This window comes from Citrobacter sp. Cpo147, assembly GCF_030332405.1.
Lineage (GTDB): Bacteria > Pseudomonadota > Gammaproteobacteria > Enterobacterales > Enterobacteriaceae > Citrobacter > Citrobacter portucalensis.
This window is the reverse complement of the sequence record NZ_JAOWHX010000041.1, coordinates 230,685-287,481: the sequence shown is the minus strand read 5'-3', so window position 1 is coordinate 287,481 and position 56,797 is coordinate 230,685. Positions and strand designations below refer to the sequence as shown.

The 56,797-nt window shown below is 53.1% G+C and carries 56 protein-coding genes, 3 tRNA genes and 1 other annotated feature (2 of these 60 only partly in view); of the genes, 35 read left to right on the top strand and 24 right to left on the bottom strand.

Annotated elements, in window-relative coordinates; all coding sequences use genetic code 11:
• On the top strand, positions 1-1,626 hold the 3' portion of the coding sequence (gene tsr, locus OGY06_RS22060; RefSeq protein ID WP_043018314.1) for a methyl-accepting chemotaxis protein. It extends 36 nt beyond the left edge of the window; 1,626 of the gene's 1,662 nt are visible here — the last part of the coding sequence; its start codon lies beyond the left edge, outside the window; it ends in the stop codon at positions 1,624-1,626.
• 39 nt (positions 1,627-1,665) lie between these two features.
• Here tsr and OGY06_RS22055 read toward each other — a convergent pair whose 3' ends face one another.
• The 3 genes from OGY06_RS22055 to OGY06_RS22045 all read right to left on the bottom strand — a co-directional run bounded on the left by OGY06_RS22055 (position 1,666) and on the right by OGY06_RS22045 (position 4,723).
• A complete protein-coding gene (locus tag OGY06_RS22055; RefSeq protein WP_087050972.1) occupies positions 1,666-2,181 on the bottom strand; it encodes a GNAT family N-acetyltransferase in 516 nt (171 codons plus the stop codon).
• Between the two features lie 52 nt (positions 2,182-2,233).
• A complete protein-coding gene (locus OGY06_RS22050; RefSeq protein WP_286605948.1) occupies positions 2,234-3,595 on the bottom strand; it encodes an MFS transporter in 1,362 nt (453 codons plus the stop codon).
• Positions 3,596-3,808: 213 nt separating this feature from the next.
• A complete protein-coding gene (locus OGY06_RS22045) occupies positions 3,809-4,723 on the bottom strand; it encodes a GntR family transcriptional regulator (RefSeq protein ID WP_200001280.1) in 915 nt (304 codons plus the stop codon).
• Between the two features lie 137 nt (positions 4,724-4,860).
• On the opposite strand from OGY06_RS22045, the gene OGY06_RS22040 reads away from it, so the two are divergent.
• Positions 4,861-5,883, top strand: coding sequence for a zinc-binding alcohol dehydrogenase family protein (locus OGY06_RS22040; RefSeq protein ID WP_032942306.1), 1,023 nt, complete (start codon positions 4,861-4,863; stop codon positions 5,881-5,883).
• A 13-nt stretch (positions 5,884-5,896) separates the two neighbouring features.
• Positions 5,897-7,342, top strand: a complete 1,446-nt coding sequence (locus OGY06_RS22035; protein WP_284962155.1) for a tagaturonate reductase — start codon at positions 5,897-5,899, stop codon at positions 7,340-7,342.
• A gap of 105 nt (positions 7,343-7,447) precedes the next feature.
• Here the strand turns inward: OGY06_RS22035 and opgB are convergent, their stop codons facing one another.
• The 6 genes from opgB to OGY06_RS22005 all read right to left on the bottom strand — a co-directional run bounded on the left by opgB (position 7,448) and on the right by OGY06_RS22005 (position 13,177).
• Positions 7,448-9,739: a phosphatidylglycerol--membrane-oligosaccharide glycerophosphotransferase gene (gene opgB / locus OGY06_RS22030; protein WP_267440591.1), complete on the bottom strand. Its 2,292-nt coding sequence runs from the start codon at positions 9,737-9,739 to the stop codon at positions 7,448-7,450.
• Positions 9,740-9,969: 230 nt separating this feature from the next.
• Positions 9,970-10,461, bottom strand: a complete 492-nt coding sequence (locus OGY06_RS22025) for a YjjA family protein (protein ID WP_003830016.1) — start codon at positions 10,459-10,461, stop codon at positions 9,970-9,972.
• 70 nt (positions 10,462-10,531) lie between these two features.
• Positions 10,532-11,269, bottom strand: a complete 738-nt coding sequence (gene dnaC / locus OGY06_RS22020; RefSeq protein ID WP_003019133.1) for a replicative helicase loader DnaC — start codon at positions 11,267-11,269, stop codon at positions 10,532-10,534.
• Between the two features lie 2 nt (positions 11,270-11,271).
• Complete coding sequence (gene dnaT / locus OGY06_RS22015; RefSeq protein WP_003830011.1) at positions 11,272-11,811, bottom strand: primosomal protein DnaT; 540 nt, start codon at positions 11,809-11,811, stop codon at positions 11,272-11,274.
• 125 nt (positions 11,812-11,936) lie between these two features.
• Entirely contained in the window at positions 11,937-12,410 is a 474-nt protein-coding gene (locus OGY06_RS22010) for a threonine/serine exporter (protein ID WP_003830008.1), read from the bottom strand.
• Positions 12,401-13,177: a threonine/serine exporter family protein gene (locus OGY06_RS22005; RefSeq protein ID WP_003830006.1), complete on the bottom strand. Its 777-nt coding sequence runs from the start codon at positions 13,175-13,177 to the stop codon at positions 12,401-12,403. The genes OGY06_RS22010 and OGY06_RS22005 overlap by 10 nt, the downstream gene beginning before the upstream one ends.
• Before the next feature lie 457 nt (positions 13,178-13,634).
• Between OGY06_RS22005 and OGY06_RS22000 the strand changes: the two genes are divergently transcribed.
• Both OGY06_RS22000 and bglJ read left to right on the top strand, forming a co-directional pair.
• A complete protein-coding gene (locus OGY06_RS22000; protein WP_286605947.1) occupies positions 13,635-14,360 on the top strand; it encodes a helix-turn-helix transcriptional regulator in 726 nt (241 codons plus the stop codon).
• A complete protein-coding gene (gene bglJ, locus OGY06_RS21995; RefSeq protein WP_003830003.1) occupies positions 14,321-14,998 on the top strand; it encodes a DNA-binding transcriptional activator BglJ in 678 nt (225 codons plus the stop codon). The genes OGY06_RS22000 and bglJ overlap by 40 nt, the downstream gene beginning before the upstream one ends.
• 57 nt (positions 14,999-15,055) lie before the next feature.
• Here the strand turns inward: bglJ and OGY06_RS21990 are convergent, their stop codons facing one another.
• A complete protein-coding gene (locus tag OGY06_RS21990) occupies positions 15,056-15,514 on the bottom strand; it encodes a YbaK/EbsC family protein (protein ID WP_003830001.1) in 459 nt (152 codons plus the stop codon).
• 235 nt (positions 15,515-15,749) lie between these two features.
• Between OGY06_RS21990 and OGY06_RS21985 the strand changes: the two genes are divergently transcribed.
• Positions 15,750-15,908, top strand: coding sequence for a hypothetical protein (locus tag OGY06_RS21985; protein WP_286605946.1), 159 nt, complete (start codon positions 15,750-15,752; stop codon positions 15,906-15,908).
• Positions 15,883-17,226 (top strand): PTS sugar transporter subunit IIC, encoded by a 1,344-nt coding sequence (locus tag OGY06_RS21980; RefSeq protein WP_063941069.1) that lies wholly within the window; start codon positions 15,883-15,885, stop codon positions 17,224-17,226. Before OGY06_RS21985 ends, OGY06_RS21980 begins: the two co-directional genes overlap by 26 nt.
• Positions 17,227-17,255: 29 nt before the next feature.
• Here OGY06_RS21980 and fhuF read toward each other — a convergent pair whose 3' ends face one another.
• Together fhuF and OGY06_RS21970 are read right to left on the bottom strand one after the other, a co-directional pair.
• Positions 17,256-18,044, bottom strand: coding sequence for a siderophore-iron reductase FhuF (gene fhuF / locus OGY06_RS21975; protein ID WP_063941070.1), 789 nt, complete (start codon positions 18,042-18,044; stop codon positions 17,256-17,258).
• A 108-nt stretch (positions 18,045-18,152) separates the two neighbouring features.
• The gene (locus tag OGY06_RS21970) at positions 18,153-19,229 is read right to left on the bottom strand and encodes a GGDEF domain-containing protein (RefSeq protein ID WP_003829994.1); all 1,077 of its coding nucleotides are present in this window, start codon (positions 19,227-19,229) and stop codon (positions 18,153-18,155) included.
• Positions 19,230-19,484: 255 nt separating this feature from the next.
• On the opposite strand from OGY06_RS21970, the gene OGY06_RS21965 reads away from it, so the two are divergent.
• Entirely contained in the window at positions 19,485-19,721 is a 237-nt protein-coding gene (locus OGY06_RS21965; RefSeq protein WP_003019100.1) for a DUF1435 domain-containing protein, read from the top strand.
• 39 nt (positions 19,722-19,760) lie between these two features.
• Here OGY06_RS21965 and OGY06_RS21960 read toward each other — a convergent pair.
• The 4 genes from OGY06_RS21960 to rsmC all read right to left on the bottom strand — a co-directional run bounded on the left by OGY06_RS21960 (position 19,761) and on the right by rsmC (position 21,328).
• Positions 19,761-19,846, bottom strand: a tRNA-Leu gene (locus OGY06_RS21960).
• 32 nt (positions 19,847-19,878) lie between these two features.
• Positions 19,879-19,964: transfer RNA gene (locus OGY06_RS21955), tRNA-Leu, on the bottom strand.
• Positions 19,965-19,992: 28 nt separating this feature from the next.
• Positions 19,993-20,079 (bottom strand) — tRNA-Leu (locus OGY06_RS21950).
• Between the two features lie 217 nt (positions 20,080-20,296).
• On the bottom strand, positions 20,297-21,328 hold the full coding sequence (gene rsmC, locus OGY06_RS21945; RefSeq protein WP_003829990.1) for a 16S rRNA (guanine(1207)-N(2))-methyltransferase RsmC: 1,032 nt from the start codon (positions 21,326-21,328) through the stop codon (positions 20,297-20,299).
• A gap of 103 nt (positions 21,329-21,431) precedes the next feature.
• Here rsmC and holD point away from each other — a divergent pair, with 103 nt between their 5' ends.
• From holD to OGY06_RS21905, 8 genes are all read left to right on the top strand, one after another.
• Entirely contained in the window at positions 21,432-21,845 is a 414-nt protein-coding gene (holD, locus tag OGY06_RS21940; protein ID WP_003829988.1) for a DNA polymerase III subunit psi, read from the top strand.
• Entirely contained in the window at positions 21,814-22,260 is a 447-nt protein-coding gene (gene rimI, locus OGY06_RS21935) for a ribosomal protein S18-alanine N-acetyltransferase (protein WP_003829985.1), read from the top strand. The genes holD and rimI overlap by 32 nt, the downstream gene beginning before the upstream one ends.
• A 14-nt stretch (positions 22,261-22,274) precedes the next feature.
• Positions 22,275-22,955, top strand: coding sequence for a pyrimidine 5'-nucleotidase (yjjG, locus tag OGY06_RS21930; RefSeq protein WP_003829984.1), 681 nt, complete (start codon positions 22,275-22,277; stop codon positions 22,953-22,955).
• A gap of 92 nt (positions 22,956-23,047) precedes the next feature.
• Positions 23,048-24,637, top strand: coding sequence for a peptide chain release factor 3 (prfC, locus tag OGY06_RS21925; protein ID WP_003829982.1), 1,590 nt, complete (start codon positions 23,048-23,050; stop codon positions 24,635-24,637).
• A 308-nt stretch (positions 24,638-24,945) separates the two neighbouring features.
• Positions 24,946-25,563, top strand: a complete 618-nt coding sequence (gene osmY / locus OGY06_RS21920; protein ID WP_003829980.1) for a molecular chaperone OsmY — start codon at positions 24,946-24,948, stop codon at positions 25,561-25,563.
• Between the two features lie 127 nt (positions 25,564-25,690).
• A complete protein-coding gene (locus OGY06_RS21915; protein WP_003019081.1) occupies positions 25,691-25,852 on the top strand; it encodes a DUF1328 domain-containing protein in 162 nt (53 codons plus the stop codon).
• A gap of 121 nt (positions 25,853-25,973) precedes the next feature.
• Complete coding sequence (locus OGY06_RS21910; RefSeq protein WP_003829977.1) at positions 25,974-27,047, top strand: patatin-like phospholipase family protein; 1,074 nt, start codon at positions 25,974-25,976, stop codon at positions 27,045-27,047.
• Positions 27,044-27,820 carry a metal-dependent hydrolase gene (locus OGY06_RS21905; protein ID WP_003829976.1) on the top strand — a complete coding sequence of 259 codons (777 nt, stop codon included), beginning with the start codon at positions 27,044-27,046 and terminating at the stop codon, positions 27,818-27,820. Before OGY06_RS21910 ends, OGY06_RS21905 begins: the two co-directional genes overlap by 4 nt.
• A 130-nt stretch (positions 27,821-27,950) precedes the next feature.
• Here the strand turns inward: OGY06_RS21905 and OGY06_RS21900 are convergent, their stop codons facing one another.
• On the bottom strand, positions 27,951-28,814 hold the full coding sequence (locus OGY06_RS21900; RefSeq protein ID WP_003829975.1) for a YjjW family glycine radical enzyme activase: 864 nt from the start codon (positions 28,812-28,814) through the stop codon (positions 27,951-27,953).
• Positions 28,786-30,336 (bottom strand): YjjI family glycine radical enzyme, encoded by a 1,551-nt coding sequence (locus OGY06_RS21895; protein WP_149335423.1) that lies wholly within the window; start codon positions 30,334-30,336, stop codon positions 28,786-28,788. Before OGY06_RS21895 ends, OGY06_RS21900 begins: the two co-directional genes overlap by 29 nt.
• 261 nt (positions 30,337-30,597) lie before the next feature.
• On the opposite strand from OGY06_RS21895, the gene deoC reads away from it, so the two are divergent.
• From deoC to deoD, 4 genes are all read left to right on the top strand, one after another.
• Positions 30,598-31,377 (top strand): deoxyribose-phosphate aldolase, encoded by a 780-nt coding sequence (gene deoC, locus OGY06_RS21890; RefSeq protein ID WP_003019042.1) that lies wholly within the window; start codon positions 30,598-30,600, stop codon positions 31,375-31,377.
• 135 nt (positions 31,378-31,512) lie between these two features.
• Positions 31,513-32,835, top strand: coding sequence for a thymidine phosphorylase (deoA, locus tag OGY06_RS21885; protein ID WP_286605945.1), 1,323 nt, complete (start codon positions 31,513-31,515; stop codon positions 32,833-32,835).
• A gap of 51 nt (positions 32,836-32,886) precedes the next feature.
• Positions 32,887-34,110, top strand: coding sequence for a phosphopentomutase (deoB, locus tag OGY06_RS21880; protein ID WP_003019037.1), 1,224 nt, complete (start codon positions 32,887-32,889; stop codon positions 34,108-34,110).
• A gap of 204 nt (positions 34,111-34,314) precedes the next feature.
• Entirely contained in the window at positions 34,315-35,034 is a 720-nt protein-coding gene (gene deoD, locus OGY06_RS21875) for a purine-nucleoside phosphorylase (RefSeq protein ID WP_000224864.1), read from the top strand.
• Between the two features lie 150 nt (positions 35,035-35,184).
• On the opposite strand, the gene lplA is transcribed toward deoD, so the two are convergent.
• Both lplA and OGY06_RS21865 read right to left on the bottom strand, forming a co-directional pair.
• Positions 35,185-36,201 (bottom strand): lipoate--protein ligase, encoded by a 1,017-nt coding sequence (gene lplA, locus OGY06_RS21870; RefSeq protein WP_003829951.1) that lies wholly within the window; start codon positions 36,199-36,201, stop codon positions 35,185-35,187.
• 37 nt (positions 36,202-36,238) lie between these two features.
• On the bottom strand, positions 36,239-36,880 hold the full coding sequence (locus tag OGY06_RS21865) for a YtjB family periplasmic protein (protein WP_003829948.1): 642 nt from the start codon (positions 36,878-36,880) through the stop codon (positions 36,239-36,241).
• Positions 36,881-36,995: 115 nt separating this feature from the next.
• Here OGY06_RS21865 and serB point away from each other — a divergent pair, with 115 nt between their 5' ends.
• The 3 genes from serB (at position 36,996) to nadR (ending at position 40,748) form a co-directional block, all read left to right on the top strand.
• Complete coding sequence (serB, locus tag OGY06_RS21860; RefSeq protein WP_003829946.1) at positions 36,996-37,964, top strand: phosphoserine phosphatase; 969 nt, start codon at positions 36,996-36,998, stop codon at positions 37,962-37,964.
• An 83-nt stretch (positions 37,965-38,047) separates the two neighbouring features.
• On the top strand, positions 38,048-39,430 hold the full coding sequence (gene radA, locus OGY06_RS21855; RefSeq protein WP_003829944.1) for a DNA repair protein RadA: 1,383 nt from the start codon (positions 38,048-38,050) through the stop codon (positions 39,428-39,430).
• A gap of 88 nt (positions 39,431-39,518) precedes the next feature.
• The gene (nadR, locus tag OGY06_RS21850; protein ID WP_502872912.1) at positions 39,519-40,748 is read left to right on the top strand and encodes a multifunctional transcriptional regulator/nicotinamide-nucleotide adenylyltransferase/ribosylnicotinamide kinase NadR; all 1,230 of its coding nucleotides are present in this window, start codon (positions 39,519-39,521) and stop codon (positions 40,746-40,748) included.
• Between the two features lie 212 nt (positions 40,749-40,960).
• On the opposite strand, the gene ettA is transcribed toward nadR, so the two are convergent.
• Entirely contained in the window at positions 40,961-42,628 is a 1,668-nt protein-coding gene (ettA, locus tag OGY06_RS21845; protein ID WP_003829940.1) for an energy-dependent translational throttle protein EttA, read from the bottom strand.
• 211 nt (positions 42,629-42,839) lie between these two features.
• On the opposite strand from ettA, the gene sltY reads away from it, so the two are divergent.
• The gene (gene sltY, locus OGY06_RS21840) at positions 42,840-44,777 is read left to right on the top strand and encodes a murein transglycosylase (protein WP_063941075.1); all 1,938 of its coding nucleotides are present in this window, start codon (positions 42,840-42,842) and stop codon (positions 44,775-44,777) included.
• 89 nt (positions 44,778-44,866) lie between these two features.
• Positions 44,867-45,193 carry a trp operon repressor gene (gene trpR / locus OGY06_RS21835; protein WP_032934222.1) on the top strand — a complete coding sequence of 109 codons (327 nt, stop codon included), beginning with the start codon at positions 44,867-44,869 and terminating at the stop codon, positions 45,191-45,193.
• An 89-nt stretch (positions 45,194-45,282) separates the two neighbouring features.
• Here the strand turns inward: trpR and yjjX are convergent, their stop codons facing one another.
• Positions 45,283-45,807: an inosine/xanthosine triphosphatase gene (gene yjjX / locus OGY06_RS21830; RefSeq protein ID WP_003829935.1), complete on the bottom strand. Its 525-nt coding sequence runs from the start codon at positions 45,805-45,807 to the stop codon at positions 45,283-45,285.
• A gap of 52 nt (positions 45,808-45,859) precedes the next feature.
• Between yjjX and gpmB the strand changes: the two genes are divergently transcribed.
• Positions 45,860-46,507, top strand: a complete 648-nt coding sequence (gene gpmB, locus OGY06_RS21825; RefSeq protein WP_003019006.1) for a 2,3-diphosphoglycerate-dependent phosphoglycerate mutase GpmB — start codon at positions 45,860-45,862, stop codon at positions 46,505-46,507.
• Here the strand turns inward: gpmB and robA are convergent.
• Entirely contained in the window at positions 46,504-47,373 is an 870-nt protein-coding gene (gene robA, locus OGY06_RS21820) for an MDR efflux pump AcrAB transcriptional activator RobA (protein ID WP_003829933.1), read from the bottom strand. The two genes, gpmB and robA, sit on opposite strands and share 4 nt — an antisense overlap.
• Before the next feature lie 212 nt (positions 47,374-47,585).
• Between robA and creA the strand changes: the two genes are divergently transcribed.
• The 4 genes from creA to creD are packed head-to-tail and all read left to right on the top strand — an operon-like array spanning position 47,586 to position 51,604.
• On the top strand, positions 47,586-48,059 hold the full coding sequence (gene creA, locus OGY06_RS21815; protein ID WP_003018998.1) for a protein CreA: 474 nt from the start codon (positions 47,586-47,588) through the stop codon (positions 48,057-48,059).
• A 12-nt stretch (positions 48,060-48,071) separates the two neighbouring features.
• Complete coding sequence (gene creB / locus OGY06_RS21810) at positions 48,072-48,761, top strand: two-component system response regulator CreB (RefSeq protein WP_193134988.1); 690 nt, start codon at positions 48,072-48,074, stop codon at positions 48,759-48,761.
• A complete protein-coding gene (gene creC, locus OGY06_RS21805) occupies positions 48,761-50,185 on the top strand; it encodes a two-component system sensor histidine kinase CreC (protein ID WP_003829926.1) in 1,425 nt (474 codons plus the stop codon). Before creB ends, creC begins: the two co-directional genes overlap by 1 nt.
• A 57-nt stretch (positions 50,186-50,242) precedes the next feature.
• Positions 50,243-51,604 carry a cell envelope integrity protein CreD gene (gene creD, locus OGY06_RS21800; protein ID WP_286605944.1) on the top strand — a complete coding sequence of 454 codons (1,362 nt, stop codon included), beginning with the start codon at positions 50,243-50,245 and terminating at the stop codon, positions 51,602-51,604.
• 60 nt (positions 51,605-51,664) lie between these two features.
• On the opposite strand, the gene arcA is transcribed toward creD, so the two are convergent.
• On the bottom strand, positions 51,665-52,381 hold the full coding sequence (arcA, locus tag OGY06_RS21795; protein ID WP_001194359.1) for a two-component system response regulator ArcA: 717 nt from the start codon (positions 52,379-52,381) through the stop codon (positions 51,665-51,667).
• Positions 52,382-52,476: 95 nt separating this feature from the next.
• On the opposite strand from arcA, the gene yjjY reads away from it, so the two are divergent.
• The 5 genes from yjjY to thrB form a co-directional block, all read left to right on the top strand.
• On the top strand, positions 52,477-52,617 hold the full coding sequence (gene yjjY, locus OGY06_RS21790; protein WP_042998021.1) for a YjjY family protein: 141 nt from the start codon (positions 52,477-52,479) through the stop codon (positions 52,615-52,617).
• A gap of 399 nt (positions 52,618-53,016) precedes the next feature.
• A complete protein-coding gene (locus tag OGY06_RS21785) occupies positions 53,017-53,712 on the top strand; it encodes a tRNA/rRNA methyltransferase (RefSeq protein ID WP_213752493.1) in 696 nt (231 codons plus the stop codon).
• A gap of 198 nt (positions 53,713-53,910) precedes the next feature.
• Positions 53,911-54,037: a sequence feature (Thr leader region), on the top strand.
• The gene (thrL, locus tag OGY06_RS21780) at positions 53,916-53,981 is read left to right on the top strand and encodes a thr operon leader peptide (RefSeq protein ID WP_032337689.1); all 66 of its coding nucleotides are present in this window, start codon (positions 53,916-53,918) and stop codon (positions 53,979-53,981) included. It overlaps the preceding feature by 66 nt.
• Before the next feature lie 23 nt (positions 54,038-54,060).
• Positions 54,061-56,523, top strand: coding sequence for a bifunctional aspartate kinase/homoserine dehydrogenase I (thrA, locus tag OGY06_RS21775; protein WP_003829761.1), 2,463 nt, complete (start codon positions 54,061-54,063; stop codon positions 56,521-56,523).
• 1 nt (position 56,524) lies between these two features.
• A protein-coding gene (gene thrB, locus OGY06_RS21770; RefSeq protein WP_008786144.1) for a homoserine kinase crosses the window boundary here: on the top strand, positions 56,525-56,797 show its beginning. 657 nt of this gene lie beyond the right edge of the window; the window shows 273 of its 930 coding nt (coding positions 1-273); it begins with the start codon at positions 56,525-56,527; the stop codon falls past the right edge of the window.

Sequence of the window (56,797 nt, the reverse complement as noted above, 5' to 3'; positions counted from 1 at the left end):
CTGGTATTGGCGCTATTTGGCCTTTTACAGCTCGCCTCGGGCGGCTTGTTTTTTAACTCACTTAAGAATGACAAAGAGAACTTTACCGTTCTGCAAACCATTCGCCAGCAACAGTCTGCGCTGAACGCCACCTGGGTTGAGCTGCTGCAAACGCGTAACACCCTGAACCGGGCAGGCATTCGCTACATGATGGATCAGAGCAATATCGGTAGCGGCGCGACCGTTGCCGAGCTGATGCAGGTGGCGAGTACGGCGCTGAAGCTGACGGAAAAAAACTGGGCGATTTACGAGTCGCTCCCGCGCGATCCGCGCCAAAGCGAAGCCGCTTTCCAGGAGATCAACCGCACCTATGACATCTATCATGGTGCGCTGGCGGAGCTGATCCAGTTACTGGGTGACGGGAAGATCAACGCATTCTTTGATCAACCGACGCAGAGCTATCAGGATGGCTTTGAGAAGCAGTACATGAGTTACATGCAGCAGAATGATCGCCTGTATGACATCGCGGTGGAAGATAACAACAGCTCTTACAGCCAGGCGATGTGGGTGCTGATCTGCGTGCTGATTACCGTACTGGCGGCGATTATTGCGGTGTGGTTTGGTATCAAGCTGACCCTTATCTCCCCAATGAACCGTCTGATCGACAGCATTCGTCATATCGCCAGCGGTGACCTGGTGAAACGTATTGAAGTGGAAGGGTCCAACGAGATTGGGCAACTGGCGGAAAGCCTGCGTCACATGCAGGGTGAGCTGATGAATACCGTGGGTGACGTGCGTAACGGTGCCAACGCGATTTACAGCGGTGCCAGCGAGATTGCGATGGGCAACAACGATCTCTCCTCCCGTACCGAGCAGCAGGCGGCATCTCTGGAAGAAACCGCAGCCAGCATGGAACAGCTGACGGCGACCGTGAAGCAGAACGCCGAAAACGCGCGTCAGGCCAGCCATCTGGCGCTGAGTGCTTCTGAAACCGCGCAGAAAGGCGGCAAAGTGGTGGATAACGTGGTGCAAACCATGCGTGACATCGCGTCCAGTTCGCAGAAAATCGCCGACATTATCAGCGTCATCGACGGCATTGCCTTCCAGACTAACATTCTGGCACTCAATGCCGCAGTAGAAGCCGCGCGTGCGGGTGAGCAGGGCCGTGGATTTGCGGTGGTTGCGGGTGAAGTACGTAACCTGGCCCAGCGTAGTGCGCAGGCCGCGCGCGAGATTAAGAGCCTGATTGAAGATTCGGTCAGCCGCGTGGATGTTGGTTCAACGCTGGTAGAAAGCGCCGGTGAAACCATGGATGAGATCGTCAATGCGGTAACCCGCGTGACCGATATCATGGGTGAAATCGCCTCTGCTTCTGATGAACAGAGCCGCGGTATTGACCAGGTTGGTCTGGCCGTTGCCGAGATGGATCGCGTGACGCAGCAGAACGCCTCGCTGGTGGAAGAATCCGCCGCCGCCGCTGCGGCGCTGGAAGAGCAGGCCAGCCGCCTGACTCAGGCCGTTGCCGTGTTCCGTATTCAGCATGACCAACAGCGCGCGCGTGACGTTGCCGCCGCTAAACCGGTTTCAACGGCCCAGCCGCGTAAAGCTGCGGTAACGGATGCCGGGGATAACTGGGAAACGTTCTAAACCTGTGATGCCGGATAAGGCGTAGCCGCCATCGGGTAATCAACGCAACATCAGGCGCATGGCGCAGCGTAGTTCGTACGTCTGCCCGTGCGCCGCTTCTTCAGCTCTTTTTTCGCGCAATTCCGGCGAAAGCGTCTCGTCAGCCAGCATTTCAAATCCCAGTCGCGCGTACAATGGCGCATTCCACGGCACACCGCGGAAGGTGGTTAGCGTGAGCGACGTATAACCTTTCTCACGCGCCTGTTTGGCAACATAGTCAAGCAATCTGCGGCCAATTCCTTTTCCCTGCCACTCCAGATGCAGTGAAAGTTCAGCAATAAACAGCGATGACCCCAGCGCTTCGGCAACCAAAAAACCGACCGGACGCGCATCGACCAGCGCCAGCCAGCTCATGCCTGCGGCGGCAAATGCCCGATGCTGAGCAGCCGATATAATCTGGTCGTCAGCAATCCACGCCAGTTCGGGGATAAGTAAAAAACGTTGCCCCGCAGATCGTTCGATGGCGGGAAGAGCGGCAGTGTCTGCCAGAGTAGTCGCGCGCAAGGTGATGTTCATACGAGGAGCATAACATGCCCGATAAGCGTGGTGTTATCGGGCATCTGAAGGATTATTCTTTACGCGGATCGCTGATGGGTTGGCGAACCAGGAAGATGTAGGCGAGGGCACCCACCATGGTGACGCAGCCGCAGATGATCAACGCCAGGCGGAAAGAGTTGGTGGTATCAACAATAAAACCGGTGACGATCGGTGCGAACGACGCGCAGATAAAGCTGGCAAAGTTCTGGATACTGCCCACGGAAGCGGTCATGCGTGAGGCGACGGCGACGTGGATCAGGCCCCAGCACGAGGTGCCGGCGAAGTGGATACAGAACAGCGCCATACCGATCAGTAACACGGCAGCCATCGACGTTGTGGCCTGCGGCACGACGAAGGTGAAGGCTGCGGAGCAGAACATCCCGGCGATAATACAAATTTTACGGCTCTTAATCGGCGCCATACCGCCTTTCACCAGCCAGTCGGTGACAAAACCGTTAATCAGCATACCGGCTGCGCCAAACAGGAATGGGATCGCCGCCATTAATCCAGTGCTTTTTAAATCCAGATTGTAGGAGGTTTGCAGGTAGCCCGGCAGCCAGGCCAGATATAACCATGCGGTGTAGTTGATGCCGCTAAAGCCCAGCATCATGCCCCACATGGTACGGTTGCGGAACAGGCTGCGCCATTCGGCAAAGCTCAGCGGATCGCGGCGGGCATTGACGCTACCGGCGTTCAGGTACGCTTGTTCCGTGGCGCTCAGCTCAATTTGCTCGCGGTTGCGATACAGCATGTACCAGCCGATGGCGAGGAAAATACCCAGCACGCCAATGGTGATGAACATCCAGCGCCAACCCATTACCAGCATCATGGCAGCCAGAATCGGCGGGCTAATGGCAACCCCGATGGTGGAGGCGGCGTTGAATAATCCCATCGGGCGGCCGCGCTCTTTGATGTTAAACCAGTCGTTGATGACCTTTACGCCGCACGGGTTCATCGGCGCTTCGCCAATCCCCATCCCGATACGCACCAGCACAAACTGTGTGAAGCTGTGCACCATGCCGGACATCGCCTGAAACAGCGACCAGAAGAACATCCCCAGTCCCAGCATAATGCGCGGACCTTTACGATCCAGCAGCGGGCCGCAGGGCAGTTGCGCAATACCGTAAGCGAGAGAGAAGACCGACAGCAGGACGCCGATTTGCGTGGCGCTCAGCCCCAGTTCTTCCCGAATTGTTAAGTTGGCGACCGATAATGAACTGCGGTCGAGGTAATTAATCACCGCAGCAAAAAATAATAAAATCATTGCTGTGGTCTGAATACGTTTTATTCGGCTACTGCGTTGCACCATGCCCTCAGGCGGAACATTAATATCCGCAGATGACGACGTGCCAAACGAAGAACTCGGGTCGAGGGTAATATTATTTTTTTCCACGCCGGACTCCTGAACCTCAATAATTTATTTTTCACACAGCCGGGCTGTGCAGTATTGAAAAAAAACCAGTGATGAATCAATTCGCTCATCACCGCTCACAAAAGTTTTTAATGCAGTCGACTTAGCGTGAGCATAGGCAAGAGGTATTTTTCAGGCGTTTTTATTTTTATAAAATCGTGCTCTCGGTAATGGTTTGCTGTTTTTTATCGGTACTTAATGGGCGGCGCAATGACTCTGGTTGATGGAGCGAATCATCGATTGTTTGGCTGAATTCAAATGGTTACAGAGCGCCAGGGTGGCATCCAGGTCGCTGCGACAGATCAGCGCGCTGAGGATGGTCATATGTTCATCGATGGCAATGATGTTGCGTTGTTTGAGGTCGCTCTCATCCCACTGATAGTGGAAGTGGAAAATCACGGAGATGATTTCAAGTGATTGATTGAAAAATATATTATCGGCAGCAGAGAGCAGCAAGGCGTGAAACTCACGGTCTAACTGCGAGAACATACGAAAGCTGCTGCCGATGCTGTCGCGCAGGATCCGGTGGCGTTCCAGCAGCGTTTTAGCCTGCAGCCAGCGCGGGTCATCATCCGGCAGATTGAGGAAATGCTGCAGGGAATGGGTTTCCAGCATTTCTCTGAGTTCAAACAGCTGCTCCGCATAGGCCTGATCGAACTGCTTCATGCTCCACTGACCGCGTTTTTCGTTTTTGATCAGGTTGTAACGTTCGAATTTTAAAAGATATTCTCGTACGACTACCGGACTGACGCCCGCGGCTCTGGCAAGCTGCAGTTCGGAGAAGCTCTCGCCTGCACGCAGCTGGCGCTGGTTGATCATGGTGAAAAACGCCTGCTCAAAAATCCGGTTTTGCTCGGTCATGGAGGCGGTGGTGCAGGCAAAACCGTCGTCATGGTCGGGTTTACGCACGATGACATAGTGGCTGCCGACCTGGGTCAGCACGCCGCACTCGCCTAAGTGGCTCAGCATATGGCGCACTGTGGTGCGGCTGATGTTGTACATCTCCGCCAATGCGCTTTGCGACGGGAGAGGGGAAGGGATATGACCACGCGCCATATCATCGATAATCTGGTTAATCACATTGTGACGTAAGTTCTGCGAACGGCTCATGGTTTCTCCTTTTTGCCTATTAAAACCCGATTTAAAACATTTTTATGCGTTGGAATTCACAGATTGTGTTTCTGCTTTCTCCGGCTTTTTTATTTTCGTTGATATCTGAGGCAACAAAAAAACAGGAGAGCAGAATCATGTCTACGATGAATACGTTGATTTGCCAGGAACCTAAAAAATTAGTCTGGAAAGAACGCGAAATACCTATTCCGGGTGAGGGCGAAGCATTAATAAAAATTAAATCGGTAGGGATTTGTGGTACCGATATTCATGCCTGGGGCGGCAATCAGCCTTTTTTCAGCTACCCACGTGTATTAGGTCATGAAATATGTGGGGAAATTGTCGGGCTGGGAAAAAATATACAGAATCTGAAAAATGGTCAGCAGGTGGCGGTTATTCCTTACGTGGCCTGCCAGCAGTGTCCGGCATGCCTGAGCGGACGTACCAACTGCTGCGAGAAGATTTCGGTGATTGGCGTACATCAGGATGGTGGTTTCAGTGAATATCTGTCCGTTCCGGTGACCAACTTACTGGACGCGCAGGGGATTGACCCGCAGGCGGCGGCGCTGATTGAGCCTTACGCCATCAGCGCGCATGCGGTACGTCGGGCGGCGGTGGCGCCAGGTGAGCAGGTGCTGGTGGTCGGTGCTGGTCCGATTGGTCTGGGCGCAGCGGCGATTGCCAAAGCCGATGGCGCACAGGTGGTGGTCGCCGATACCAGTCCAGCACGCCGGGAGCACGTGTCTTCCCGGTTGGGACTCCCGGTTATCGACCCATCCGCTGAAGATTTTGATGCGCAGCTGCGCGCTCAGTTTGGCGGTTCGTTGGCGCAAAAGGTTATTGATGCCACGGGGAATCAGCATGCGATGAACAACACGGTGAATTTGATTCGTCATGGCGGCAGCATCGTTTTCGTTGGGCTGTTCAAAGGCGATTTGCAGTTCTCTGATCCGGAGTTCCACAAGAAAGAGACCACCATGATGGGCAGTCGCAACGCCACGCCGGAAGATTTCGCCAAAGTGGGCCGTCTGATGTCGGAAGGCAAACTGACCGCTGACATGATGCTTACGCACCGTTACGCGTTTGCCACACTGGCAGAAATCTACGAGCGGGATGTGATTAACAACCGTGAGCTGATTAAAGGCGTGATCACGTTCTGAGAGGGGAAATGCGATGAAGACATTGAATCGACGTGATTTTCCGGGGGCCAGCTACCCAACGCGCGTGATCCAGTTTGGTGAAGGAAACTTCCTGCGGGCGTTTGTTGACTGGCAACTGGATATCCTCAACGAGCAAACCGATCTGAACGCTGGCGTGACCATCGTTCGCCCGATCAATACCGATTTTCCGCCGTCGCTGAATACCCAGGACGGGCTGTATACCACGCTTATTCGCGGGCTAAACGAGCAGGGCGAGGCGGTGAGTGAGGCGCGGCTTATCCGTTCGGTGAATAACGAAATCAATCCGTATCAGGATTTCGCGGCGTATCTGGCGCTGGCGCACAATGCGGAAATCCGTTTTGTGTTTTCGAATACCACCGAAGCCGGAATTAGCTATCACGCAGCGGACCGTGTGGATGATGCGCCGCCGGTGAGTTTTCCGGCCAAGCTGACACGCCTGCTGTTGGAGCGCTTTAACCACTTTGCGGGCGCGGTGGATAAGGGCTGGGTAATTATCCCGTGCGAGCTTATCGACTATAACGGTGAGGCGCTCAAAACGCTGGTGCTGCGGTATGCGCAGGAGTGGCAACTTCCTCCGGCATTTGCCGACTGGGTGGAGACGGCAAACACGTTCTGTTCCACGCTGGTCGACCGTATTGTCACCGGCTATCCGCGCGAAGAAGCCGCTGCGCTGGAGGCTACGCTAGGCTATCACGATGCGTTTCTCGATGCCGCGGAGCATTTTTACCTGTTTGTGATCCAGGGGCCGCAGTGGCTGGCAGAGGAGCTGAAGCTGGCGCAGTGTCCGCTGAATATCCGTGTGGTGAGTGATATCAAACCGTACAAAGAGCGCAAGGTCGCTATCCTCAATGGTGCGCATACGGCTCTGGTGCCGGTCGCGTGGCTGTGCGGGCTGGAGACCGTTGGTGAGGCGATGCAGGATGCTGATGTCCGCCGCTTTGTCGAACGGGCGATTAGTGAGGAGATTATTCCGGTGTTGGATCTCCCGGCGGACGAATTGCGTGAATTTGCCGACGCGGTGAGCGGGCGTTTTCAGAACCCCTACATTCGCCACCAGTTGCTTTCCATTGCGCTTAATGGGATGACCAAATTCCGCACCCGAATTTTGCCGCAGCTGCTGGCGGGTCAGCACAATGGGCGCTGGCCCGTGCGGTTAACGTTTGCCCTCGCTGCGCTGCTGGCGTTTTATCGTGCAGAACGCGACGGGGAACGCTATCCGATACAGGATGATGAGCAGTGGGTAAGCCTCTATGCCAGCCTGTGGCCGCGAGTTGGCAATGATTTAACGCTGCGTGAACTGGTGGATGCCGTGCTTGGCGATGCGGCGCACTGGGGAGAGGATTTGACGTTGTTACCTGGCCTTGCCGGGCAGGTCACGGCCAATCTGGAGATGATTCTGGTGCAGGGTATGCGCCAGACGGTGAACGGTCTGGAATAAGGTTGCCATGCAGCGCCCGGTGTGGTGTTGGGCGCTGTTTTTTTTCAGACAATACATTTGGTTCACGATAGGCCTGATAAGCAAAGCGCTATCAGGCCTTTCATGTTACGAACCCTGAGCCACTACTTTGATTTCAACCATCCCGACCCCCAGCTTACGCGGTGAGTGACCGAGAATATTGCCCTCGTTGGTGGCGACCGGATCGGGTGGAACAATTACCAGCGTATCGGCATCAGCCGGGTTATCAAAATGTAAGATGGTGGTGGTGACGTCATGGCCTAACACCAGCGTCTGTTCCTCGTTGCCAACGCGCACGGGAATAGGGCGATTAGCATTGTCGCCGAAGGCTTTCGCGGTAATGACCAGATCGAATTTCTTCGGTAGCGGGGCTTTGTACTCAATCGTTACTTCTTCGCTGAGCTGCGCATTGGACCAGCGTCCCCAGGATTCGGGGCGTGAAATGCCGCTAAACTGTTTGACCTCTTCCGGCGCGCCCGCCACGTTGAAAACGAAGCTATCTGCTTTGTAGCGAATGTCATTATCGACAATTTTCAGCGTATCGACGTTACCTTTATAGCGCTCCATGTCGATCACCGTGTCTTTAAATACGGTTTTACTTTTCCACTTAGCTTTATCGACGTGCTGTACGATTTGCTGCCCGCCCAACTGCCCCTGTGATACGCACCAGTCGGTAGAAAGCGCCAGCTCCGGCGCCCACAGTTGCGCCATTTTGTAGCAGCGATCGACCCAGACGAAGTTATCGCGTGGGGCGAAATCTGCCAGTTGGAAGCGCAGCGGGGCCGAGTATTCGCTTTCCGGCAGCGGCTCGACGCGTTTGTCCGATACGCGCAGCAGCAGCGGCAGGCGGAAATGACTGCCGGAGAAAGAGATCATATTTTTGTCCTGGTCGACGGTGAACTCTTTCATCTCTTTCGGGAAATTCCACAGGCGAATGATATCGGGCTTCCACGCCAGCATTTTTTCTTTGATGTTCAGGAACACTTCCGACACGGATTCGCTCGACAAGCTGCTGCGGCCAAGGCCGATAAAGTTATCGCCGCCGAGAATATCCAGTACCGTTGCGCCGTTATCCATCGTGTTACGTTTCACCGCCAGCGTGTCCTGTTGCGGTTGATCGCCGCGCAGCACGAAGAACAGGTTGTTGCGGTCCTGCTTGTTCAGATACTTCCATGCGGTGTTGTTCATCGCCAGATGATCGGAAGACACCACGATAACGGTATCTTTAAACCACGGCGATGCTTTGATTTTATTGATAAATTCGGCAATGTTTTCCTGGCTGCAGCTGACCGCGCTGAACGATTGGTTGGCCTTCCCGTCGATGTCATAACGTTTACGGTTGCAGCTACGGGAGATAAAACCATCCGGATGATGGGTATCCACGGTCAGGGTAAACAGTGAAAAACGCTGGCCCGAGCGCGAAAGCTCTTCGAATTTTTTCCACGCTTCGTCCAGCACGGTATCGTCGTAGAAGCCCCAGTCGTTACGATAGGTCGGGTCCGCCACCACGCTTTTTAACTCTTCCGCACCATACAGATGGTCAAAGCCGTGAGATTTCAGGAACACGTCTTTGCCAGCAAAGCGCAGGTTGGCACCCTGCACAAAGTAGTTCTGATAGCCGGAGTTTTTCAGGATATCGCCCAGACAAATATTGTTAGGGAAGAAACTTGAAACAGACGCAGAGGCGTTGCCTTCAAACGGCGCAAACAGCGGAATACCGCACTGGGAGGCGACCATGCCCGCGATGGTGTAATCCGTACCCGGCAGCTGCATGGTGTTGCTGAAATCCAGACCTTCGTTTTTCAACGCGCCGAGTTCCGGGGTCAGATCCGGGAATGCGTCGTTATTAAAATAGGTGCGTTCGAGGCTTTCGCCGTAGATATAAACCAGGTTCAGCTTCGGGTTGGGAATGGTTTTTGATGGCTCTTTATAATACGTCGGGAAATCCGGGTCGCCATCGCGTGACTGCGACTTCACCAGTTCGGTTATCTGGTGAAACGCTGGGCTGGCGTCAACGGAGGCCAGCGCCAGCAGCAGGGCCAGCAGACTGTAACCCACGTGATGCGGGTGATGGCGACGGCGGCGCAGAACCCAGCCGAGAGCGACAAAAACGGTCGTCAGCGCCAGCGCGATCCCAACGCCCGGCAGGATATATTTGCCGATACCTGCACCGGTCAGGCTGTTGGTCAGCGTGTACAGAACCGCGTCATTGATCCCGTCGCCGGTGAAATAGTCACTGGCGTACAGCGTGATATTCAAGACAATAAAAATCCCCAGCACCGTTAACGTGGCGGCAAACCACCAGGTGTTGCGACCCGCTTTCCAGGCATAAATCAGCACTGAAGCGAGAAACAGAGTGATGGAGATTAATTCTGACAACGGTCGATCCTCAGTAAACCGGGCAATTGCCTGGCAGGCTAATCATTTGGTGAGAGAACAATGTAATAGCGTTGTTACATTGCTGCAATTGTAGTGACATTAAATTACGTTGTTATTCAGAATTGGTTTAGTTATGCGCGTTTTTGTGGGGAAATACTGTTTATTTGGAATGTGAATGTATTGTCGAAAATAAATAGATGCCGCGCAGGTTATACGCGGCATGTCGTGCGTCAGGAAATGAAGTTCATGCCCTGTTTTAACACCAGATCGCAGGCCTTGGTTTTTACCTGCTTCGCCAGCGAGCTGTTGCCAATCGTGTTCAGGTCCAGCTGTTGACCATCTTTGGCATTGAGCAGACCCTGAATCCCGTCCATATAGTTGGTGTCTTGCTTCTGCTCAGGAGCACTGAGCCCCAGTTTATCCAGCACCTGGTTTTTGACGTTTTGCGTGTCGGTGACCGAGGCCAGCTTCTGTTTCGCGCAATATTCCAGGATCCCGGCGGCGTTATTCATGCTGCTGGAGGTCAACGACTGATTGCTGCCATTCAGCAGGCTGGTCAGGGAAGAGAGCGACGAGCTGCTTTGCGAGCCGGAGCTTTGTTTGCTCAGCTCACTGGCCGCGCTGGAGAGCGAATCCTGCCAGGAGGCGGCGAAAACGCTGGTAGAGATGAGCGTGCTGGCGGCAAGCGCACAGCACAGCAGACGTTTGGTAGTTTTCATCATTATATGCAACTCGTGTTATGCCTTTTCAGCGCAGTATAGCGCTGGCGGTCTTAGGAGTGGTCCTAATACGTTAATACTCTTTACCGGTGACCCGACTACGGTAGCTTTCCCAGTTAAAAATGACCCACAGGCTGTTGCCAAGGCGCATACGATCCATCACGCGCTCGCCGAGCAGCTTGTTCATTTCATCCATATTGCTGTTAGTTAACATACCGGTCGGACGTTTTGAGGACGAACGGCGATCGACAATCTGGTTAATGATCACTTTTTCATAGCGGGATTCGGTCTGCATGCCGATCTCGTCGATCACCAGCAGATCCACATTGCTCAGATCGTTGAGCAGCTGTTCTTCGCTGGTTTCACGATTACTGAACGTTTCTTTCATCGCCGACATTATATCGGCCACGGTAATGATCAACACTGACTTACCACGCAGCAGCAGTTCGTTGCAGATGGCGGCGGCTAAATGGTTTTTGCCGGTGCCGGGTTTGCCGGAGAAGATAAAGCTGGCGATGTTGCCGTCAAACTCTTCAACATACTGGCGGGCTTTGCTCAGGGCGTTCATCTGACCTTCGCACTCTACCCGATAGTTTTCGAACGAACAGTTCTGATGCAGCGGGCGGATACCGGAACGGTTGAATGTGCGCTGCATTTTCATAGCCCGGTTTTCGCGGGCCAGCGCTGCGGCACGAATTTCACCTTGCTCTTTTTGCCATGCCAGCAGCTCTTCGCCCGTTTTAAAGGCGGGCTCGACATTAGGTGGCATCATTTTTTGCAGACGTTTCATCAGGTCGCCAACGTTTTTCATCGTTATCCTCTAAAACCCGGTGGAATGTGGCTGTCAGGTTCACTGACGCTGTTCACATCGCGCTTTGGCATTCCGCCATTGCTGGCCCGTCCAATCTGAATGCTGCGCGCCAGTTTTTGCTGCCACTGAATATGGTGAAAGACTTTTCCTTCAGCCTGCCAGTAGGCAACAAATGAGGCCAGTTCTTCAGCAGTAACCGGCTCTCTCAACGCTACGCCCCATAAAGCGGCCTGACGCTGAAAGTCGGCATCAGGCTGCCAGGCAGCGTACATCGCAAATTTCCCCATTGGTACGGCAACGGGAGCAGCTTGCGGCTCTTCATAAAATTGATCATCTAATGTCACATCGCTTCCCGGGCGTGACAGTTTCTCCTCAAGCGCCAACAGCTCAGCCAGTCTCGCAGGCGTCACCGCGTAAAACGCTGGCGCATTGTTAGCGAATACGGCTACGGCGCCACCCGCAGACCTGGCCAGCACGGCGTGGTGATCGTGTAGTAAGGCGTCAATGCTAGTGACGTCTGGCGTCAAAATTTTGCAGGGCATAATGTTTCTCAATACTGAACAACAACCGAGAAGGGGACTGCTTTTATAGTAACACAGAGAAGAAGGAGAGCAGCAGATGAGGGGGGAGATTCCCCTCTCTGCATGGCATTAAAGAAAGTGCACCGTCAAACGCGTGGGCGTTTGCGATACAGCCATAACCCTGGCACGGATAGTCCGATGGAGAGCGCGCCGACAATTGATGAGGCTTTCAGGAAATTGGTCAGCAGGGTGATCATCAGCGCTTCGCTGTAGCCAAAATGGCCGATTTTTACCGCCGAGATCATGGCGGTGTAGGCGGAGATCCCAGGAAACATCGGGATCACTGCCGCAACGGTAAAGACTTTCGGATGCGCCAGATACCAACGCGACCACTGGATCCCAATGCAGCCGACCAGCAGCGATGCCATAAAGGTTGACCATTCGATATTAAACCCTGCGCTCATCATTGCCATTCGCGAACCGTGACCGAGCGCGCCGAGTAACGCACACCAGGGGAGCGCCCGATGAGGGACATTAAATACCATGGCAAATCCTACTGCCGGGATCGCCGACAGGATCATGTCCTGCATTAACGCCAACATGAAATCGATCACGCCCATCCGCGCAGCCCCCATAAGGTCATCGACATGACCACGCCAATGCAGGTCGCCAGTGTAAGCAAACTGGCAATTGCCCAGCGGGCGAGCCCGGTATTAATGTGTCCCTTAAACATATCCGCGACGGAGTTGATCAGCGGAAAGCCTGGAACCAGCAGCAGCACGCTGGCAGCCATGGCGATGGTCGGGGTGTGGTTAAACGTCGGTAGCGTCAGCAGCAGACCAGAAATCGTTGTCGCCACAAACGCGGTGATGCAAAAGTTAATTTGTGGGTGCAAATGCCGGGATGCCAGAATCTGACGGATATACATTGCCACCATGCTGGCGAAAAAAGTGATCACCGCACCATCCCATCCGCCGTTATTGAGCTTACAAAAGCAGGCGCAGGACAAGCCGACCATGAAGGCGACCAGCCATCTTGGATAGCGTAGCGGCTTAATCTGGCTAAAGCGTTTCTCTACCCCTTTAATATCCAGCAGTTTATGTTCCGCCAAAATGACAATGTGCTGCACTTCCGTCACGACGTGCATATTAATGCCGCGATCCTGATTTTTTCGCGTTGATGTCAGGCATTGCCCGTCTTTAATGGTGGTCAGGACGATAGCGTTAGAGGAGATGGCGCTTTCTACGCTATCCATGCCAAGTGCCAGCCCGAGTCGGGTGGATAACTCGTCAACCAGAGCGCTTTCTGCCCCATGCTGAAGTAAAAAAAGTCCGCATTGAATACATAACCGTGTAACCGTTCGCTGTGACGACTGCTCTGTTTGCATGGCTCGCTCTGACTGAAAAGGATCTCTTTGAGTGACGAATGTCTTCTTTTTATCATGAAGCATGAGCCCGCTGGCTCTGGCTAAGATCAATCTTTGTGTCGAAAAAAGACACAGGTGATACGGTTGCGGTATCTTAACGCCCCCGTTCGCTAAGGTACGAGGGGGAGACTGATTGAAATGTAGCGTTATTTTCCCGGATGGCAAATACGTAAGCCATGCTAACGATCTATTGTAGTTATTATAATTGTACAGATAATGTATTTATACGTAATTGTGCAATAATAGCTTAGAATTTGGCGCTATTTGGATGGTGCCGTCAATACTTTTTGAAATAAATACCAAGGATAACAATTCACCCCGCTTATTGTTCGGAGTATTTTCCTGTGAGTTAAGATTATTAATCCACCTGGGAAGATTTAATTAAGTACGATTGCGGACTGGTGAGTGTGGAGGGGATATGTTGCCAGGACGCTGCAAAAACGCAATTATTATTAGTAAATCACCGATTATACAAACTGGTCTTAAAGGTATAATGCAGGGAAAGTTCTCCGATTACGAACTTACCTACTGTCGTTCTGTTGAAGAACTGACGTTATTACAGCTACGGTGTGCTGATTTGGTGATTGCTGATTTAACCGGAGACTGCAATTATCCTCGTTCAGTCTGCGAGCAATATTATTTTTTATTATCTCAATATCGTGATATTCACTGGGTATTTCTCGTATCTCGTATCTTTTATCCTCTGGCGGTTGAACTACTGATGTGTCCTGTCAGTTCGCTGCTCTCTGACGCCGAGCCGATTGAAAGTTTAGTGAATGTCATTCACGCGGGAAATACACGAGCAGAGAGAATAAGCAAGGCACTGCTCTCTCCGCCTGCTATGCCGCAATTGTTAGACCATAGCGCACGATCTATTGTTCTCACTCTCTCTGAAAGAAAAGTATTGCGCCTCCTTGGGAAAGGCTGGGGGATTAACCAGATTGCGGCGTTGCTGAAAAAAAGCAATAAAACAATAAGTGCCCAAAAGAATAGCGCTATGCGTCGCTTGTCGATAAATAGCAATGCAGAAATGTATGCCTGGATAAATAGTTCTCAAGGATCGCGAGAACTTAATTTACCTTCAGTTTATGGAGAAACCACGGAATGGAAAGCAGAATCATCAAAAGAAACGTTGCACTGGTAGAAAAGTGCACGATGAGCAGCGTGGGTATTAAGAGTTTATTTAATACCATACCGGATGACCAATATAAACTTCATCTCTTTTCAAACCAGCCCGCTTTTAGCCAGGCAATGTTAAAGATGTCGTTTTCGGCAGTTATTTTTTCCCTCTCTGCAATCAGAACCGATCGTAGAGCAGGGTTGGCCTATTTAACGGAGCTGGCGATAAATTATCCGCGGATTCGCCGTGTGGTGATTGCCGATGATGACGCTGAAGCGCGTTTAATTGGTTCCCTGTCCCCCTTGCCGTTAGATGGCGTTGTGAGTAAAGCTTCTTCGTTAACGGTGTTGCAGGACGCGTTATTTACGGCGTTAAGCAGCCCTGGCCGGGGAACCGAAGGCACGAAAAACCATTGGTATATTAATCAAAGCCGTATGCTCAGTCCGACAGAACGAGAAATACTGCGCTTTATGTCGAATGGTTATTCGATGCCACAGATTGCTGTTCAGCTTGAACGGAACATCAAAACCATTCGGGCACACAAATTTAATGTGATGTCCAAACTGGGGGTCAGCTCGGATGCCGGGTTACTGGATGCGGCCGATATCCTGCTGTATCTGCGTGCTGGAGAGCCAGCGCCTTTTATGCAGGCGGTTTCGTGACGGGCAACGTTGACGTGTTTCTTGCCGGGTTTGGCCGCCGGTTTAGCGTGTGAAACATTACTGACACACGTCAACCCAGGTGGCAGAAGTCAGTTCAGCCATCCTTTCAGGCGTGATGCGAACCGCGCTGTGGATGGCACCTGCGGCAGGCAGCACTTCAGCGTAGTGTTTCAGAGAAACATCACAGTACACTGATATCGGTGTTTCTAATCCGAAGGGGCAAACGCCGCCAACGGGGTGCCCCGTCGCGTTCACGACCTCATCACTACTTAACATTCGGGCTTTGGCACCGAACGTACTCTTTAGCTTTTTATTATCCAGTCGGGCATCGCCTTTTGCTACGACCAGGATGATATCGTTCTTCACCTTTAGCGAAAGTGTTTTCGCTATTTGGCCAGGTTCAACGTTATGGGCTTTTGCTGCCAGATCAACGGTTGCTGTGCTCTGGTTTAATTCGATGATCTCGATATCTGGTGCATGTTGCGCCAGGAATTGGCGTACTGATTGCAAACTCATTCTTCTCTCCCTATCGCTTACAGATAGCCCTGCACAGCAGAAAACTGCAGGATGTAATTTGTCATAGGGGCAACCACACTGTAAATATTTTATTGTAACAACATAGCAACATTAACAGTTTTTCGATCTTCTTCACAATCAAAGAAACCGGTTACAGTAACCGGTTGCAGAATGCTGAAATGACGATTAATACTGAAGTTGTCACTTCCTCTGTATCACATAATAAGAGCCATCTATGAAACTTAACTCGAAAAGCGGTAGCGCTGGTGTTCCTCCCGGCACGGTTGCGAAAAGTGGTAATGGGCTTTACGTGGTGGCGGTGTTGATGCCAGCACCGTTGCAGGGTTTTGCACAACGGGAGAACGGCTATGTCTACAAACCATGCTGTGTTTAACGTAATTTTCCGTTTTGTTGAAAATTACGTTAGTCCTGTCGCCGGGCGCATCTCTTCGCAACGACATGTAATGGCCATTCGCGACGGTTTTATTTCGGCGATGCCTTTTATGATTGTAGGCTCTTTTCTGCTGGTTTTTGCCTACCCGCCTTTTTCTCCGGATACCACCTGGGGATTCGCCCGCGTGTGGCTGGATCTGGCAAAACAGTTTGAAGGCCAAATCCTCACACCGTTTGATATGACGATGGGGATTATGTCGGTCTACATATGTGCGGCTATTGCTTATAACCTGGGTAAGCACTATGTGAAGTCGCATCAGTTAGATCCGTTTATGTGTGCGATGCTATCAATCATGGCTTTTTTGCTGATTGCCGCGCCAAAAACCAAAGGCACAATGCCGGTTGATAGCCTGGGAGGAACGGGGATTTTCACCGCCATCCTGGTGGCCATTTACTGTGTTGAAATGATGCGCTTCCTGAAGGCGCACAACATCGGCATCCGTTTACCCGATCAGGTGCCGCCGATGATCAAAAACTCTTTCGATCTGCTGATCCCGGTGCTGGTGGTAGTACTGACGCTTTACCCGCTGAGTCTGGTGATACAGTCGCAGTTTGACATGCTGATCCCGCAGGCCATTATGGCCATCTTTAAACCACTGGTGTCGGCTGCAGATTCTCTGCCGGCGATACTTCTGGCGGTATTGATTGGCCACCTATTGTGGTTTGCGGGTATTCACGGCGCGGCAATTGTGTCGGGAATGCTGCAAATGTTCTGGCTAACTAATCTTGGAATGAACCAGTCGGCGCTGGCGCAGGGCGCGCCGTTACCGCATATCTTTATGGAAGCGTTCTGGACGTTCTTTATTGTGGTCGGTGGGTCAGGCGCAACGATGGGGTTGGTGATTTGCTATCTGCGTAGTCGTTCGGCTCATCTACGCTCGATTGGGCGTCTGAGCGTAGTCCCCAGCATTTTTAATATTAACGAACCGGTGATTTTTGGTACGCCGATTGTCATGAACCCGGTGTTTTTTATCCCTTTCCTGCTGGCCCCAATGGTGAATGCGGTACTGGCCTGGGCGGCGATGAAACTGGATTTAATTGGGCGGGTCATTTCAGTGGTTCCCTGGACCGCACCGGCACCGGTTGGCGCGGCATGGGCATTAGGCTGGGATTATCGTGCGGCTATCCTGGTGGTGCTGTTGGCGCTGGTGTCGGCCGTTATCTACTTCCCGTTCTTTAAAGTCTACGAAAAGCAGCTATTGGCGCAGGAAAAAGAAGAGGCGCAGCGTATGGAAGAGGAAAACCAGCAGGTTGCATAAATATCTGGCGAGGGGCTACGGCTCCTCGCTTACTTCAGCGTGCAGTCTCCGCATTGCTGAACGTCAGGCAGGCGATAGCGTTGGCAGCAGGTTTTGCGTACTAACAGCCCCTCACGCGGAACAACGGTTCGCCACAGAGGGTTATCCTGACCGCAGGAGAGTTGTTTCTCAAAAAAGCAGGTCTGGCGCAGCGTGGTCAGCAGTTCCTCACCTAGCAACGGCTTCATTTCCGTTAAATACCAGTGAATTAAATATCCGGTGTTGCTCCAGATAAGCTTCGCGTTGATCTCGCCCGTCGCTTCCAGCGCCTGCACAACCGGCGTCAGCGCTGAGAGAATCAGCGTTTCCATGCGTTGTTGAGGGGACAGGGCTGTAGCCTGGTGATCCTGATGGACGTCGATCCAGAAGCAGGCCGCACGGCCCGTTTCGTGAAACTCTACGCGCATATGTTCAGGAGAGACGTCGATAGCCTCTTTTTGCGTCAGTAGGGCCACCATTAACGGAGGCATCATCAGGCCGATATACCATTGCGCCCAAAGAGAAATCAGGGGCTTATTTTCGCGGGGTAGCGTGGGTTGGTTGCGATAGATATGGTCTGAATAAACGGCCAGCAGCGAGCTAAGCATCGCCGGTTGTGTCCATTCATGCAGCGTCATTGCACCTGGCACAGGCGTTTCGTCAAGACGAATGAAGTCCAGCAGGTGCTCGCGAGTTTTGGCTATCGTTGCGCGTACGGCAGCAGCCAGCGAGGGCATCTCTGAGGGGAGATGGCTACGCCAGATGACATCTTCAACGATCGGTGCGGAACGATAAGCCATGTCGATATAAGGATGTTAATCTTAATGATAATGATTGCTAATCCTATAATTGACATTGAGCGATGGCAAGATCTTTGTCGCCATCCCGAGCGGCAGCGCACAGAAAGCTCAGGTAGAGGGGCAGTTTACCCGCAGCTCATCGCTGACCAGCGTATTGTTACGTCCAAGATTCTTGGCCTCGTAAAGGGCTTTATCCGCTTTGGCGATAGCAGCATCAATATCCTGTTCTACCAGAGGTGCAATGCCGATACTGACGGTTACGTTGGTTGCCACGCTCTCATTAAACATGTGAGGGATTTTAAGATCGTACACTTTCTGGCGGATACGTTCGGCGGCAGCCTGGGCCTGCTGTGGATCGACCGCGGTCAGCAAAATCATAAACTCTTCACCGCCAAAACGCGCCACCACATCCCGGGAGCGTACGGAGTCTCGGATGGCGGCAGAAACACGGATCAACGCCTGGTCGCCCATCATATGTCCGTAATGATCGTTATAGGATTTGAAATGGTCGATATCCAGCAGCAGAACGAAGTGCCTCGAATTACTCAGAGCCAACAGCGTATCGAGCCGGTGTTGCAGCCCCCGGCGATTATACAAACCGGTTAGCGGGTCGAGCATGCTGAGCCCGTTCAGGGTTTCCCTTTCCTCCAGCAGTTTGTACATCAGTTGCTGAGCGAATCCATCGTAGCGCTTTTGTATCACATGCTGGATGGCGATACCGGCCATAGGCAGCGCCATAAAATAGAAAATCCGCAAACCATGTTCGCTGCCGTTAAGCCATAAACAAACGGCGACGGAGGGGAGTGAGTGGAGCGTAAACGCGATGATATTATTGGCAAAAGCGATAGAGCCAATAAACAGTACGCTGAGCAGCGCTATTAACAGGAAATAATAATCATTCTGACCTAGAGCGTTATATTTCAAGAATATATGTAACGCCCATAACAAGCCAAAAACGATTGAAATAAAAGGGAGATTAATTCTTTTATCCGCGTATTTCCCATGCCATACCAGCAGCAGTGTACTCATCACCAGCATCAGCAACGCCGGTACTGATAAGGCTTTGACCGCAAACAGAGGAAAAAAAAGCGTAAACAGCGCGGAGACTGCGTTGAGCAGTAGAAACAGTCGTAAAGAGAGTTGGTATTTTTTTGTGCGCAGAGTTCGCCAGGATTGTACTGTCATAGGTAAATATTGTTAGTTATCTGCAATGTACGAAGGTGTGTTGGTAAATAAAACAAATAACGAACGGGGTATCATTCGCAGAGGTTTTTATTGTTTTTAGTTGAAGAGCTAACCGGTGAGCAATTTATCACCTTGGATTATTCATGTCATCAATCGTTAAGTAAAACTCATATAATTGATAGTGCTTCACGGCTGACAAATGAGAAATTTTATCATATGATATTGGTTATCATTATCGATGTCATAGGTGAAATCATGTTGCAACGTACGCTGGGCAGTGGATGGGGTGTTCTGCTGCCGGGAATGCTGATTGCCGGGATGGCATATAGCGACCTGTCGGTCTACGTATGGAAGGTGATGATTGTATTAGGATTACTGCTGACTTCGCTCATGCTGTACCACAAACGTTTACGGCACTTTGTTTTGTTACCTTCATGCGCGGCACTGATTGGTGGCATTGTTTTGGTAATGATGAACTGGAATCAGGGATGAACAAAACAGAGAAGGAAATCGAGAGGGAAATAAGATAATTGGTGCGAGGGGGGGGACTCGAACCCCCACATCCTAAGGACACTAACACCTGAAGCTAGCGCGTCTACCAATTCCGCCACCTTCGCACAGTCATCTTATTTTTTTGATATCGCCTCGTTGGTGCGAGGGGGGGGACTCGAACCCCCACATCCTAAGGACACTAACACCTGAAGCTAGCGCGTCTACCAATTCCGCCACCTTCGCCCAGTGCGAGCAATATCAACGTGGATTATGGTGCGAGGGGGGGGACTTGAACCCCCACGTCCGAAAGGACACTAACACCTGAAGCTAGCGCGTCTACCAATTCCGCCACCTTCGCATACCATCGACACTCAAAAAGTATCGTTACCACGGGGGCGGATTTTAGAGATTTTATGCAGGGCGTCAACTGTTAATTATCGAACTTAACGTGATTGCCGAAAAAAAAGGCGTTTCTTCGGCTTTGGTGTTTTATGCAGGCCGGATAAGCGATAGCGCCATCCGGCGTTGCTCGGTGTCACGCCGGATGGCGCTATCGCTTATCCGGCCTGGAGCAGTTAGGCTTTTTTCGCCTGACGCGTCATGATGGTGCGATAGACCTTGAAGCGCCCGGTCTGCGCGATAACTTCGTGGAAGCCAAACACTTCATCCAGTACCTTCGGATAAGGCAGGAAGGCGTTCGCCACAATACGCAGTTCACCACCGCTGTTCAGATGACGCACGGCTCCGCGAATCAGCGTTTGTGCTGCATCAAGGCTGGTCTGCATACCGTCGTGGAACGGCGGGTTGGAGATGATCATATCAAATCGACCCGTCACGTCAGAAAAGACGTTACTGGCGATGACGTCACCTTCAATGCCGTTGGCTGCAAGCGTTGCGCGGCTGGCTTCAACGGCGGCGGCGCTAACATCGCACAGGGTTAAGCGCACTTTCGGCGAGTGGCTGGCTAAGGCGACGGAGAGAACGCCTGCGCCACAGCCGACATCCAGCACTTTGCCTTTGGTGTGCGGCGTCAGCGTGGAGAGCAGCAGTTGGCTGCCAACATCCAGGCCGTCACGGCTGAAGACGCCCGGCAGCGTTTTGATGGTCAGATTTTCTGTCTGGTATTCATCCCAGTATTTTTCTGCATCAAAGACCGGCTGTTTTTCCAGACGACCGTGGTACAGGCCACAGCGACGTGCGCTGTCGACTTTGTTTAACGGTGCGTATTCGGCCAGCATCTGCTCTGCGCTACGTACACCGCTGCGATTCTCACCGACAACAAAAATATCGGTGCCCACCGGTAACAGCGACAGAATGTTCATCAACTGGAACTGGGCTTCCGGCTTATTCTTCGGCCAGTAGTAGATCAGCGTATCGCTATCGGCAACGTCATCGGCCTGCGCGACGAGGCTGAAGCGGACGTTGTCGCCCATCTGGCGGTTAAGCACCTGCCAGTGGTGAAGTTGCTGGGTGTGCGCACGGCTGGCGGCGCTTTCAAAATGGGCAGGCAGGTCATCCTGCAAATCACCGGCAAACAGAATACGGCTTTGTTCGAAATCATCACTGTGGCGCAGCAAGACTTCACTTGCCGGGGTAAAAGCAGACATGGAATGCTCCTTAAATTGTACAGCGGGGGATTATAGTTGTTTGATGGCACGGATTCGACAAATTTGCTATATTTGCGCCCCTGATAGACAGGAGTGTTTCGCTATGACATCCCGACGAGACTGGCAGTTACAGCAACTGGGCATTACGCAGTGGTCGTTGCGTCGTCCTGGCGCACTGCAGGGCGAGATCGCGATTTCCATTCCTGCGCATGTCCGTTTGGTGATGGTTGCTGCACAGTTACCCGCGCTAACCGAACCGTTGATCAGCGATATTTTACGCGCATTAACCGTTAGCCCGGATCAGGTTTTACAACTGACGCCTGACCGTGTCGCCATGCTGCCGCAAGGCAGTCGCTGTAATAGCTGGCGGCTGGGAACCGAAGAGCCGCTGCTGCTGGAGGGCGCTCAGGTCGAGAGTCCTGCGTTTAATGAATTACGGGAAAACCCAGCGGCACGCGCCGCGTTATGGCAACAAATCTGCGCATATGAACACGATTTCTTCCCTCGAGCCGACTGATTTACCCGCAGCATTTCAGATTGAAAAACGCGCCCACGCTTTTCCGTGGAGTGAAAAAACATTTGCCAGCAACCAGGGCGATCGCTACCTCAATTTTCAGTTGAGGGTTGACGACGTGATGGCCGCCTTTGCAATTACGCAGGTCGTACTGGATGAAGCGACGTTGTTCAATATCGCCGTCGATCCTGACTTTCAGCGCCGGGGCCTGGGGCGTGAGCTGCTGGAGCATCTGATCGATGAGCTGGAAAAGCGTGGCATTTTGACCCTGTGGCTTGAAGTGCGCGCCTCGAATGCGGCCGCTATCGCGCTGTACGAAAGCTTAGGCTTTAACGAGGCGACGATCCGTCGCAACTACTATCCAACGGCCGATGGTCATGAAGACGCCATCATCATGGCGTTGCCAATCAGCATGTAAGATAAGGTGTAATGATGAAGAAGTGGGACTGGATTTTCTTTGATGCCGACGAAACGCTGTTTACGTTTGACTCGTTTACCGGCTTACAGCGGATGTTTCTCGACTTTAGCATTACCTTTACCGCTGAAGATTTTCAGGACTACCAGGCCGTGAATAAACCGCTGTGGGTGGATTACCAAAACGGCGCGATTACCTCATTACAACTGCAGCATGCCCGTTTTCAGAGCTGGGCCGAACGCCTGAAGGTTGAACCGGGCCAGCTTAATGACGCATTCATCAATGCGATGGCGGAGATCTGCTCACCGTTGCCGGGGGCGGTTTCTCTGCTCAATGCGATTCGTGATAAAACGAAAATCGGCATCATTACTAACGGCTTTACCGCGTTGCAGCAAATCCGCCTTGAGCGGACGGGGCTGCGCGACTATTTTGACCTGCTGGTGATTTCTGAGCAGGTTGGGGTGGCAAAACCCGACCCCCGTATTTTTGACCATGCGCTGGAGCAGGCGGGTAATCCTGACCGTTCTCGCGTGCTGATGGTGGGTGACACCGCAGAGTCCGATATTCTTGGCGGCATTAACGCCGGGCTATCCACCTGCTGGCTAAATACGCACCACCGCGAGCAGCCAGCGGGCATTCAGCCGACCTGGACCGTAGCGTCATTAAGCGAACTGGAGCAGCTCCTGTGTAAACACTGATTGCCTCCCCCCCGTTGATGGGTAAAATAGCCGCAATTTTTCGTATTCAACTTGCCCGGCCCGTTGCCGTGCTTACCTAAGAAGATTTGACTATGACGTTGTCTCCTTATTTGCAAGAGGTGGCCAAACGCCGCACTTTTGCCATTATTTCTCACCCGGATGCCGGTAAAACGACAATTACTGAAAAGGTACTGTTATTCGGACAGGCCATTCAGACCGCCGGTACGGTAAAAGGCCGTGGCTCCAGCCAGCATGCAAAATCTGACTGGATGGAAATGGAAAAGCAGCGTGGTATCTCCATTACCACCTCTGTGATGCAGTTTCCGTATCATGACTGCCTGGTGAACCTGCTGGACACCCCGGGGCACGAAGACTTCTCCGAAGATACCTATCGTACTCTGACGGCGGTGGACTGCTGCCTGATGGTTATCGATGCCGCAAAAGGCGTCGAGGATCGTACCCGTAAGCTGATGGAAGTTACCCGTCTGCGCGATACGCCGATCCTGACCTTTATGAACAAACTCGACCGTGACATCCGCGATCCGATGGAGCTGCTGGATGAAGTCGAGAACGAACTGAAAATCGGCTGTGCGCCAATCACCTGGCCGATTGGCTGTGGTAAGTTGTTCAAAGGTGTCTATCACCTTTATAAAGATGAAACTTACCTGTATCAGACCGGTAAAGGCCACACCATTCAGGAAGTGCGTGTTGTTAAAGGTCTGAACAACCCGGAACTTGATGCTGCCGTGGGTGAAGACCTGGCGCAGCAGCTGCGTGACGAGCTGGAGCTGGTGCAGGGCGCGTCCAACGAGTTCGACCATGAGCTGTTCCTCGCGGGCGAAATCACCCCGGTCTTCTTCGGTACCGCGCTGGGTAACTTCGGCGTTGACCATATGCTGGACGGCCTGGTGGAGTGGGCGCCTGCGCCGATGCCGCGTAAAACCGACACCCGCGTCGTCGAAGCCTCAGAAGAGAAGTTCACCGGTTTCGTGTTTAAAATTCAGGCCAACATGGACCCGAAACACCGTGACCGCGTGGCGTTCATGCGTGTGGTATCCGGCAAGTATGAGAAAGGCATGAAAATGCGCCAGGTGCGCATTGGTAAAGACGTGGTGATCTCCGACGCACTCACCTTTATGGCCGGTGACCGTTCTCATGTGGAAGAAGCGTATCCGGGCGATATTCTCGGTCTGCATAACCACGGCACTATCCAGATCGGCGATACCTTTACCCAGGGCGAAATGATGAAGTTCACCGGTATTCCGAACTTCGCACCGGAGCTGTTCCGTCGTATTCGCCTGAAGGATCCATTGAAGCAGAAACAGCTGCTGAAAGGGCTGGTTCAGCTGTCAGAAGAGGGCGCAGTACAGGTATTCCGTCCGATCGCCAATAACGATCTGATCGTGGGCGCGGTGGGTGTGCTGCAGTTTGACGTGGTGGTTTCACGTCTGAAGAGCGAGTACAACGTTGAAGCGATTTATGAATCTGTCAACGTAGCGACTGCGCGCTGGGTAGAATGTTCTGACGTGAAGAAATTCGAAGAATTTAAGCGTAAGAACGAAATTCAGCTAGCTCTTGATGGCGGCGATAACCTCACCTATATCGCACCAACCATGGTTAACCTGAATCTCACCCAGGAACGTTACCCGGACGTTCAGTTCCGTAAAACACGCGAACACTAATCGACCTTCCAGGGCACGGTATCCGCCGTGTCCTGCAACTTTTCCTGTCTTTTAAATCCCTTGCGGAATGTTCTTAAAACCTCGCGTTTTTCTTTTGTTTGCCTGTTTTTTAATCAATTCTGACTGCGATCACGAAATCGTGAACTATATTTAACAATGTGATGACATAAATATCGGCGTTTAATGCTTTTTAGGCTGCCTGTTGCAGCGTCTATTGCTGATATTTATTCCACTTACAAGATTAGTTGCTGGTTCAGGCCGTGTAACGGCAGAGCATAGCTTTTAGCAAAACATACAGGAATACATCGATGACAATGACAGGACTTAAGATTTCTAAAACGCTGCTGGCCGTGATGCTGACCTCCGCTGTTGCAACGGGTTCTGCTTATGCAGAAAACGCTACGATGGATAAAGCGCAATCCGGCGTCGAAAGTGCGGGGCAGAAAGTCGATAGCTCTATGAACAAAGTCGGTAATTTCATGGATGACAGCACCATCACCGCGAAAGTAAAAGCCGCGCTGGTGGACCACGAAAGCATTAAGAGCACCGATATTTCCGTCAAAACAGATCAAAAGGTGGTGACACTAAGCGGGTTTGTTGAAAGCCAGGCACAGGCCGAAGAAGCGGTGAAAGTGGCGAAAGGCGTTGAGGGCGTGACCTCCGTTAGCGACAAACTGCATGTGCGTGATAGTAAAGAAACCTCCGTTAAAGGCTATGCGGGCGATACGGCAATCACCAGTGAGGTAAAAGCCAAGCTACTGGCCGATGATATTGTCCCTTCCCGCAAGGTGAAAGTTGAGACCACCGATGGCGTTGTGCAACTTTCAGGCACCGTCGATTCACAGGCTCAAAGCGATCGTGCTGAGAGCATCGCCAAAGCGATTGATGGCGTGAAAAGCGTCAAAAACGATCTCAAAACTCAGTAATTAGACTTAATTCGTCCTCCTGACGTTTGTCGGGAGGCGTGTTGTGCACCACACTGAAAATATCGCCGATGGGCAGCCTGAGCGCTCATATCAAGCGGTGAAATTAACTATGGTAAAGGAGAAGCATATGTTTCGATGGGGCATCATATTTCTGGTTATCGCGTTAATTGCCGCCGCACTCGGTTTTGGTGGACTGGCGGGTACTGCAGCCGGCGCAGCGAAAATTGTGTTTGTGGTGGGGATCATTTTGTTCCTGGTCAGCCTGTTTACCGGGCGTAAACGACCCTAGTACGTAAACCGTAAAGAAAAATTGCTACTAAGCCAGTCCATTGGACTGGCTTTTACGGTTTTAGCGTCAGGCAATTTGCGTTACTTTGTTGCTCTATTACAAAAACAACAGGAAGGCAGAGGTGGGGCAGAGAATACCCGTCACGCTCGGTAATATTGCGCCGTTATCGTTACGTCCATTTCAACCAGGCAGTGTGGCGCTGGTGTGCGAGGGCGGGGGACAAAGAGGCATCTTCACCGCCGGCGTACTGGATGAGTTCATGCGCGCGCAGTTCAATCCCTTTGATCTCTACTATGGGACGTCGGCTGGCGCGCAAAACCTTTCAGCCTATCTCTGTAACCAGCCCGGTTACGGCCGCAAAGTTATTATGCGTTACACCACCCGACGCGAATTTTTTGACCCGGTGCGTTTTGTGCGTGGGGGAAATCTGATCGATCTCGACTGGCTGGTGGATTCGACTGCAACGCATATGCCGCTGGCGATGGACAACGCCGAGCGCCTGTTTGCCGCAGGGAAAGCATTTTATATGTGCGCCTGTCGGGGCGATGATTACACGCCCGGCTATTTTTCGCCGAACCGGCAAAACTGGCTCGACCTCATTCGAGCCTCCAGCGCGATTCCCGGGTTCTACCGCACAGGGGTTGTATTGGACGGCGTGAACTATCTGGATGGAGGAGTTAGTGATGCCATACCTGTGCAGGAGGCAGCGAAGCAGGGGGCAAAAACGTTGGTAGTGATTCGCACTGTGCCTTCGCAAATGTACTACACCCCGCAGTGGTTCAAACGTATGGAGCGCTGGTTGGGTGAAAGTAGCCTGCAACCGTTTCTGAATCTGGTGCAGCATCATGAGACCAGCTATCGTGCTATCCAGAGTTTTATTGAGAAGCCGCCGGGCAAGCTGCGTATTTTTGAGATCTATCCGCCAAAACCACTCCATAGCATGGCGTTGGGCAGCCGTATTCCGGCACTGCGGGAAGATTACAAAACCGGACGCCTGTGCGGTCGTTACTTTCTGGCGACAGTCGGCAAACTGTTGGCGAAAAATGCGCCGCTGCCTCGTCAGACGCCGAAGATTGTGGTGCCGGGGCCGGTGGTAGTTCCTCCTGCGCCGGTGGCCAACGATGCCCATGTGCCAGTGGTGACCAATGCGCCTCAGGCGAACGACACGACGTTTGATAATGAGGATTTGGCGTGAGTTATCGTTTTATCGATACGCATTGTCACTTTGATTTCCCGCCGTTTACCGGCGATGAATCTGCCAGCATTCAGCGCGCGGTGGAGGTTGGTGTACAGAGCATTATCGTTCCGGCCACACAGGCGGCGAATTTTCCCCGCGTACTGGCGTTAGCGGAAAATTATCCTCCATTGTTTGCCGCGCTTGGTCTGCATCCCATTGTTATTGAACAACATAGCGATGACTGCCTGGACCAGTTGCAACAGGAGCTGGATAAGCGCCCACGAAAACTGGTGGCGCTAGGCGAGATTGGATTGGATCTGTATCGGGACGATCCGCAATTCGATAAGCAAGAGTGGGTGCTGGAAGCGCAACTAAAGCTGGCGAAGCGGTACGAATTGCCGGTGATCCTGCATTCGCGGCGCACCCATGACAAGCTGGCGATGCACCTGAAACGTCATGCTTTGCCGCGAACTGGCGTTGTGCATGGTTTTTCCGGGAGCGTGCAGCAGGCAGAGCGCTTTGTGCAACTGGGATACAAAATTGGCGTGGGAGGCACCATTACCTATCCGCGCGCCAGTAAAACCCGCGAGGTAATGGCGCAATTACCGCTGGAATCGCTGTTGCTGGAAACCGACGCGCCGGATATGCCGCTCAATGGCTTTCAGGGGCAGCCTAACCGGCCGGAGCAGGTAGTCAGAGTCTTCGACGTCTTATGCGATCTGCGCCCGGAACCTGCGGACGTGATCGCTGACGCGCTGTATCGTAATACCACGGCGTTGTTTAATGTGTGATTGGATGGCGTATCCGGCCGACAAATGTGTGCGCTCCGTAGGCCTGATAAGCGAAGCGCATCAGGCATAACTTCGTCGGATGGCAGCTGTGTTTTTTCCGGCCTACAGATGATGTCGTCGCATCCGGCAATCACAGGTACAGCGCCGGGAAAATCAAATTATCCACCCCGCGTTCGCGCAATCTTTGCGCCAGCTGTTCCACATCCTCCGGCGTGGCGCTCGGCCAGTCCTTCGCTTCGCCATACACCCCGTGCGCATGAAAGGCATTCAGCCGCACAGGTACGTCACCGATGCGTATGATAAACGCCGCCAGCGCATCAATATGCTGTAGATAATCCACCTGACCAGGAATAACCAGCAGGCGCAGTTCCGCCAGTTTTCTCTGCCCGGACAAAAAGGTAATACTTTGTTTAATCAGCGTGTTATCGCGGCCGGTAAGCTGCCGATGACACGTGCTGTCCCAGGCTTTTAAATCCAGCATTACGCCGTCGCACACCGGCAGCAGCTTCTGCCAGCCGGTTTCGCTCAGCATGCCGTTGCTGTCGACCATGCAGGTCAGGTGTTGCAACTGCGGATCGGTTTTTATCGCGGTAAATAGCGCCACAATAAAGGGGAGTTGAGTAGTCGCTTCACCGCCACTAACGGTTATCCCTTCGATAAACAGTGACGCTTTACGAATATGTTGCAGCACTTCATCAACGCTCATACTCTGCGCCATCGGCGTGGCCTGCCGGGGGCACATATGCAGGCAGGTGTCACACTGCTGACACATATCGGACTGCCACCACACTTTCCCCGCGCTCAGGTTCAGCGCCTCATGCGGGCAATGCAGCACACACTCCCCGCAGTCGTTGCAGCGTCCCATCGTCCACGGATTGTGGCAATTTTTACAGCGCAGATTACATCCTTGCAGAAACAGAGCCAGGCGACTGCCCGGCCCGTCGACGCAGGAGAAAGGAATCAGCCTACTTACTAAAGCGCATCTGCTGTTCATGGCTAATCACGCGAGGTTGTCGTTCCAGAATGCGCGTATTGCGCGCGGCTTCTTCGCCAAGCCAGGTGGTGTTGGTTCGTGACCCTTCGGCGCGATACTTTTCCAGATCCGACAGGCGCACCATGTAACCCGTAACGCGAACCAGATCGTTGCCGCTCACGTTGGCGGTAAACTCGCGCATTCCAGCTTTAAACGCCCCGAGGCACAACTGCACCAGCGCCTGAGGATTACGCTTGATAGTTTCATCCAGCGTGAGAATGTCGCTGATCCCGGCGTGATAAAACGCGTGATGTGGTGCGACGGTTTGCAGGTGGGTGATCGGGTCCGGCTCATCGCCGTAAGGCAGGCGTGCACCTGGCGTGGTGCCGATGTCAGAACTGATCCCCGACTGTGCATGCAGCATCGCGCGCTGCTTCCAGCCATATTTCACCGGGGTGTTTTCGACAAATTCCGCCAGTTGGGTGCTGATGCGATAGCCGAGCTGATTGGCGAACTCATCTTTCCCATAGCGCGCATTCTGTCCCGCCTTATCGCACAGCAGGTTCACCGCCTCCGCCAGGCCGTACATCCCGAACATAGGCACAAAACGTTCGGGATCAATCAACCCTTCCTGCACGAGGAAGCTATTCTCAAAGAAATGTGATTTCTCATAGAGGAATTCACATCGTGAATCAATGATGGTGATTTGCTGCTGGCAGTAGTGCGGTAGGGTGCGCGTAAAGAAGTCATCGACAGAGGTGCTGCGCTCTGCGATGGCTTTCAGATTAAGCCTGACCAGCGTGCTTCCACCCCCGGCGAGCGGCAAAGAGTTGTAACAACTGACGACGCCATACTGACCTTTTGTGAAAATTTTATCATTTTCAGGGCCGTTGGAAATATGCGGCTTACTGCACTCGCAGATATTTTGCGCCACGTTGAGCAGCAGATCGTCAGGTGTGATTTGCGGATCATAAATGAATGTTAGATTAGGTGAAACCTGCTTTAACTCTGCGTCTGCGCGTAAAATTGCACGGGTAACTGGTGTATCGGCGGGGCCGATATTGGCATGCATAAACGCGTCTGGCAGGGTTCTGTCGAGATAACGCCAGAAACGTTTTATTCGAATATCGATCTCGTCTTGTGTTAGAATTCTAACATACGGTTGCAGCAGGGCATCAAGCTGGCCGAGATAAACCGGCATCGACGTCACTGACGGAACATGGTGGTAAAGAATAGTGAGTAAGGATAACGCGTCATCAAGATCCCTGGCGCCTTCCAGCTCCAGCCACGATGAGCCATTGGCCAGAAAACGCGCGTAATCGGGTAAAACATAGCGTGGTTTGAACGGGGCATGACCTTCGTACATATCGCAGATTACCCCATCATCCAGCGCCTGACGTGCCTGTGCAGGCAGTTGCGGGTAAGGCAGCGCGTTTTCAGCTTCCAGCGCCAGAAAGTGGCGTTTCTGCTCAGGGCTGAGCACTGGGCTGGTCACGATTTGTTGGCAACGCTGTTGCAGCGCGAGTTCGCTTGAAGTGGGCATCGTTGATTCCTTTTTATCCCGAAGGTGTGACGCCATTGTAGAAAGCAACGCCGCCGCAACCTTTGATCCGGATGCGCCTGATGCCACCGCATCCCTTTAGAAAAGGTGATTTATTTGAAGTGGATCTCATTAGAGTAATGCAAATCTGTATGTGGTTTTCATTAACTGTGATGTATATCGAAGTGTAATAGCGAGCGGATGTTAGAATACTAACAAACTCGCAAGGTGAAATTTTATACGGCGATGCCGTTGGAGAATGTTATGACCGATTTAACAGCAAGCAGCCTGCGTGCACTGAAACTGATGGACCTGACCACCCTGAATGACGACGACACCAATGAAAAAGTGATCGCGCTGTGTCATCAGGCGAAGACCCCGGTTGGCAACACTGCCGCAATCTGTATCTATCCGCGTTTCATCCCTATTGCGCGTAAGACCCTGAAAGAGCAGGGCACGCCGGACATCCGCATTGCAACCGTAACCAACTTCCCGCATGGCAACGACGACATCGAGATTGCGCTGGCTGAAACCCGCGCGGCGATTGCTTACGGCGCAGATGAAGTTGACGTGGTGTTCCCGTACCGTGCGCTGATCGCCGGTAACGAACAGATTGGTTTCGATCTGGTTAAAGCCTGCAAAGACGCGTGTGCGGCAGCAAACGTGCTGCTGAAAGTCATCATCGAAACCGGTGAGCTGAAAGAAGAAGCACTGATTCGCAAAGCGTCTGAAATCTCCATCAAAGCCGGTGCTGATTTCATCAAAACTTCTACCGGTAAAGTGCCGGTCAATGCGACGCCGGAAAGCGCACGCATCATGATGGAAGTGATCCGCGACATGGGTGTTTCTAAAACTGTAGGTTTCAAACCGGCTGGTGGCGTACGCACTGCAGAAGATGCACAGCAGTTCCTGGCGATTGCCGATGAACTGTTTGGCGCTGACTGGGCTGATTCTCGTCACTACCGTTTTGGCGCATCCAGCCTGCTGGCGAGTCTGCTGAAAGCGCTGGGTCACGGCGACGGCAAGAGCGCAAGCAGCTACTAAGCCTTATATTGCCGGAGCTGTAGCGACGTAGGCCGGATAAAGCGTAGCCGCCATCCGGCATTAAGACGACTGCCGGGTGGTGCGTTGCTTACCCGGCCTACAACGGCCTTCTACTCTTTTCCCCTGGGGGTTACCGTGTTTCTCGCACAAGAAATTATTCGTAAAAAACGTGATGGTCATGCGCTGAGCGATGAAGAAATTCGTTTCTTTATCAATGGTATTCGCGACAACACCATCTCTGAAGGGCAAATCGCCGCCCTGGCGATGACCATTTTCTTCCACGATATGACAATGCCTGAGCGAGTTTCGCTGACCATGGCAATGCGTGATTCAGGAACCGTGCTGGACTGGAAAAGCCTGCAGCTGAACGGCCCGATTGTGGATAAACACTCTACCGGCGGTGTAGGTGACGTAACGTCACTGATGTTAGGCCCGATGGTCGCAGCGTGCGGCGGCTATATTCCGATGATCTCCGGGCGTGGCCTGGGGCATACCGGCGGTACACTCGATAAACTGGAAGCGATTCCTGGATTTGACATCTTCCCGGACGACGCGCGCTTCCGTGAAATTATTAAAGACGTGGGTGTGGCGATTATTGGGCAAACCAGCTCGCTCGCACCGGCGGATAAACGTTTTTATGCCACCCGCGATATTACCGCGACGGTGGATTCCATCCCGCTGATTACCGGTTCCATTCTGGCGAAAAAACTGGCGGAAGGGCTGGATGCGCTAGTGATGGATGTGAAAGTGGGCAGCGGCGCCTTTATGCCGACCTACGAGCTTTCTGAAGCCCTTGCTGAGGCGATTGTCGGCGTGGCAAACGGTGCGGGTGTCCGTACCACCGCGCTGTTAACCGATATGAACCAGGTGCTGGCCTCCAGCGCAGGTAACGCGGTCGAAGTCCGCGAAGCGGTGCAGTTCCTGACCGGTGAATACCGTAATCCACGTCTGTTAGACGTCACCATGGCGCTGTGCGTGGAAATGCTGATCTCCGGCAATCTGGCGAAAGATGACGCCGAAGCCCGTGCGAAATTGCAGGCGGTGCTGGACAACGGTAAAGCGGCAGAGATTTTTGGTCACATGGTTGCGGCGCAAAAAGGCCCGACCGATTTCGTCGAAAATTATGCGAAGTACCTGCCGACGGCAATGCTCAGCAAAGCGGTATATGCTGATACCGAAGGCTTTGTCAGCGCGATGGATACCCGTGCGTTGGGGATGGCGGTCGTTTCCATGGGCGGCGGTCGTCGTCAGGCTTCGGACACCATTGATTACAGCGTTGGCTTTAGTGATATGGCGCGTCTGGGCGACAGCGTAGACGGACAACGCCCGCTGGCGGTGATCCACGCGAAAGACGAAGCCAGCTGGCAGGAAGCGGCGAAAGCGGTCAAAGCGGCAATTAGCCTTGACGATAAAGCGCCAGAAATTACACCGACAGTCTATCGTCGTATTACCGAATAACTGTATACTGATCTGATCGCTTTTTTGCGGCGCAGATGTATGGAGAACAAGATGAAACGTGCATTTATTATGGTGCTGGACTCCTTTGGTATTGGTGCGACTGAAGATGCGGATCGCTTTGGCGACGTAGGTTCAGACACTATGGGACACATTGCAGAAGCCTGTGCGAAAGGTGAGGCTGACAATGGTCGCAAAGGTCCACTGAATCTGCCTAACCTGACCCGTCTGGGCCTGGTGAAAGCTCACGAAGGTTCTACCGGTAAAATTGCTGCTGGTATGGACGGTAACGCGGAAGTGATTGGTGCCTACGCATGGGCGCATGAACTTTCTTCCGGGAAAGACACGCCGTCTGGCCACTGGGAAATCGCGGGTGTCCCGGTTCTGTTTGATTGGGGTTATTTCTCCGATCATGAAAACAGCTTCCCGCAGGAACTGCTGGATAAACTGGTAAAACGTGCCAACCTGCCAGGCTACCTCGGCAACTGCCACTCTTCCGGTACCGTGATCCTGGATCAACTGGGTGAAGAGCATATGAAAACCGGCAAGCCGATTTTCTATACCTCCGCTGACTCCGTGTTCCAGATTGCCTGCCACGAAGAGACGTTTGGCCTGGATAAACTCTACGAGCTGTGCGAAATCGCACGTGAAGAGCTGACCGAAGGTGGTTACAACATCGGTCGTGTTATCGCACGTCCGTTTATCGGTGATAAAGCCGGTAACTTCCAGCGTACCGGTAACCGTCACGACCTGGCCGTTGAGCCGCCAGCACCGACCGTGCTGCAGAAACTGGTCGACGAAAAAGACGGTCACGTGGTTTCCGTCGGTAAAATCGCGGATATCTACGCTAACTGCGGCATCACCAAAAAAGTGAAAGCCACCGGTCTGGATGCGCTGTTCGACGCCACCATCAAAGAGATGAAAGAAGCAGGTGATAAGACCATCGTCTTCACCAACTTCGTTGATTTCGACTCTTCCTGGGGACATCGTCGCGATATCGCCGGTTATGCAGCGGGCCTGGAACTGTTCGACCGCCGTCTGCCTGAGCTGATGGAGCTGGTGGGTGAAGATGACATTCTGATCCTGACCGCTGACCACGGCTGCGACCCAAGCTGGACCGGCACTGACCACACCCGTGAACACATCCCGGTACTGGTTTACGGCCCGAAAGTGAAACCTGGTTCGTTAGGTCACCGTGAAACCTTCGCTGATATCGGTCAGACGCTGGCGAGCTACTTTGGTACGTCACCGATGGACTACGGTAAAAACATGCTGTAATACCTGTTGTCTTTCGCGCTGTAGATGCGTTGACTTCATTCGCTCCCCCCGGTCACATAGTGAATCTATGCTCCCGGGGATTCACGAATTCGTCGCCTTCCTACAACGCGAAATCCTTAAGGTATTTCACTGTTTTGCATACGTTTTGTAGGCCTGATAAGGCGTAGCCGCCATCAGGCAATAACAACGAAATAAGGACAAAAAATGGCAACTCCACATATTAATGCAGAAATGGGTGATTTCGCTGACGTCGTATTGATGCCGGGCGACCCGCTGCGTGCAAAGCATATTGCTGAAACTTTCCTCGAAGATGTTCGTGAAGTGAACAACGTTCGCGGCATGTTAGGTTTTACCGGTACTTACAAAGGCCGTAAGATCTCCGTTATGGGTCATGGTATGGGTATCCCGTCCTGCTCCATCTACACCAAAGAGCTGATCACCGATTTCGGCGTGAAGAAAATCATTCGCGTAGGCTCCTGCGGCGCTGTGCGTATGGACGTTAAACTGCGTGACGTGGTTATCGGTATGGGCGCTTGCACCGACTCCAAAGTTAACCGTATCCGTTTTAAAGATCATGACTTCGCTGCTATCGCTGACTTCGACATGGTGCGTAACGCGGTTGATGCGGCAAAAGCACTGGGTGTAGACGCGCGCGTGGGCAACCTGTTCTCCGCTGACCTGTTCTACTCTCCGGACGGTGAAATGTTCGACGTGATGGAAAAATACGGCGTGCTGGGCGTGGAAATGGAAGCGGCGGGCATCTACGGTGTTGCTGCGGAATTTGGTGCAAAAGCGCTGACCATCTGCACCGTTTCCGACCATATCCGTACTCACGAGCAGACCACTGCCGCTGAACGTCAGACGACCTTTAACGACATGATCAAAATCGCGCTGGAATCTGTTCTGCTGGGCGATAAAGAGTAAGGGTTGTTGTGGCCCGGTGGCGTTGCGCTGGCCGGGCCTACGGGAATGCCGCTATTAATGCCTGATGGCGCTTCGCTTATCAGGCCTACAGGAGCGGTCTTGTAGGCCGGATAAGGCGCAGCCGCCATCCGGCAATTCGCCACTAATCGCTTAACGCACGGCCTTCGCCACCCACGCCGCCAGTTCACGCAGCTCGCTTTCCTGATCCGGATATTCCGTAACCAGCGCTTCGCAAGTCTGCTGTAAAACATCGGCGCGATACTGGCAGCCCTGTAGTCGCTCTGCCAGCGCTTCTAACGGCGCGGGATTGAGACTGTCGGTAAACACCTGTGTGCGCGTGATATGACCTTTTTCGACGTCGAAATGCAGCTCAACACCGCCCCAGGTGAAACGCTCGTCCAGCAGATGCGAGAAAGCAGGCGCCTGACCAAAATTCCATTCCCAACTGCTCTGGCGGGCAAAGGTTTCGGCAAAATTTGGCAGGTCCGGCGTTTTATCCGGTGAGATCACTTCCGCTTCAACGCGTTCGCCATAATGAGCAAAAAAGGCTTCCGTGATGGCCTGACAGACCTGTTCATGGGTGATGCCCGGTAACAGCTCCGTCAAATTCGCCACCCGTGAGCGGACAGAGGTAATCCCCTTTGCTGCGAGTTTCTTTTTGTCGGGATTGAGATAGTTTGCCAGGCGGCTGAGATCGGCATTTAGCAGCAGCGTGCCGTGGTGGAATCCGCGATCTTTCGTTTCCCGGTAAGCAGAGCCTGAAACTTTGCGATCGCCGTCTGGCGTTTTCACAACCAGGTCGTTACGCCCGGAGGCGTCCGCCGTCACACCCAGAGAATTCAATGCGTTGAGGACAATCGCGGTGGAAATGGTTTTGTCGTACTCCGGTTTACCGGCCATAAAGGTAAAGCAGGTATTGCCTAAGTCATGGAACACCGCGCCGCCGCCGCTGCTACGGCGGGCGAGCCGCACGTTGTCTTCCTCCATACGGCGGGTATTACACTCTTTCCACGGGTTTTGCGCCCGGCCAATCACCACCGTATCGGCGTTACGCCACAAGAACAGGACGCGCTGCGTGGCGGGCATCTGGCGAAAAATGCACTCTTCGACCGCGAGATTAAACCACGGATCGTAAGAGTCTGAGATAAGCAGGCGTAGTGTAGTCATGGTTGATTTCCCTTCTGTTTTACAGTTTTTACTGCTTTTACTCTTTTTTCTCGTTGTCTTCTTCCTGCACCGGTTTGTTGGCGGTCAGCAGGAAAGGGGATTGCTGCCAGCGGGTACGCTTGCCTTGCAATAATGTACGGGTGAGCACGACGCCAATCGCCAGCGCCAGCAGCAGCATCAGGCGTAAGATATTGGTGGTGTTATCTACCTGCTTCGCCTCGGTGGCGAGGGTGTGGGTATCCAGCGTCAGGCGCAAATAGCCCAGCGGACCATTTTTCCCCTGAATGGGTTCGACAATCTGCTGGTTAAAATAACCTCCGGCTTTTTTGCCGTCGAGCGCCAGTCGGTCACGAACGTTGACGCTCTCGCCGGTACGCGTAATCAGGTCTCCCTGTTCATCGTACACGCCAGCGTCCAGAATACGGCTACTTTCCGTCAGCTGCGTGAGTACCGCTTTGATGCGTTTTTCATCCGGCGTTTCGGTACGCATTAGCGGAGCAACATTTAGCGCCACCTGGCGGGCCAGCGTACGGGCCAGCTCTTCGAGCTGCGGATTACGCTGCTGCTGGTGACTTTGACTAAACCAGGATGCGCCCTGCATCAGGGCGACGAGCAGCGCAAGACAGAACAATACAATCACTGCACGATGAAGTCGGAATTTCAGTTTTGCGCGAGCCATATTCCACCTGCTGAAAATTTGAGACTTAATGTTGCCAGAAGCGCTGGTTACAGGGTAGCCTCATGCGTTATTTTCCCCTGATGATTCCGACCCGAACGATTTTACAGGAGCTTTAATGCCTAACATAACCTGGTGCGATCTACCTGAAGATGTTTCTCTGTGGCCAGGTCTGCCTCTCTCTTTAAGTGGCGATGAAGTCATGCCGCTGGACTACCACGCGGGCCGCAGTGGCTGGCTGCTGTACGGTCGTGGTCTGGATAAACAACGTTTAACGCAATACCAGAGCAAACTGGGTGCAGCGATGGTGATTGTTGCTGCCTGGTGCGTCGAGGATTATCAGGTGATTCGCCTGGCGGGTTCGTTAACGCCGCGCGCGGCAAAACTGGCGCATGATGCCAAACTGGATGTTGCCCCGTTAGGCAAAATTCCGCATCTGCGCACGCCGGGTTTGCTGGTGATGGACATGGACTCAACGGCAATCCAGATCGAATGCATTGATGAAATTGCTAAACTGGCTGGAACCGGTGAGATGGTTGCGGAAGTCACGGAACGCGCGATGCGTGGCGAACTGGACTTTACCGCCAGCCTGCGTAGCCGCGTGGCGACGCTGAAGGGCGCTGATGCCAATATTCTGCACCAGGTGCGCGAAACGCTACCGCTGATGCCCGGCCTGACTCAACTGGTGTTAAAACTGGAAACGCTCGGCTGGAAAGTGGCTATTGCCTCTGGCGGCTTTACCTTCTTTGCCGATTACCTGCGTAATAAACTGCGTCTGACGGCGGCTGTAGCAAACGAGCTGGAGATCATGGACGGTAAATTTACCGGCAACGTGATCGGCGATATCGTCGATGCCCAGTACAAAGCCAATACCCTGACCCGCCTGGCGCAAGAATATGAGATCCCGATGGCGCAGACGGTGGCGATCGGCGACGGTGCCAACGACCTGCCGATGATCAAAACGGCCGGGCTGGGTATTGCGTATCATGCTAAACCGAAAGTGAATGAAAAGACGGAGATTACTATCCGCCACGCTGACCTGATGGGCGTGTTCTGCATTCTCTCCGGCAGCATGAACCAGAAATGATTAAATTGCCCGGTGGCAAGCTGTCCGTAGGCCGGATAAGCACCCACGCCATCCGGCAAAAGCGTTAACGAAAGAGGTAAAACGTGGCAAAAGCTCCTAAACGCGCCTTTGTTTGTAATGAATGCGGGGCCGATTACCCGCGCTGGCAGGGGCAATGCAGCGCCTGTCAGGCCTGGAATACCATTACCGAGGTGCGCCTTGCCGCATCGCCAACGGTGGCGCGTAACGAGCGGCTCAGTGGCTATGCCGGGAATGCGGGCGTGGCAAAAGTGCAGAAGCTGTCTGACATCAGCCTTGAAGAACTGCCGCGTTTTTCCACTGGATTTAAAGAGTTTGACCGCGTGCTGGGTGGCGGGGTGGTACCCGGCAGCGCTATCCTGATTGGCGGTAATCCCGGCGCGGGGAAATCAACGCTGCTGCTACAAACGCTGTGTAAACTCGCTGAGCAGATGAAAACCCTGTACGTTACTGGCGAAGAGTCGCTACAACAGGTGGCGATGCGCGCGCACCGGCTTGGCTTGCCGACGGCGAATCTGAACATGCTGTCGGAAACCAGTATTGAACAAATTTGCCTGATTGCCGAAGAAGAACAGCCGAAACTGATGGTGATCGACTCCATTCAGGTAATGCACATGGCGGATATTCAGTCTTCGCCGGGCAGCGTGGCGCAGGTGCGCGAAACGGCGGCTTACCTGACGCGCTTTGCCAAAACGCGCGGCGTGGCGATTGTCATGGTCGGCCACGTCACCAAAGATGGCTCGCTGGCCGGGCCGAAGGTGCTGGAGCACTGTATTGACTGTTCGGTACTGCTCGACGGTGACGCCGATTCCCGTTTCCGTACTCTGCGTAGCCATAAAAACCGCTTTGGTGCGGTGAATGAGCTGGGCGTCTTTGCCATGACCGAACAGGGCCTGCGTGAAGTCAGCAACCCTTCCGCTATCTTCTTAAGCCGTGGCGATGAGGTCACCTCCGGCAGTTCGGTGATGGTGGTCTGGGAAGGCACGCGCCCGCTGCTGGTAGAGATTCAGGCGCTGGTCGATCATTCGATGATGGCGAACCCGCGTCGCGTGGCGGTCGGTCTGGAACAGAACCGTCTGGCGATTCTGCTGGCGGTGCTGCATCGTCACGGTGGCTTGCAGATGGCGGATCAGGACGTGTTCGTTAACGTAGTCGGCGGCGTAAAAGTCACCGAAACCAGCGCCGACCTGGCGTTGCTGCTGGCAATGGTTTCCAGTCTGCGCGACAGGCCGCTGCCGCAGGATTTAGTGGTCTTTGGCGAAGTGGGGCTGGCGGGCGAAATCCGTCCGGTACCCAGCGGCCAGGAGCGTATTTCGGAAGCGGCGAAGCACGGCTTTCGCCGGGCGATTGTCCCTGCCGCTAACGTACCGAAAAAAGTACCGGAAGGGATGCAGGTCTTTGGCGTTAAGAAGCTTGCGGATGCGTTAAGCGTGTTTGACGACCTATAATCAAATACCCGTACGTACTGATTTTGTAGGCCTGATAAGCGAAGCGCCATCAGGCAGTGTTACGCGATTTTTCCAGCAGGAGGCTCTTGTGTCATTTGAATATCTGAAAACCGCCATAAAGCAAAAGGGCTGTACCCTGCAACAGGTGGCGGATGCCAGTGGCATGACCAAGGGATACCTAAGCCAACTGCTGAATGCCAAAATCAAAAGCCCCAGCGCGCAGAAGCTGGAGGCGTTGCACCGTTTTCTCGGGCTGGAGTTTCCGCGCCAGCAGAAAAATATCGGTGTGGTATTCGGCAAGTTTTATCCGCTGCACACCGGCCATATCTATCTTATCCAGCGCGCCTGTAGCCAGGTCGATGAACTGCATATCATCATGGGCTATGACGACACGCGCGATCGCAGCCTGTTTGAAGACAGTGCCATGTCGCAACAGCCTACGGTGCCCGATCGTTTACGCTGGCTGCTGCAAACCTTTAAGTATCAGAAAAATATCCATATTCATGCCTTCAACGAAGAAGGCATGGAGCCGTATCCGCACGGCTGGGACGTGTGGAGCAACGGGATCAAAACGTTTATGCAGGAGAAAGGGATCCAGCCAAACTGGATCTACACCTCTGAAGAATCAGATGCCCCGCAGTATCTGGAACATCTGGGGATTGAAACCGTGCTGGTGGATCCCAAGCGAACGTTTATGAGCATCAGCGGTGGGCAAATCCGTGAAAACCCGTTTCGCTACTGGGAGTATATTCCGACCGAAGTGAAGCCGTTTTTCGTGCGCACCGTGGCGATTCTCGGCGGGGAGTCGAGCGGCAAATCGACGCTGGTGAATAAGCTCGCCAATATCTTTAACACCACCAGTGCGTGGGAATACGGGCGTGATTATGTTTTCTCCCATTTGGGCGGCGATGAGATGGCGTTACAGTATTCTGACTACGATAAAATCGCCCTGGGACAAGCGCAATACATTGATTTTGCTGTTAAGTATGCCAATAAAGTGGCGTTCATCGACACCGATTTCGTGACCACTCAGGCCTTCTGTAAAAAGTATGAAGGGCGTGAACATCCGTTTGTGCAGGCCCTGATTGACGAGTATCGCTTCGATCTGGTGATCCTGCTGGAGAATAATACCCCGTGGGTAGCGGATGGCTTGCGTAGTCTCGGTAGCTCGGTTGACAGAAAAGCATTTCAGACGCTGCTGGTCGAGATGCTGCAGGAAAACAATATCAATTTTGTGCACGTTCAGGAGCCTGACTACGACGGTCGCTTCCTGCGCTGCGTGGAGCTGGTGAAAGAGTTGATGGGCGAGCAGAGGTAGGTTTTAGAGGTAGGTTTTAATGCCGGATGCGCTGCGCTTATCCGGCCTACAAGTCGCACTAACCTCATAGACAGGATGGCGCTGTGCATATTCGGCCTACAAGTCGCACTAACCTCGTAGACAGGATGGCGCGGTGCATATCCGGCCTACAAGTCGCACTAACCTCGTAGGCCGGATAAGGCGTAACGCCGCCATCCGGCGCTTAACGCTAATTACTTAGAAATACGCTTGTACTTAATACGCTTCGGCTCCAGCGCATCCGCGCCCAGCGTGCGTTTCTTGTACTCTTCGTATTCGGTAAAGTTACCTTCGAAGAACTCAACCTTACCTTCGTCCTGGTAATCCAGAATGTGGGTCGCGATACGGTCAAGGAACCAACGGTCGTGCGAGATAACCATCGCGCAACCCGGGAATTCCAGCAGGGCGTTTTCCAGCGCGCGCAGGGTTTCGATATCCAGGTCGTTGGTTGGTTCATCGAGCAGCAGCATGTTGCCGCCAACCTGCAGCAGCTTCGCCAGGTGCAGACGACCACGCTCACCGCCGGACAGCTCGCCTACGCGTTTGCCCTGATCCACACCTTTGAAGTTGAAGCGGCCCACGTAGGCACGGCTTGGCATCTCGGTGTTGCCGATACGCATGATATCCAGCCCGCCGGACACTTCTTCCCACACGGTTTTGCTGTTGTCCATGGCGTCACGGAACTGGTCAACGGAGGCCAGTTTGACGGTTTCACCCAGCGTGATGGTGCCGCTGTCAGGCTGTTCCTGACCGGACATCATACGGAACAGGGTAGATTTACCCGCGCCGTTCGGACCGATGATGCCGACAATTGCACCTTTCGGTACGGAGAAACTCAGATCGTCGATCAGAACGCGATCGCCGTAGGATTTACGCAGATTGGTGACTTCAACAACTTTATCGCCCAGACGTGCTCCAGGTGGAATAAACAGTTCGTTGGTTTCGTTACGTTTCTGGTATTCGGTGTTGTTTAGCTCTTCAAAGCGTGCCAGACGGGCTTTACCCTTAGACTGACGGCCTTTAGCGCCCTGACGTACCCACTCCAGCTCTTTCTCAATAGATTTACGGCGAGCCGCTTCCTGAGAGGCTTCCTGGGCCAGACGCTGATCTTTCTGCTCCAGCCAGGAAGAGTAGTTACCTTCCCACGGAATACCTTCACCACGGTCCAGCTCCAGGATCCAGCCCGCAACGTTGTCGAGGAAGTAACGGTCGTGGGTAATCGCCACTACGGTGCCTTCGAAGTCGTGCAGGAAGCGTTCCAGCCACGCGACGGATTCCGCATCCAGGTGGTTGGTCGGTTCGTCGAGCAGCAGCATGTCTGGTTTTTCCAGCAGCAGGCGGCACAGCGCAACGCGGCGGCGTTCACCACCGGAGAGATTCTCAATTTTAGCGTCCCAGTCCGGCAGACGCAGGGCGTCAGCGGCACGCTCAAGCTGCACGTTCAGGTTATGGCCGTCGTGCGCCTGGATAATTTCTTCAAACTTGCCCTGTTGTGCGGCCAGTTTATCGAAGTCGGCGTCCGGCTCGGCGTACTTGGCGTACACTTCATCCAGACCTTTCAGCGCACTAACCACTTCGGCAACCGCTTCTTCAACGGATTCACGAACGGTATGCTCTGGGTTTAGTTTTGGTTCCTGCGGCAGGTAACCGATTTTAATGCCTGGCTGTGGGCGAGCTTCACCTTCGATATCGGTATCAATACCGGCCATGATACGCAGCAGGGTAGATTTACCCGCACCGTTCAGACCGAGAACACCGATTTTGGCGCCAGGGAAGAAGCTCAGTGAGATGTTTTTAAGAATATGACGTTTCGGCGGAACGACCTTGCCGACACGATGCATGGTATAAACGAATTGGGCCACGTTGGACTCGCCTCTATGTTTATCGTGATGATGAATAGTTATCAAAGGCGAAGTGTAGCCTTTTTCATTGCCCAATCCCAGCCAGCAGATCCCACTCGCAACAAAAGTAAAAAAGTGTCCGTGACGTGGCGCATTCTGCAATGTCTGGTTAGCATGAATTAATTAAGCGGCATGATGCTGCACAGACGTAACATGAGAAGAGGAAGAGCTTGTGGACAAAGCCAATCAATTTACCTGGCGCCTGCTGGCAGCCAGCGTATGTCTGCTGACGGTCAGTCAGGTGGCGCGAGCCGACTCTCTGGATGAGCAGCGCAATCGTTATGCGCAAATCAAGCAAGCCTGGGACAACCGACAGATGGATGTCGTAGAGCAGATGATGCCCGGCCTGAAGAACTATCCTCTGTACCCGTATCTGGAATATCGTCAGATCACTGACGATCTGATGAATCAGCCCACCATTACCGTTACCAATTTTGTGCGTGCCAATCCGACACTGCCCCCTGCGCGTACGCTGCAATCGCGTTTCGTGAATGAACTGGCGCGCCGCGAAGACTGGCGTGGACTGCTGGCGTTCAGCCCGGAAAAACCGGGTACCACGGAAGCGCAATGTAACTATTACTTCGCGAAATGGAGTACCGGGCAAACCGAAGAAGCCTGGCAGGGCGCGAAAGAGCTGTGGTTGACCGGGAAAAGTCAGCCGAACGCCTGTGACAAATTATTTGGCGTATGGCGCGCCTCAGGCACTCAGGATCCGCTGGCGTATCTGGAGCGTATTCGTCTGGCGATGAAAGCCGGGAATACCGGTCTGGTGACGGCGCTAGCCGGACAGATGCCCGCGCAATACCAAACCATTGCCTCTGCGATCATCTCGCTGGCCAACGATCCGAATTCGGTGATGACTTTTGCACGTACCACCGGCGCCACGGATTTCACCCGACAGATGGCGGCGGTCGCCTTTGCCAGCGTGGCGCGTCAGGATGTGGAAAACGCCCGCCTGATGATCCCGTCCCTGGTGCAGGCGCAACAGCTTAATGATGAGCAAACCCAGGAGCTGCGCGATATTGTTGCCTGGCGTCTGATGGGCAATGATGTCACCGACGAGCAAGCCAAATGGCGTGATGATGCGATTATGCGCTCCAATTCCACCTCGCTTGTGGAGCGCCGGGTGCGCATGGCGCTGGGAACCGGCGATCGTCGTGGCCTGAATACCTGGCTGGCGCGTCTGCCAATGGAAGCAAAAGAAAAAGACGAGTGGCGCTACTGGCAGGCGGATCTGCTGCTGGAGCGCGGACGTGATGCGGAAGCCAAAGAGATCCTGCACCAGCTCATGCAGCAACGCGGTTTCTATCCGATGGTGGCGGCACAGCGCCTGGGCGAAGAGTACGAGCTGAAAGTGGATAAAGCGCCAGCGAACGTTGATTCTGCGCTGACTCAGGGGCCAGAAATGGCACGCGTACGCGAGCTAATGTACTGGAACATGGATAATACCGCGCGCAGTGAATGGGCAAATTTGGTCACCAGCCGTACCAAGTCCGAGCAGGCTCAGTTGGCGCGTTACGCGTTCAACAATCACTGGTGGGATCTTAGCGTTCAGGCGACGATCGCCGGTAAGCTGTGGGATCATCTGGAAGAGCGTTTCCCGTTGGCCTATAAAGATCTGTTTACCCGTTACACCAGCGGCAAGGATATTCAGCCAAGCTATGCGATGGCGATAGCGCGTCAGGAAAGCGCCTGGAACCCGAAAGTGAAATCACCGGTCGGCGCCAGCGGGCTGATGCAGATTATGCCGGGCACGGCGACGCATACGGTGAAAATGTTCTCGATTCCAGGTTACAGCAGTCCGAGCCAGCTACTGGATCCTGATACCAACATCAACATTGGTACCAGCTATTTGCAGTACGTATATCAGCAATTCGGCAATAACCGCATCTTTGCGTCGGCAGCCTATAACGCCGGTCCGGGGCGCGTTCGCACCTGGCTTGGCAATAGCGCTGGACGCATTGATGCTGTGGCGTTTGTCGAAAGTATTCCATTCTCAGAGACGCGTGGTTACGTGAAGAATGTGCTGGCTTATGATGCGTACTATCGCTATTTCCTCGGCGATAAACCGGAGTTGATGAGCGAGGCAGAATGGCAACGTCGTTACTGATCGTGTCGATTGTGTTATGCTATCGTACTCGTTAAAGAGTACAAAAGGGGGAAGCAAGCACGCTTCCCCCGCAACGATGGCGATATCTTATGACTCAGCAATCACCCTATTCAGCAGAGATGGCAGAACAACGTCACCAGGAGTGGTTACGTTTTGTCGATCTGCTTAAACACGCCTACGAACAAGATTTACACCTGCCACTGCTCAATTTGATGTTAACGCCGGATGAGCGTGAAGCGTTGGGCACGCGTGTGCGTATCATTGAAGAGCTGCTGCGCGGCGAGATGAGCCAGCGTGAGCTTAAAAACGAGCTCGGGGCGGGAATTGCCACTATTACGCGGGGGTCGAACAGCCTCAAATCCGCACCGGTGGATTTGCGTCAGTGGCTGGAGCAGGTACTGCTAAAAAGTGTCTGATTCTCTCGTAGGCCGGATAAGGCGAAGCCGCCATCCGGCAATGGTGCGCGCTGCTTGCCTGATGGCGCTACGCTTATCAGGCCTACAAATTACAATGACTCATCGTATATCGCGTTATGAAACGGGCTGAGCGCCAGAATCACCGCCTGGTGATAGACGCTTGAGCGCGTCAGCTTGCCCGCGGTAAAAACGCCGATTGCGCCTTCTTTACGGCCAATTTCATCAATACCCGTATAGTCCGACATCACCGGGCCGAGTGCTTCACCTTTGCGGACTCTGTCGAGAATGACAGTCGGCAATGGCAGCGTGGCTGAACGGGCTTCACCGCGCTGAATGCCGTTATCAATCACCACCCAACTGAAGGTGGCGTCATCGTCAATTCCTGCTTCAATGGCGACCCAGAAATCAGCCTGCGGGTGCAGGCGGCGAGCGTTAACAACGCGATTTCGTGCGCCAGTGCGCGTTTCCTGGTTTCCGAAAGGTTGTTCCGGCACGCCACTCTCGACGGCGACGGGTTCAATATGGCAGGATCCTTCCCCGAAAATCTCTTCAAATGCCCGCAGAATTGCCTGAATTTTGGCAGGATTGGTGGTCGCAGAGATAACCTTGTGCATAATTAAGCTCAGTTTGAAAATTCATCGCATCGCAGTATAACGGAAAAAAAGCATGTTACAGGTATACCTTGTTCGCCATGGCGAAACGCAGTGGAACGCCGAGCGACGTATTCAAGGCCAGTCAGACAGCCCACTAACCGCTAAAGGTGAACAACAAGCCATGCAGGTGGGTGAACGCGCCCGCTCGTTTGGTATTACGCATGTCATCAGTAGCGATCTTGGTCGTACACGACGCACCGCAGAAATCATCGCCCAGGCCTGTGGCTGTGATATCACCTATGACTCCCGTCTGCGCGAGCTAAATATGGGAGTGCTGGAAAAACGTCACATCGATACGCTGACGCCAGAGGAAGAGGGCTGGCGTCGCCAGTTGGTGAATGGCACGGTGGATGGTCGTATCCCGGAAGGGGAATCGATGCAGGAATTGAGCGATCGCGTCAACGCGGCGCTGGCATCCTGTCTGGAATTGCCGCCGGGAAGTCGTCCGCTGCTGGTCAGTCACGGTATCGCGCTGGGTTGCCTGGTGAGTACAATTCTGGGATTACCGGCATGGGCTGAACGTCGCTTGCGTCTGCGCAACTGTTCTATTTCTCGCGTTGATTACCAGGAAAGCTTATGGCTGGCGCCGGGATGGGTCGTTGAAACGGCAGGGGACATCTCACATCTGGACGCCCCTGCGTTGGATGAACTGCAGCGCTAGCGGCGAATCGGAATCAGGAATTCGCAGCGCAGGTTGATCGGGCGATCTCCCGCTTTGGCATCTTCTGCCGGGTAGTATCGCTCGATATCCTGTCCTTTACGGCGCGTCAGGTTCAGCATTGGCATGCATGTGCCGTAAACCGTCAGGATAAACTCTTGCACACCGGTTCCCAGCCCTTCGTAGGTAAACATCACGTACTCGCCACCCTGTAACAGGATAGGCTGCGCCGACGGCACATAGCCATTGGCCTGTTCCGGCGTCAGTGCTGTGGTGTAAAACACTTCCTGTTCGTCATCTTTTTCAATGCTCGGACGCGTTTCGTTAAGCCCGTACAGCACTGGCGGGATCGCCGGAGCCTGAGCAAGGAAGTCGCGCCAGAACTGAATACGCATTTCATGACGGAAATCTGAAATCTGTTCCAGCGAGCAGGAATAGCTTTGCGTGGTGCCGAGCAGTTGCGTATCTTCCAGGGTGACAAACTCGTGCGCAGGCATTGTAAATTCACCCAGTCGCATTGGTGGGCGAATACCGAATGCGCTCCATTCCGGGGAGCGGCGATACAGCGCTGGTGTCTGCGAAAATTGTTTCTTGAATGCGCGAGTAAAAGTTTGTTGAGAGTCGAAGCGATATTGCAGCGCAATATCCAAAATTGGACGCGCAGTCAGGCGCAGCGCCACTGCGGATTTCGATAAACGACGGGCGCGGATATAGGCGCCAATAGCATGGCCCGTCACGTCCTTAAACATTCTCTGCAGGTGCCACTTGGAATAGCCCGCTTTTGCCGCCACATTGTCAAGCGACAAAGGCTGATCCAGATGACCTTCCAGCCAGATTAATAGGTCGCGAATAATGCCAGCCTGATCCATAAAATATCCTCATCCTTTCAACAACGAGTACCTGACGTCAGGTATGAGGATAATAGCATTTTTTGCTGTTTTAGCATTCAGTGTTTTTTTTTGCTCATAAGTGCTTTTTTCGGACATACGAAAGCGTGATTATTGTAATCCTGTGATCTGTATACATTTTATCTTAAAATGTTTAATAATCACGCAGAACAACTTTTAAGAATGGTAACAATATGAAATATAAGAGCTTAGTCATTTCCTCAATTCTGCTGATGTTGGCGCAGGTCGCCCATGCGGAGCAGATTGGATCTGTCGATACAGTGTTCAAAATGTTTGGGCCGGATCATAAAATTGTGGTCGAAGCGTTTGACGATCCGGATGTTACCAATGTGACCTGTTACGTGAGTCGTGCGAAGACCGGCGGCATCAAAGGTGGACTGGGGCTGGCGGAAGATACTTCCGATGCCGCCATCTCTTGCCAGCAGGTTGGGCCGGTAGAACTGAGCGACAGAATCAAGAACGGTAAAGCTCAGGGCGAAGTGGTATTTAAGAAACGTACCTCGCTGGTGTTTAAATCTTTACAGGTCGTGCGTTTTTACGATGCGAAACGTAATGCGCTGGCCTATCTGGCCTATTCAGATAAAGTTGTCGATGGATCGCCCAAAAATGCCATCAGTGCGGTACCCATCATGCCGTGGCGGCAATAACAAGGAAGCACAATGCAACAGCCGTTGATCTGGTTGGTTGAGGATGAGCAGGGAATCGCTGAAACGCTTATCTACATGCTGCAACAGGAAGGGTTTAGCGTAGAGGCGTTTGAGCGCGGATTTCCCGTGCTGGAGAAATCTCGCCAGCAATGCCCTGATGCCATCATTCTGGATGTCGGGCTACCGGATATCAGCGGTTTTGAACTGTGCCGACGTTTACTGGAACGCCACCCGGCGCTGCCGATCCTTTTTCTGACCGCGCGCAGCGATGAAGTGGATCGCCTGTTGGGGCTGGAAATTGGCGCAGATGACTATGTTGCCAAGCCTTTCTCGCCGCGCGAGGTGTGCGCTCGTGTGCGTACGCTGCTGCGGCGGGTGCAAAAATTCTCCACGCCTTCATCGATGACACGCTGTGGGGATTTTGAACTTAATGAGCTGGCCGCGCAGATTACCTGGTTCAGCATGCCGTTGAACCTGACGCGTTATGAATTCCTGCTGCTGAAAACATTGCTGATGTCGCCGGGACGTATTTACTCTCGCCAGCAACTGATGGATTTAGTCTGGGCAGACGCGCAGGATACCTTTGACAGAACGGTTGATACTCACATCAAAACGCTGCGCGCCAAGCTGCGGGCTATCAATCCGGAGCTTTCCCCCATCAATACACATCGCGGTATGGGATACAGCCTGAGGAATTGCTGATGCGCATTGGCATGCGTTTGCTGCTCGGCTATTTTCTGATTGTCGCGGTCGCCGCCTGGTTTGTTCTGTCTATCTTTGTGCAGGAAATTAAGCCAGGCGTCCGTCGGGCGACCGAAGGTACTTTAATTGATACCGCCACGCTGCTGGCTGCACTGGCGCGTGATGACGTGCTCTCTGACTCACCGGCTAACGGCAAGCTGGCGCAGGCATTTGCGCAGCTGCATAACCGCCCATTTAACGCCAACATCAGTGGCATTAACAAAGTGCGTAACGAATACCATGTCTACATGACCGACGCGCAGGGCAAGGTGTTGTTTGATTCCGCCAACCAGGCCGTCGGTCAGGACTATTCCCGCTGGAACGACGTGTGGTTAACGCTGCGTGGTGAGTATGGCGCCCGCAGTACGCCGCAAAACCCGAACGATCCGGAAAGCTCGGTGATGTACGTTGCCGCGCCGATCGTAGACGGTGGGCGTATTATCGGCGTGCTCAGTGTCGGCAAACCAAATGCGGCGATGGCACCGGTGATTAAACGCAGTGAACGGCGAATGCTGTGGGCCAGCGCCGTATTGCTGGGCATTGCCCTGGTGATTGGCTTCGGGATGGTATGGTGGATAAACCGATCTATTGCCCGGCTGGCGCGTTATGCCGACTCCGTTACCGAGAATCGCCCCGTCCCACTGCCTGATTTAGGCAGCAGCGAGTTACGCAAACTGGCGCAGGCGCTGGAAAGTATGCGTCTGAAGCTCGAAGGCAAGAACTACATTGAGCAGTATGTCTACGCGTTAACGCATGAGCTGAAAAGTCCGCTGGCGGCCATTCGTGGCGCGGCAGAGATATTGCGAGAAGGCCCGCCGCCAAACGTGGTAGCGCGTTTTACCGATAATATTCTGACGCAAAATGCGCGTATGCAGGCGCTGGTCGAAACTTTGCTGCGCCAGGCGCGACTGGAGAATCGACAGGACGTTACGTTGACGGCGGTGGAGGTAGATACGCTATTTGCTCAGCTCAAAGAGGCGCGTAGCGTGCAGCTGGCGGCAAAAAACATCACGCTGACCATTTTGCCTTCATCGCTTAGCGTCGCTGCCGATCCTGCGTTACTGGAGCAGGCGTTGGGGAATTTACTCGACAATGCTATCGACTTCACGCCACAGGACGGGACGATTACGCTGAGCGCGCATCAGCAGGAGGAGCGGGTCACATTGCAGGTTACCGACAGCGGTAGCGGCATCCCTGATTTTGCATTGCCGCGTATTTTTGAGCGCTTCTACTCGCTGCCCCGCGAGAATGGACACAAGAGCAGCGGTTTGGGGCTGGCGTTTGTCAGTGAAGTTGCACGACTGCATGAAGGTACGGTGACATTATCTAACCGACCAGAGGGCGGCGCACAGGCCTCGTTTACGCTTCACCGTCACTTCACATAACTTCAAATTCTCCGCACATAGCTGTTCTACCTTGCTGATATTGCAAAGGAGAACGCTATGTTTAAATCACCCCTGTTTTGGAAAATCGTCACCTTAGGCGGCGCCATAATACTGCTGTTAATACCACTGACGATGGTCAGGCAGATAATCGTTGAGCGATCGGATTATCGTGATGAAGTCGAAGCTGCTATCCGCCAGAGCACCAGCGGGCCGCAAAAGATGGTCGGGCCGTTGATAGCCATTCCGGTGACAGAGCTTTACACCTCGCTGGAGGATGGCAAAGAGATCCAGCGTAAGCGCAGCTATATCCATTTCTGGCTGCCGGATTCGTTGGTGGTTGAGGGGAATCAGAACGTTGAAGCGCGTAAAATCGGCATTTATGAGGGCCAGGTCTGGCACAATGAACTCTCGGTGAAGGCCGAGTTTAACGCTGAACGTTTGCGTGATTTAAACCATCCCAACGTCAGCGTCGGCAAACCGTTTATCGTGGTTGGCGTGGGGGATGCGCGCGGGATCGGTGTGGTGCAAGCGCCGCAGATCAATGGGGAATCACTGGCTGTTGAGCCAGGGACGGGGCTGGATGGAGGGGCTCAAGGGATCCACATTCCGCTACCTGACGCGAGCTGGGCGGAGCAAAACCTGAGCATGGCGCTGTCGTTGAATTTGAGCGGAACAGGAGATTTCTCCGTTGTTCCGGTTGGCCGTAACAGTGAAATGACTTTAACCAGCAACTGGCCGCATCCCAACTTTCTGGGGGATTTCCTCCCGGCGAAGCGCGAAATCAGCGAATCAGGATTTAAGTCCCAGTGGCAGAGCAGCTGGTTCGCGAATAACCTCGGCGAACGCTTTGATGGCGAAAAGATTGGCTGGAAGGGAATGCCTGCATTTAGCGTTGCCGTCGCCACGCCAGCGGATCAGTATCAGTTAACGGACAGGGCTACCAAGTATGCCATCCTGCTGATTGTACTGACCTTTATGTCTTTCTTCGTGCTTGAAAGTATGACCAGCCTGCGTCTGCACCCGATGCAGTATCTGCTGGTGGGGCTATCGCTGGTGATGTTTTATCTGCTGCTACTGGCATTGTCTGAGCACATTGGTTTTACGGCGGCGTGGATTACGGCAAGCCTGGTGGGGGCGTTGATGAACGGGGTGTATCTGCAGGCGATATTACAGAGTTGGCGGAACAGTATTTTGTTCACCGTGGCGCTACTGGGGCTGGATGGGGTGATGTGGGTGCTGCTACGTTCACAGGACAGCTCTTTACTGCTGGGAACCGGCGTGCTGTTGGTGGCGTTGTGTGGCGTGATGTTCCTGACGCGTCATCTTGACTGGCACTCGCTGGCACAGCCAAAACCAAAGCCGACAGAAATTCCGGAGCCTCAGCCTGCGCAGAGTGACGAGTTTCGCTTATGGAAATAGGGCTGTGGTGAAATGAAAAACGGCGCATAATGCGCCGTTTTTTTACCTGTAAGGATTGAATTAATCCTGCAGGTCGCCGCAGAAACGGTAGCCTTCACCGTGAATGGTGGCGATGATTTCTGGCGTATCCGGCGTAGATTCGAAATGTTTACGAATGCGGCGGATAGTCACGTCAACAGTACGGTCATGCGGCTTCAGTTCGCGACCGGTCATTTTTTTCAGCAGTTCTGCGCGAGACTGGATTTTGCCCGGATTCTCACAGAAGTGAAGCATTGCACGGAATTCGCTGCGTGGCAGTTTATACTGCTCGCCGTCAGGACCAATCAGAGAGCGGCTGTTGATGTCCAGCTCCCAGCCGTTGAACTTGTAGCTTTCGACGCTACGGCGTTCTTCGCTGACAGTACCCAGGTTCATGGTACGGGACAGCAGGTTACGAGCACGGATAGTCAGTTCGCGCGGGTTAAACGGCTTGGTGATGTAATCGTCTGCGCCGATTTCGAGGCCGAGAATTTTATCGACTTCGTTATCACGGCCCGTCAGGAACATCAACGCAACGTTAGCTTGTTCGCGAAGTTCGCGCGCTAACAGGAGGCCATTTTTCCCAGGCAGATTGATATCCATAATCACAAGGTTGATGTCATATTCAGAGAGAATCTGATGCATTTCCGCGCCATCTGTCGCTTCGAATACATCATAGCCTTCTGCTTCGAAAATGCTTTTCAACGTGTTGCGTGTTACTAACTCGTCTTCAACGATAAGAATGTGCGGGGTCTGCATGTTTGCTACCTAAATTGCCAACTAAATCGAAACAGGAAGTACAAAAGTCCCTGACCTGCCTGATGCATGCCGTAAATTAACATGATCGGCGTAACATGACTAAAGTACGTAATTGCGTTCTTGATGCACTTTCCATCAACGTCAACAACATCATTAGCTTGGTCGTGGGTAGTTTCCCTCTGGACCCGACAGTGTCAAAAACGGCTGTCATCCTAACCATTTTAACAGCAACATAACAGGCTAAGACATGCCGGACACCCAATAAAACTACGCTTCGTTGACATATATCAAGTTCAATTGTAGCACGTTAACAGTTTGATGAAATCAACGTATCCAAATGTTTGCTTTCATCACAAAATTGCAATATTACAACTAGTTGCACGAGCTAATTAATAAATGTAATGAATCCAACCAATGCGATCCATTTTAAAATAAATTATCATGGATAAACAGAGGGATATACAACTTCTGTTAACATAAAAAGCAATAGTACAGTTTGGAAATAGTTTAGCATTTTTTACCAGATGCGAAATCCTTTTTCAGTGACTTCTGTTAAAAAAATGTAAATTTGCGCTGCGTAATATGTTGATGTGCGTCACATTATTACTTGCAGACTGACCAAAAAGAGTATCGAAATGCGTTTAACAATTATTCTGGTTGCCCCTGCCAGAGCGGAAAATATTGGCGCGGCTGCCCGTGCGATGAAGACCATGGGATTCACTCAATTACGTATCGTTGACAGCGAGGCGCATCTGGAACCCGCCACGCGATGGGTCGCGCATGGATCGGGTGACATTATTGATAATATTAACGTTTTTCCAACGTTAGCCGATGCGCTTCACGACGTTGATTTTACCGTTGCGACCACCGCGCGTAGCCGGGCGAAGTTCCATTATTACGCCACCCCGGTCGAACTGGTTCCCCTGTTACAGGAGAAATCCACGTGGATGGAACATGCTGCGCTGGTGTTTGGTCGTGAAGATTCGGGGCTGACCAATGAAGAATTAGCGCTGGCAGATGTACTCACTGGTGTACCGATGGTCGCTGACTATCCTTCACTCAATTTGGGGCAGGCGGTGATGGTGTATTGCTATCAATTAGCAGGTTTAATACAACAACCGGCCAAAAACGTTGAGGTGACGGATGAGCTTCAGCTGCAGGCATTGCGCGCGCGCGTTTTGCGTTTATTAGCCACGCTGAACGTTTCTGACGACATCAAGCTGACGGACTGGTTGCAACAGCGAATGGGTCTGTTGGGGCAGCGAGACACGGCAATGTTGCACCGTTTTTTACATGATATTGAAAAAAAACATCACAAAATAAAATGTTGAATAATTTTTGTTTTGTAGTGTTTTGATCTTGGTTCAAGTGGGATCGACATGCTGTATTGGTTGAAAGTAAAAGGGCAAGCAGTCGCTCATGAACAAGTTTCGGAATGTGATCAATTTAAAAATTTATTGACTTAGGTCAGCAGATACTTTAACCCTAAAAGAATACAGGACAGATAATAAATAATTACAGAGCACACAACATCATGAAACGCATCAGCATCACCATTACTACAACCATCACCATTACCACAGGTAACGGTGCGGGCTGACGCGTACAGGAAACACAAGAAAAAGCCCGCACCTAAACAGTGCGGGCTTTTTTTTCGACCAAAGGCAATGAGGTAAACCATGCGAGTGTTGAAGTTCGGCGGTACATCAGTGGCAAATGCAGAGCGCTTTCTGCGGGTTGCCGATATTCTGGAAAGCAATGCCAGACAGGGGCAGGTCGCGACCGTTCTCTCTGCCCCCGCAAAAATTACCAACCATCTGGTGGCAATGATTGAGAAGACCATCGGTGGTCAGGATGCTTTAGCCAATATCAGCGATGCCGAACGCATTTTCTCCGAGCTGCTGGTGGGTCTTGCCGCCGAGCAACCAGGTTTTCCGCTGGCGCAGCTCAAAGCCTTTGTTGAACAAGAATTTGCTCAGATTAAGCACGTCCTGCACGGCATCAGCCTGCTGGGACAGTGCCCGGACAGCATCAATGCCGCGCTTATCTGCCGTGGTGAAAAAATGTCGATTGCTATCATGGCCGGCCTGCTGGAAGCACGCGGGCATAACGTAACGGTCATCGACCCGGTGGAGAAATTGCTGGCTGTCGGCCATTACCTCGAATCTACCGTTGATATCGCCGAATCTACGCGCCGCATCGCCGCCAGCCGTATTCCTGCGGACCACATGATTCTGATGGCAGGGTTTACTGCCGGAAATGAAAAAGGTGAGTTAGTGGTGTTGGGGCGTAACGGCTCTGACTACTCTGCCGCCGTACTGGCCGCCTGTTTGCGTGCCGATTGTTGTGAAATCTGGACCGATGTCGACGGCGTATATACTTGCGATCCGCGTCAGGTACCCGACGCCCGACTGCTGAAGTCAATGTCTTATCAGGAAGCGATGGAGCTTTCTTACTTCGGCGCTAAAGTGCTGCACCCGCGCACCATTACCCCTATTGCCCAGTTCCAGATCCCGTGCCTGATTAAAAATACCGGCAATCCGCAAGCGCCCGGCACGCTGATCGGTGCCAGCAGTGATGACGATGATTTGCCGGTAAAAGGTATTTCTAACCTCAATAACATGGCGATGTTTAGCGTTTCCGGCCCTGGAATGAAAGGTATGGTGGGCATGGCGGCGCGCGTTTTTGCCGCAATGTCGCGTGCGGGCATCTCGGTAGTGCTGATCACCCAATCCTCTTCTGAATACAGCATCAGCTTCTGCGTCCCGCAGGGCGACTGCGCGCGTGCGCAACGCGCCATGCAGGATGAATTCTATCTCGAACTGAAAGAAGGCCTGCTGGAGCCGCTGGCGGTGACTGAGCGTCTGGCCATCATCTCGGTCGTTGGCGATGGTATGCGCACCCTGCGCGGCATCTCGGCGAAGTTCTTTGCCGCGCTGGCTCGGGCGAACATCAATATTGTAGCGATCGCCCAGGGCTCGTCTGAGCGTTCTATTTCGGTGGTGGTGAATAACGATGACGCGACCACCGGCGTACGCGTTACCCATCAGATGCTGTTCAACACCGACCAGGTGATTGAAGTGTTTGTGATTGGCGTAGGCGGCGTGGGCGGTGCGCTGCTGGAGCAGCTTAAACGTCAGCAAACCTGGCTCAAAAAGAAACATATCGATCTGCGTGTGTGCGGCGTGGCGAACTCGAAGGCGCTGCTGACCAACGTCCACGGTCTGAATCTGGAAAACTGGCAGTCGGAGCTGGAGAGCGCGAAAGAGCCTTTCAATCTTGGGCGCTTAATTCGTCTGGTGAAAGAATACCATCTGCTCAATCCGGTGATTGTCGACTGTACGTCAAGCCAGGCGGTAGCAGACCAGTATGCCGACTTCCTGCGCGAAGGCTTCCATGTGGTTACGCCGAACAAAAAGGCCAACACGTCGTCGATGGATTACTACCATCAGCTGCGTTTTGCCGCCGCGAAGTCACGTCGTAAATTCCTGTACGACACCAACGTGGGCGCGGGCCTGCCGGTTATTGAAAACCTGCAAAATCTGCTCAGCGCAGGTGATGAACTGCAACGTTTTTCAGGCATCCTTTCTGGCTCACTGTCGTTTATTTTCGGCAAGCTGGATGAAGGCATGAGCTTCTCGCAGGCCACCACCCTGGCGCGTGAGATGGGCTATACCGAACCCGATCCGCGTGACGATCTTTCCGGTACGGACGTGGCGCGTAAGCTGCTGATCCTGGCCCGTGAAACCGGTCGTGAGCTGGAGCTTTCTGACATTGTCATTGAGCCGGTCCTGCCAAAAGAGTTTGATGACTCCGGTGATGTTTCCGCGTTTATGGCGAAATTGTCGCAGCTGGATGACGTCTTTGCCGCGCGCGTGGCGAAAGCCCGTGATGAGGGAAAAGTATTGCGCTATGTTGGCAATATCGAAGAGGACGGCGTTTGTCGCGTGAAAATTGATGCAGTAGACGGCAACGATCCGCTGTTTAAAGTGAAAAACGGTGAAAACGCGCTGGCGTTCTATAGCCACTATTATCAGCCGTTACCGTTGGTTCTGCGCGGATATGGCGCGGGTAACGATGTGACGGCGGCGGGCGTCTTTGCCGACCTGCTACGCACCCTTTCATGGAAGTTAGGAGTCTGACATGGTGAGAGTTTATGCCCCGGCTTCCAGTGCCAATATGAGCGTCGGGTTTGATGTCCTCGGTGCGGCGGTAACTCCGGTGGATGGTTCGCTGTTGGGTGATGTGGTGTCCGTTGAGGCGGCTGACCAGTTTAGCCTGAACAACCTTGGGCGCTTTGCCAATAAGCTGCCGTCCGAGCCACGTGAAAATATTGTCTACCAGTGTTGGGAGCGATTCTGCCAGGAGCTGGGTAAAACCGTTCCGGTGGCGATGACGCTGGAAAAAAATATGCCG

What these genes read in the sequence shown, in the direction of transcription:
- OGY06_RS22055 (WP_087050972.1), bottom strand. Translation starts at nt 2,181, where the DNA reads ATGAACATCACCTTGCGCGCGACTACTCTGGCAGACACTGCCGCTCTT.
- OGY06_RS22045 (WP_200001280.1), bottom strand. Translation starts at nt 4,723, where the DNA reads ATGAGCCGTTCGCAGAACTTACGTCACAATGTGATTAACCAGATTATC.
- OGY06_RS22040 (WP_032942306.1), top strand. Translation starts at nt 4,861, where the DNA reads ATGTCTACGATGAATACGTTGATTTGCCAGGAACCTAAAAAATTAGTC.
- OGY06_RS22035 (WP_284962155.1), top strand. Translation starts at nt 5,897, where the DNA reads ATGAAGACATTGAATCGACGTGATTTTCCGGGGGCCAGCTACCCAACG.
- OGY06_RS22025 (WP_003830016.1), bottom strand. Translation starts at nt 10,461, where the DNA reads ATGATGAAAACTACCAAACGTCTGCTGTGCTGTGCGCTTGCCGCCAGC.
- dnaC (WP_003019133.1), bottom strand. Translation starts at nt 11,269, where the DNA reads ATGAAAAACGTTGGCGACCTGATGAAACGTCTGCAAAAAATGATGCCA.
- dnaT (WP_003830011.1), bottom strand. Translation starts at nt 11,811, where the DNA reads ATGCCCTGCAAAATTTTGACGCCAGACGTCACTAGCATTGACGCCTTA.
- OGY06_RS22010 (WP_003830008.1), bottom strand. Translation starts at nt 12,410, where the DNA reads ATGGGCGTGATCGATTTCATGTTGGCGTTAATGCAGGACATGATCCTG.
- OGY06_RS22005 (WP_003830006.1), bottom strand. Translation starts at nt 13,177, where the DNA reads ATGCAAACAGAGCAGTCGTCACAGCGAACGGTTACACGGTTATGTATT.
- OGY06_RS22000 (WP_286605947.1), top strand. Translation starts at nt 13,635, where the DNA reads ATGTTGCCAGGACGCTGCAAAAACGCAATTATTATTAGTAAATCACCG.
- bglJ (WP_003830003.1), top strand. Translation starts at nt 14,321, where the DNA reads ATGGAAAGCAGAATCATCAAAAGAAACGTTGCACTGGTAGAAAAGTGC.
- OGY06_RS21990 (WP_003830001.1), bottom strand. Translation starts at nt 15,514, where the DNA reads ATGAGTTTGCAATCAGTACGCCAATTCCTGGCGCAACATGCACCAGAT.
- OGY06_RS21985 (WP_286605946.1), top strand. Translation starts at nt 15,750, where the DNA reads ATGAAACTTAACTCGAAAAGCGGTAGCGCTGGTGTTCCTCCCGGCACG.
- OGY06_RS21980 (WP_063941069.1), top strand. Translation starts at nt 15,883, where the DNA reads ATGTCTACAAACCATGCTGTGTTTAACGTAATTTTCCGTTTTGTTGAA.
- fhuF (WP_063941070.1), bottom strand. Translation starts at nt 18,044, where the DNA reads ATGGCTTATCGTTCCGCACCGATCGTTGAAGATGTCATCTGGCGTAGC.
- OGY06_RS21970 (WP_003829994.1), bottom strand. Translation starts at nt 19,229, where the DNA reads ATGACAGTACAATCCTGGCGAACTCTGCGCACAAAAAAATACCAACTC.
- OGY06_RS21965 (WP_003019100.1), top strand. Translation starts at nt 19,485, where the DNA reads ATGTTGCAACGTACGCTGGGCAGTGGATGGGGTGTTCTGCTGCCGGGA.
- rsmC (WP_003829990.1), bottom strand. Translation starts at nt 21,328, where the DNA reads ATGTCTGCTTTTACCCCGGCAAGTGAAGTCTTGCTGCGCCACAGTGAT.
- holD (WP_003829988.1), top strand. Translation starts at nt 21,432, where the DNA reads ATGACATCCCGACGAGACTGGCAGTTACAGCAACTGGGCATTACGCAG.
- rimI (WP_003829985.1), top strand. Translation starts at nt 21,814, where the DNA reads ATGAACACGATTTCTTCCCTCGAGCCGACTGATTTACCCGCAGCATTT.
- yjjG (WP_003829984.1), top strand. Translation starts at nt 22,275, where the DNA reads ATGAAGAAGTGGGACTGGATTTTCTTTGATGCCGACGAAACGCTGTTT.
- prfC (WP_003829982.1), top strand. Translation starts at nt 23,048, where the DNA reads ATGACGTTGTCTCCTTATTTGCAAGAGGTGGCCAAACGCCGCACTTTT.
- osmY (WP_003829980.1), top strand. Translation starts at nt 24,946, where the DNA reads ATGACAATGACAGGACTTAAGATTTCTAAAACGCTGCTGGCCGTGATG.
- OGY06_RS21915 (WP_003019081.1), top strand. Translation starts at nt 25,691, where the DNA reads ATGTTTCGATGGGGCATCATATTTCTGGTTATCGCGTTAATTGCCGCC.
- OGY06_RS21900 (WP_003829975.1), bottom strand. Translation starts at nt 28,814, where the DNA reads ATGAACAGCAGATGCGCTTTAGTAAGTAGGCTGATTCCTTTCTCCTGC.
- OGY06_RS21895 (WP_149335423.1), bottom strand. Translation starts at nt 30,336, where the DNA reads ATGCCCACTTCAAGCGAACTCGCGCTGCAACAGCGTTGCCAACAAATC.
- deoC (WP_003019042.1), top strand. Translation starts at nt 30,598, where the DNA reads ATGACCGATTTAACAGCAAGCAGCCTGCGTGCACTGAAACTGATGGAC.
- deoB (WP_003019037.1), top strand. Translation starts at nt 32,887, where the DNA reads ATGAAACGTGCATTTATTATGGTGCTGGACTCCTTTGGTATTGGTGCG.
- deoD (WP_000224864.1), top strand. Translation starts at nt 34,315, where the DNA reads ATGGCAACTCCACATATTAATGCAGAAATGGGTGATTTCGCTGACGTC.
- lplA (WP_003829951.1), bottom strand. Translation starts at nt 36,201, where the DNA reads ATGACTACACTACGCCTGCTTATCTCAGACTCTTACGATCCGTGGTTT.
- OGY06_RS21865 (WP_003829948.1), bottom strand. Translation starts at nt 36,880, where the DNA reads ATGGCTCGCGCAAAACTGAAATTCCGACTTCATCGTGCAGTGATTGTA.
- serB (WP_003829946.1), top strand. Translation starts at nt 36,996, where the DNA reads ATGCCTAACATAACCTGGTGCGATCTACCTGAAGATGTTTCTCTGTGG.
- trpR (WP_032934222.1), top strand. Translation starts at nt 44,867, where the DNA reads ATGACTCAGCAATCACCCTATTCAGCAGAGATGGCAGAACAACGTCAC.
- yjjX (WP_003829935.1), bottom strand. Translation starts at nt 45,807, where the DNA reads ATGCACAAGGTTATCTCTGCGACCACCAATCCTGCCAAAATTCAGGCA.
- gpmB (WP_003019006.1), top strand. Translation starts at nt 45,860, where the DNA reads ATGTTACAGGTATACCTTGTTCGCCATGGCGAAACGCAGTGGAACGCC.
- robA (WP_003829933.1), bottom strand. Translation starts at nt 47,373, where the DNA reads ATGGATCAGGCTGGCATTATTCGCGACCTATTAATCTGGCTGGAAGGT.
- creA (WP_003018998.1), top strand. Translation starts at nt 47,586, where the DNA reads ATGAAATATAAGAGCTTAGTCATTTCCTCAATTCTGCTGATGTTGGCG.
- creB (WP_193134988.1), top strand. Translation starts at nt 48,072, where the DNA reads ATGCAACAGCCGTTGATCTGGTTGGTTGAGGATGAGCAGGGAATCGCT.
- creC (WP_003829926.1), top strand. Translation starts at nt 48,761, where the DNA reads ATGCGCATTGGCATGCGTTTGCTGCTCGGCTATTTTCTGATTGTCGCG.
- creD (WP_286605944.1), top strand. Translation starts at nt 50,243, where the DNA reads ATGTTTAAATCACCCCTGTTTTGGAAAATCGTCACCTTAGGCGGCGCC.
- arcA (WP_001194359.1), bottom strand. Translation starts at nt 52,381, where the DNA reads ATGCAGACCCCGCACATTCTTATCGTTGAAGACGAGTTAGTAACACGC.
- yjjY (WP_042998021.1), top strand. Translation starts at nt 52,477, where the DNA reads ATGACTAAAGTACGTAATTGCGTTCTTGATGCACTTTCCATCAACGTC.
- OGY06_RS21785 (WP_213752493.1), top strand. Translation starts at nt 53,017, where the DNA reads ATGCGTTTAACAATTATTCTGGTTGCCCCTGCCAGAGCGGAAAATATT.
- thrA (WP_003829761.1), top strand. Translation starts at nt 54,061, where the DNA reads ATGCGAGTGTTGAAGTTCGGCGGTACATCAGTGGCAAATGCAGAGCGC.